General features: G+C 36.8%; 57 protein-coding genes and 1 tRNA gene (1 of these 58 running past the window's edge). 34 read left to right on the forward strand and 24 right to left on the reverse strand.

Going from position 1 to position 57,671, the window contains the following annotated elements:
- The 16 genes from L1967_RS00005 to L1967_RS00080 all read left to right on the forward strand — a co-directional run.
- The coding region (locus L1967_RS00005; RefSeq protein WP_249599663.1) for an IS1595 family transposase at positions 1-487 on the forward strand (487 nt) is incomplete at its 5' end.
- Between the two features lie 85 nt (positions 488-572).
- Positions 573-654: transfer RNA gene (locus tag L1967_RS00010), tRNA-Leu, on the forward strand.
- A 148-nt stretch (positions 655-802) separates the two neighbouring features.
- Positions 803-1,474, forward strand: coding sequence for an outer membrane beta-barrel protein (locus L1967_RS00015; protein WP_249599664.1), 672 nt, complete (start codon positions 803-805; stop codon positions 1,472-1,474).
- Between the two features lie 123 nt (positions 1,475-1,597).
- Entirely contained in the window at positions 1,598-2,539 is a 942-nt protein-coding gene (locus L1967_RS00020) for a ribose-phosphate pyrophosphokinase (protein ID WP_249599665.1), read from the forward strand.
- A gap of 85 nt (positions 2,540-2,624) precedes the next feature.
- The gene (locus L1967_RS00025; protein ID WP_249599666.1) at positions 2,625-3,266 is read left to right on the forward strand and encodes a 50S ribosomal protein L25/general stress protein Ctc; all 642 of its coding nucleotides are present in this window, start codon (positions 2,625-2,627) and stop codon (positions 3,264-3,266) included.
- Positions 3,267-3,397: 131 nt separating this feature from the next.
- A complete protein-coding gene (gene pth, locus L1967_RS00030; protein ID WP_249599667.1) occupies positions 3,398-4,027 on the forward strand; it encodes an aminoacyl-tRNA hydrolase in 630 nt (209 codons plus the stop codon).
- Positions 4,028-4,033: 6 nt separating this feature from the next.
- On the forward strand, positions 4,034-4,972 hold the full coding sequence (locus tag L1967_RS00035) for a bifunctional riboflavin kinase/FAD synthetase (RefSeq protein ID WP_249599668.1): 939 nt from the start codon (positions 4,034-4,036) through the stop codon (positions 4,970-4,972).
- Positions 4,962-6,284 carry an HTTM domain-containing protein gene (locus L1967_RS00040; protein ID WP_249599669.1) on the forward strand — a complete coding sequence of 441 codons (1,323 nt, stop codon included), beginning with the start codon at positions 4,962-4,964 and terminating at the stop codon, positions 6,282-6,284. The genes L1967_RS00035 and L1967_RS00040 overlap by 11 nt, the downstream gene beginning before the upstream one ends.
- A 67-nt stretch (positions 6,285-6,351) precedes the next feature.
- On the forward strand, positions 6,352-7,623 hold the full coding sequence (gene serS / locus L1967_RS00045; protein ID WP_249599670.1) for a serine--tRNA ligase: 1,272 nt from the start codon (positions 6,352-6,354) through the stop codon (positions 7,621-7,623).
- A 47-nt stretch (positions 7,624-7,670) separates the two neighbouring features.
- On the forward strand, positions 7,671-9,452 hold the full coding sequence (locus L1967_RS00050; protein WP_249599671.1) for a tetratricopeptide repeat protein: 1,782 nt from the start codon (positions 7,671-7,673) through the stop codon (positions 9,450-9,452).
- Complete coding sequence (locus L1967_RS00055; protein ID WP_249599672.1) at positions 9,449-9,880, forward strand: hypothetical protein; 432 nt, start codon at positions 9,449-9,451, stop codon at positions 9,878-9,880. The genes L1967_RS00050 and L1967_RS00055 overlap by 4 nt, the downstream gene beginning before the upstream one ends.
- Before the next feature lie 112 nt (positions 9,881-9,992).
- Entirely contained in the window at positions 9,993-10,301 is a 309-nt protein-coding gene (locus L1967_RS00060; protein ID WP_249599673.1) for a DUF4286 family protein, read from the forward strand.
- A gap of 21 nt (positions 10,302-10,322) precedes the next feature.
- Complete coding sequence (gene rsmA / locus L1967_RS00065; RefSeq protein ID WP_249599674.1) at positions 10,323-11,162, forward strand: 16S rRNA (adenine(1518)-N(6)/adenine(1519)-N(6))-dimethyltransferase RsmA; 840 nt, start codon at positions 10,323-10,325, stop codon at positions 11,160-11,162.
- Positions 11,146-12,501: a magnesium transporter gene (gene mgtE / locus L1967_RS00070; RefSeq protein WP_249599675.1), complete on the forward strand. Its 1,356-nt coding sequence runs from the start codon at positions 11,146-11,148 to the stop codon at positions 12,499-12,501. Before rsmA ends, mgtE begins: the two co-directional genes overlap by 17 nt.
- Before the next feature lie 275 nt (positions 12,502-12,776).
- Positions 12,777-13,754: a 2-hydroxyacid dehydrogenase gene (locus L1967_RS00075; RefSeq protein ID WP_249599676.1), complete on the forward strand. Its 978-nt coding sequence runs from the start codon at positions 12,777-12,779 to the stop codon at positions 13,752-13,754.
- A 336-nt stretch (positions 13,755-14,090) separates the two neighbouring features.
- Entirely contained in the window at positions 14,091-14,507 is a 417-nt protein-coding gene (locus tag L1967_RS00080) for an arsenate reductase ArsC (RefSeq protein WP_249599677.1), read from the forward strand.
- Between the two features lie 50 nt (positions 14,508-14,557).
- Here the strand turns inward: L1967_RS00080 and L1967_RS00085 are convergent, their stop codons facing one another.
- The 5 genes from L1967_RS00085 to L1967_RS00105 form a co-directional block, all read right to left on the reverse strand.
- The gene (locus L1967_RS00085) at positions 14,558-15,208 is read right to left on the reverse strand and encodes an SDR family oxidoreductase (protein ID WP_249599678.1); all 651 of its coding nucleotides are present in this window, start codon (positions 15,206-15,208) and stop codon (positions 14,558-14,560) included.
- Positions 15,209-15,358: 150 nt separating this feature from the next.
- Positions 15,359-17,161: a GNAT family N-acyltransferase gene (locus tag L1967_RS00090; RefSeq protein ID WP_249599679.1), complete on the reverse strand. Its 1,803-nt coding sequence runs from the start codon at positions 17,159-17,161 to the stop codon at positions 15,359-15,361.
- Between the two features lie 49 nt (positions 17,162-17,210).
- Positions 17,211-18,467 (reverse strand): aspartate kinase, encoded by a 1,257-nt coding sequence (locus L1967_RS00095; protein ID WP_249599680.1) that lies wholly within the window; start codon positions 18,465-18,467, stop codon positions 17,211-17,213.
- A gap of 3 nt (positions 18,468-18,470) precedes the next feature.
- Positions 18,471-18,944: a GNAT family N-acetyltransferase gene (locus tag L1967_RS00100; RefSeq protein WP_249599681.1), complete on the reverse strand. Its 474-nt coding sequence runs from the start codon at positions 18,942-18,944 to the stop codon at positions 18,471-18,473.
- Positions 18,945-19,020: 76 nt separating this feature from the next.
- Positions 19,021-19,503, reverse strand: coding sequence for a GNAT family N-acetyltransferase (locus tag L1967_RS00105; protein ID WP_249599682.1), 483 nt, complete (start codon positions 19,501-19,503; stop codon positions 19,021-19,023).
- A gap of 107 nt (positions 19,504-19,610) precedes the next feature.
- Here L1967_RS00105 and fbp point away from each other — a divergent pair, with 107 nt between their 5' ends.
- Complete coding sequence (fbp, locus tag L1967_RS00110) at positions 19,611-20,621, forward strand: class 1 fructose-bisphosphatase (RefSeq protein WP_249599683.1); 1,011 nt, start codon at positions 19,611-19,613, stop codon at positions 20,619-20,621.
- On the opposite strand, the gene L1967_RS00115 is transcribed toward fbp, so the two are convergent.
- On the reverse strand, positions 20,618-21,046 hold the full coding sequence (locus tag L1967_RS00115; protein ID WP_249599684.1) for a TerB family tellurite resistance protein: 429 nt from the start codon (positions 21,044-21,046) through the stop codon (positions 20,618-20,620). The two genes, fbp and L1967_RS00115, sit on opposite strands and share 4 nt — an antisense overlap.
- A 164-nt stretch (positions 21,047-21,210) precedes the next feature.
- On the opposite strand from L1967_RS00115, the gene L1967_RS00120 reads away from it, so the two are divergent.
- The 4 genes from L1967_RS00120 (at position 21,211) to L1967_RS00135 (ending at position 27,001) form a co-directional block, all read left to right on the forward strand.
- Positions 21,211-22,230 (forward strand): ligase-associated DNA damage response exonuclease, encoded by a 1,020-nt coding sequence (locus L1967_RS00120; protein WP_249599685.1) that lies wholly within the window; start codon positions 21,211-21,213, stop codon positions 22,228-22,230.
- Positions 22,227-23,819 carry an ATP-dependent DNA ligase gene (locus L1967_RS00125; RefSeq protein WP_249599686.1) on the forward strand — a complete coding sequence of 531 codons (1,593 nt, stop codon included), beginning with the start codon at positions 22,227-22,229 and terminating at the stop codon, positions 23,817-23,819. Before L1967_RS00120 ends, L1967_RS00125 begins: the two co-directional genes overlap by 4 nt.
- A gap of 114 nt (positions 23,820-23,933) precedes the next feature.
- A complete protein-coding gene (locus L1967_RS00130; RefSeq protein WP_249599687.1) occupies positions 23,934-24,467 on the forward strand; it encodes a hypothetical protein in 534 nt (177 codons plus the stop codon).
- A 65-nt stretch (positions 24,468-24,532) separates the two neighbouring features.
- Positions 24,533-27,001 (forward strand): ligase-associated DNA damage response DEXH box helicase, encoded by a 2,469-nt coding sequence (locus L1967_RS00135; protein ID WP_249599688.1) that lies wholly within the window; start codon positions 24,533-24,535, stop codon positions 26,999-27,001.
- An 83-nt stretch (positions 27,002-27,084) separates the two neighbouring features.
- Here the strand turns inward: L1967_RS00135 and L1967_RS00140 are convergent, their stop codons facing one another.
- From L1967_RS00140 to L1967_RS00150, 3 genes are all read right to left on the reverse strand, one after another.
- Positions 27,085-27,375 carry a type II toxin-antitoxin system RelE/ParE family toxin gene (locus L1967_RS00140; RefSeq protein WP_249599689.1) on the reverse strand — a complete coding sequence of 97 codons (291 nt, stop codon included), beginning with the start codon at positions 27,373-27,375 and terminating at the stop codon, positions 27,085-27,087.
- Entirely contained in the window at positions 27,368-27,607 is a 240-nt protein-coding gene (locus tag L1967_RS00145) for a ribbon-helix-helix domain-containing protein (RefSeq protein ID WP_249599690.1), read from the reverse strand. Before L1967_RS00145 ends, L1967_RS00140 begins: the two co-directional genes overlap by 8 nt.
- 133 nt (positions 27,608-27,740) lie before the next feature.
- Positions 27,741-28,244, reverse strand: coding sequence for a DUF1440 domain-containing protein (locus L1967_RS00150; protein ID WP_249599691.1), 504 nt, complete (start codon positions 28,242-28,244; stop codon positions 27,741-27,743).
- 99 nt (positions 28,245-28,343) lie between these two features.
- Between L1967_RS00150 and L1967_RS00155 the strand changes: the two genes are divergently transcribed.
- The gene (locus L1967_RS00155; RefSeq protein ID WP_249599692.1) at positions 28,344-29,129 is read left to right on the forward strand and encodes an amidohydrolase; all 786 of its coding nucleotides are present in this window, start codon (positions 28,344-28,346) and stop codon (positions 29,127-29,129) included.
- Here the strand turns inward: L1967_RS00155 and L1967_RS00160 are convergent.
- Positions 29,121-30,734, reverse strand: a complete 1,614-nt coding sequence (locus L1967_RS00160) for an Ig-like domain-containing domain (RefSeq protein ID WP_249599693.1) — start codon at positions 30,732-30,734, stop codon at positions 29,121-29,123. The two genes, L1967_RS00155 and L1967_RS00160, sit on opposite strands and share 9 nt — an antisense overlap.
- Positions 30,735-30,818: 84 nt before the next feature.
- Complete coding sequence (locus L1967_RS00165; RefSeq protein ID WP_249599694.1) at positions 30,819-31,499, reverse strand: ComF family protein; 681 nt, start codon at positions 31,497-31,499, stop codon at positions 30,819-30,821.
- 61 nt (positions 31,500-31,560) lie between these two features.
- On the opposite strand from L1967_RS00165, the gene L1967_RS00170 reads away from it, so the two are divergent.
- Together L1967_RS00170 and L1967_RS00175 are read left to right on the forward strand one after the other, a co-directional pair.
- A complete protein-coding gene (locus L1967_RS00170) occupies positions 31,561-32,445 on the forward strand; it encodes a hypothetical protein (protein ID WP_249599695.1) in 885 nt (294 codons plus the stop codon).
- 62 nt (positions 32,446-32,507) lie between these two features.
- Complete coding sequence (locus L1967_RS00175) at positions 32,508-34,049, forward strand: glycine--tRNA ligase (protein ID WP_249599696.1); 1,542 nt, start codon at positions 32,508-32,510, stop codon at positions 34,047-34,049.
- A 69-nt stretch (positions 34,050-34,118) separates the two neighbouring features.
- Here L1967_RS00175 and L1967_RS00180 read toward each other — a convergent pair whose 3' ends face one another.
- The 4 genes from L1967_RS00180 to L1967_RS00195 form a co-directional block, all read right to left on the reverse strand.
- Positions 34,119-34,652: a ferritin gene (locus L1967_RS00180; RefSeq protein ID WP_249599697.1), complete on the reverse strand. Its 534-nt coding sequence runs from the start codon at positions 34,650-34,652 to the stop codon at positions 34,119-34,121.
- A gap of 79 nt (positions 34,653-34,731) precedes the next feature.
- A complete protein-coding gene (locus tag L1967_RS00185; RefSeq protein ID WP_249599698.1) occupies positions 34,732-35,037 on the reverse strand; it encodes a hypothetical protein in 306 nt (101 codons plus the stop codon).
- Between the two features lie 41 nt (positions 35,038-35,078).
- Positions 35,079-35,549 (reverse strand): Lrp/AsnC ligand binding domain-containing protein, encoded by a 471-nt coding sequence (locus tag L1967_RS00190; protein WP_249599699.1) that lies wholly within the window; start codon positions 35,547-35,549, stop codon positions 35,079-35,081.
- A 46-nt stretch (positions 35,550-35,595) separates the two neighbouring features.
- Positions 35,596-36,969, reverse strand: coding sequence for a saccharopine dehydrogenase family protein (locus L1967_RS00195; protein WP_249599700.1), 1,374 nt, complete (start codon positions 36,967-36,969; stop codon positions 35,596-35,598).
- Positions 36,970-37,018: 49 nt separating this feature from the next.
- Here L1967_RS00195 and L1967_RS00200 point away from each other — a divergent pair, with 49 nt between their 5' ends.
- Positions 37,019-37,399: a DUF423 domain-containing protein gene (locus tag L1967_RS00200; RefSeq protein WP_249599701.1), complete on the forward strand. Its 381-nt coding sequence runs from the start codon at positions 37,019-37,021 to the stop codon at positions 37,397-37,399.
- Between the two features lie 76 nt (positions 37,400-37,475).
- Complete coding sequence (pckA, locus tag L1967_RS00205; protein WP_249599702.1) at positions 37,476-39,086, forward strand: phosphoenolpyruvate carboxykinase (ATP); 1,611 nt, start codon at positions 37,476-37,478, stop codon at positions 39,084-39,086.
- A gap of 87 nt (positions 39,087-39,173) precedes the next feature.
- Here the strand turns inward: pckA and L1967_RS00210 are convergent, their stop codons facing one another.
- Complete coding sequence (locus L1967_RS00210) at positions 39,174-39,920, reverse strand: uroporphyrinogen-III synthase (protein ID WP_249599703.1); 747 nt, start codon at positions 39,918-39,920, stop codon at positions 39,174-39,176.
- 25 nt (positions 39,921-39,945) lie between these two features.
- Complete coding sequence (locus tag L1967_RS00215; protein WP_249599704.1) at positions 39,946-40,605, reverse strand: DUF4271 domain-containing protein; 660 nt, start codon at positions 40,603-40,605, stop codon at positions 39,946-39,948.
- A gap of 101 nt (positions 40,606-40,706) precedes the next feature.
- On the opposite strand from L1967_RS00215, the gene L1967_RS00220 reads away from it, so the two are divergent.
- Genes L1967_RS00220 through L1967_RS00230 form a run of 3 tightly spaced genes read left to right on the forward strand, consistent with a single transcriptional unit; the run spans position 40,707 to position 43,323 of the window.
- On the forward strand, positions 40,707-41,435 hold the full coding sequence (locus L1967_RS00220; RefSeq protein ID WP_249599705.1) for a polyprenol monophosphomannose synthase: 729 nt from the start codon (positions 40,707-40,709) through the stop codon (positions 41,433-41,435).
- Positions 41,436-41,437: 2 nt separating this feature from the next.
- Positions 41,438-42,781 carry a dihydroorotase gene (locus tag L1967_RS00225; protein WP_249599706.1) on the forward strand — a complete coding sequence of 448 codons (1,344 nt, stop codon included), beginning with the start codon at positions 41,438-41,440 and terminating at the stop codon, positions 42,779-42,781.
- Positions 42,781-43,323: a DUF4296 domain-containing protein gene (locus L1967_RS00230; protein ID WP_249599707.1), complete on the forward strand. Its 543-nt coding sequence runs from the start codon at positions 42,781-42,783 to the stop codon at positions 43,321-43,323. Before L1967_RS00225 ends, L1967_RS00230 begins: the two co-directional genes overlap by 1 nt.
- Here L1967_RS00230 and L1967_RS00235 read toward each other — a convergent pair.
- Complete coding sequence (locus tag L1967_RS00235) at positions 43,320-44,357, reverse strand: NAD-dependent epimerase/dehydratase family protein (protein WP_249599708.1); 1,038 nt, start codon at positions 44,355-44,357, stop codon at positions 43,320-43,322. The two genes, L1967_RS00230 and L1967_RS00235, sit on opposite strands and share 4 nt — an antisense overlap.
- Positions 44,358-44,438: 81 nt before the next feature.
- Here L1967_RS00235 and tyrS point away from each other — a divergent pair, with 81 nt between their 5' ends.
- The gene (gene tyrS, locus L1967_RS00240; RefSeq protein WP_249599709.1) at positions 44,439-45,734 is read left to right on the forward strand and encodes a tyrosine--tRNA ligase; all 1,296 of its coding nucleotides are present in this window, start codon (positions 44,439-44,441) and stop codon (positions 45,732-45,734) included.
- Positions 45,735-45,924: 190 nt separating this feature from the next.
- On the opposite strand, the gene L1967_RS00245 is transcribed toward tyrS, so the two are convergent.
- The 5 genes from L1967_RS00245 to L1967_RS00265 all read right to left on the reverse strand — a co-directional run bounded on the left by L1967_RS00245 (position 45,925) and on the right by L1967_RS00265 (position 53,583).
- Positions 45,925-46,905 carry a LuxE/PaaK family acyltransferase gene (locus L1967_RS00245; RefSeq protein WP_249599710.1) on the reverse strand — a complete coding sequence of 327 codons (981 nt, stop codon included), beginning with the start codon at positions 46,903-46,905 and terminating at the stop codon, positions 45,925-45,927.
- 202 nt (positions 46,906-47,107) lie between these two features.
- Positions 47,108-47,452 carry a T9SS type A sorting domain-containing protein gene (locus tag L1967_RS00250; RefSeq protein WP_249599711.1) on the reverse strand — a complete coding sequence of 115 codons (345 nt, stop codon included), beginning with the start codon at positions 47,450-47,452 and terminating at the stop codon, positions 47,108-47,110.
- A 159-nt stretch (positions 47,453-47,611) separates the two neighbouring features.
- On the reverse strand, positions 47,612-48,109 hold the full coding sequence (locus L1967_RS00255) for a T9SS type A sorting domain-containing protein (RefSeq protein WP_249599712.1): 498 nt from the start codon (positions 48,107-48,109) through the stop codon (positions 47,612-47,614).
- 697 nt (positions 48,110-48,806) lie between these two features.
- A complete protein-coding gene (locus L1967_RS00260; protein WP_249599713.1) occupies positions 48,807-50,756 on the reverse strand; it encodes a hypothetical protein in 1,950 nt (649 codons plus the stop codon).
- Between the two features lie 37 nt (positions 50,757-50,793).
- Positions 50,794-53,583 carry a TonB-dependent receptor gene (locus tag L1967_RS00265; protein ID WP_249599714.1) on the reverse strand — a complete coding sequence of 930 codons (2,790 nt, stop codon included), beginning with the start codon at positions 53,581-53,583 and terminating at the stop codon, positions 50,794-50,796.
- 173 nt (positions 53,584-53,756) lie between these two features.
- Here L1967_RS00265 and L1967_RS00270 point away from each other — a divergent pair, with 173 nt between their 5' ends.
- Entirely contained in the window at positions 53,757-54,440 is a 684-nt protein-coding gene (locus L1967_RS00270) for a response regulator transcription factor (RefSeq protein WP_249599715.1), read from the forward strand.
- Positions 54,440-55,525 (forward strand): sensor histidine kinase, encoded by a 1,086-nt coding sequence (locus L1967_RS00275; protein ID WP_249599716.1) that lies wholly within the window; start codon positions 54,440-54,442, stop codon positions 55,523-55,525. The genes L1967_RS00270 and L1967_RS00275 overlap by 1 nt, the downstream gene beginning before the upstream one ends.
- Here the strand turns inward: L1967_RS00275 and L1967_RS00280 are convergent.
- Complete coding sequence (locus L1967_RS00280) at positions 55,457-56,515, reverse strand: glycosyltransferase (RefSeq protein ID WP_249599717.1); 1,059 nt, start codon at positions 56,513-56,515, stop codon at positions 55,457-55,459. The genes L1967_RS00275 and L1967_RS00280 overlap by 69 nt on opposite strands.
- A gap of 190 nt (positions 56,516-56,705) precedes the next feature.
- Between L1967_RS00280 and trmB the strand changes: the two genes are divergently transcribed.
- The gene (gene trmB, locus L1967_RS00285) at positions 56,706-57,380 is read left to right on the forward strand and encodes a tRNA (guanosine(46)-N7)-methyltransferase TrmB (protein ID WP_249599718.1); all 675 of its coding nucleotides are present in this window, start codon (positions 56,706-56,708) and stop codon (positions 57,378-57,380) included.
- 9 nt (positions 57,381-57,389) lie between these two features.
- On the forward strand, positions 57,390-57,671 hold the 5' portion of the coding sequence (locus tag L1967_RS00290; RefSeq protein ID WP_249599719.1) for a LysE family translocator. Its footprint extends 342 nt past the window's final position; only the first 282 of its 624 coding nucleotides appear in the window; it begins with the start codon at positions 57,390-57,392; its stop codon lies beyond the right edge, outside the window.

Consider the following 57,671-nt stretch of genomic DNA (forward strand, 5'->3'; position numbering starts at 1 on the left):
AAAGGTGGAAAAGTCCAAAGGCAAACGTGGCCGAGGTGCAGCAGGCAAATCCAATGTTGCGGTAATGGCAGAATCAGAGCAACTGGAAGATATCGATACTGGTAAGAAAAGCAGTCAGTGCCGTTACTTTAAGGCAAAAGTGCTGGATCACCATAAGGCAGAAGGGATCAATGAGGCCGTTAAAGAAAGTTTTGATGAAAAAAGCATTGTCCTAAGTGATGATAGTACCTCCTATGTTGATATATCGGACTATGTGGAGCTACATATCTCCGAAAAATCCAGCGAAGGGCTTACCAAAGAGACACTGCGGTGGGTGCACATTACCATCAGCAATGCGAAGAAGAACTTCGTGGGCAACTATAACAAGATCAAGGGAAAGTACCTACAGTTATACCTGAATGAATTTATCTACAAACTCAACAGAAGATATTTCGGAGAAAAACTCTTCGATAGGCTCGTTATAGCAGGAATTACAGGTTATGACTAATTGCGGATAATCAAAAACAGATAATCCGATTTTTATAAAAAAAGGTATTAGATATCAAATAATTTTTTAATTTTGCCGTCCAATTGCCTTGGTGGCGGAATTGGTAGACGCGCTGGATTCAAAATCCAGTTCTTTCGAGAGTGTGGGTTCGATTCCCACCCAAGGTACTAAGTGATTGGAACATAAAGCCCTACATGCGTAGGGCTTTTTTTTTAACGGATTTTTAGATTAAAATAGGTTTCTTTTACAATTAATATTCTAAAATATCGTTTAAGTTTACACCGAGAATTGTGCCCCCAATTTATTAAAACGTTTATGAAGTATAAAGGACTAACCTTAATGGTATTAATGGCCTTTTTTTTAACCCCAAAAGTTTTTTCGCAAGAATTTACCGCTGGTGTTAAAGGAGGAGTCAATTTTTTTGAAACATTGGATTTTTCAGATACCGGAACTTTACCAGACTCTGATGTTGGGTTTCACGGTGGTATTTTTGGACAATATAATTTCTCTCCCGTATTTTTTGTTCGTCCAGAAATAGAATACAGTAATATCACATTACATTACAAATTAAGAAGGTTAGATACTTCTTATAAACTAGATAAAATTAGTGCTTCTGCGTTATTTGGTGCAGAAATCTTTAATAACTTCAGCGTTTTTGCAGGTCCTGCTTATCAGCATTTTCTTAATAAGGAATATAGTGCTCAGGTACGGGAACCAGAAATTATTATCAATTCCTGGGCTATTCAATTTGGTGTAAAATATGATATTAAGGACTGGATCGGGCTTAGTGTAAAATATGACTATACAGCAGATTCTAACAAGCGGCAAATCTTAAGTTTACAGGCCGCAGATGGTAATGTGTATAATTACAGCTCGGATGATGGTAGGGTAAACCAAATTTTTTGTAGTGTATATTTTACCATTTTTAACTCTTCTAATAATAAAAATAAGCGAGCAAAAAGTGGTGGTCGTGGTTGTTATTTTTAGAATTGGCTAAAAATTTTTGTGTTGTTTTAATGCTTCTAATAGAATTACTATTTGAAGTTCTTAACAAAGAATTAATTTCTAAATTTGCATCGCAACTATTAATTAAAATTAAACAACACAACAATGAGTACTTCTTTAACCGAAGCTAAGATTTTTAGCTGTACCCAAAGTCGGGATCTTGCAGAGAAAATTGCTGCTTCGTACGGTATCAAACTTGGGAATGTAATTACTTCTACTTACAGTGATGGTGAGTATCAGCCGTCTTTTGAGGAATCTGTACGTGGAGCACGACTATTTATTATTGGTTCTACAAATCCGGGTGCAGATAACCTGATGGAAATGCTTTTAATGCTCGATGCCGCAAAACGTGCCTCTGCACGACATATCACTGCGGTAATGCCATATTTTGGATGGGCGCGACAGGATAGAAAAGACAAGCCACGAGTTCCTATTGCGGCAAAAATGATCGCGAGTATTCTTGAGACTGCTGGAGCAACCCGAATCATAACGATGGATTTACACGCCGATCAGATCCAGGGCTTTTTTGAAAAGCCGGTAGACCATCTATTTGCATCTACCGTTTTCTTACCTTATTTAAGAAGTCTTAATCTCGAAGATTTAACCATAGCTTCTCCAGATATGGGAGGTTCTAAAAGAGCTTATGCCTATTCAAAAGAATTGCAAAGCGATGTTGTAATTTGTTATAAGCAAAGAGAAAAGGCCAATGTTATTTCGCATATGGAATTAATTGGTGATGTGACCGGTAAAAATGTGGTATTGGTAGACGATATGGTAGATACTGCCGGAACATTGACTAAGGCAGCCGATCTTATGATGGAGCGCGGAGCTAAAAGTGTTAGAGCAATTTGTACGCATCCCGTACTTTCAGGAGGTGCTTATGAGCGTGTAGAAAATTCTAAACTTTCAGAACTTATTGTAACCGATTCTATTCCGCTAAGAAAAAAATGTGATAAGATAAAAGTGGTAAGTTGTGCCGAACTTTTTGCAGATGTAATGCAACGGGTACACGGAAATCGTTCTATAAGCTCTAAATTTTTAATGTAAATCTATTCTGCTAAAAAATTTAGAATCAGGCTTTAATATTTCAGCAAAATGTTGCAATTTTGCACTCCTTAAAAATAAATAAGAAATGAAGTCAATTACGATCAAAGGATCTAAAAGAGAAAGCGTAGGTAAAAAAGCTACTAAAGCGCTACGTAATGCTGGCCAGGTTCCTTGTGTATTGTACGGTGGTGATGGAGAACCATTACACTTTACAACCGAGGAAATTTCATTCCAGCACTTAGTGTACACACCAGATGTTCACACAGTAGTAATCGAGTTGAAGAGTGGAGAAAAGTACAATGCAATTCTTCAGGATATTCAGTTTCACCCAGTAACTGATAATATTCTTCATGTTGATTTCTACGAAATATTCGATAACAAACCAATCACTATGGAAATTCCAATCCATACTGTAGGTGTTGCTCGTGGTGTTAAAAATGGTGGTGTATTAAGATATAACTTACGTCGTTTAAAAGTACGTGGTTTACCAGGAGTACTTCCAGATTACATCGAAGCAGATGTTACAAAACTTAAAATTGGTCAGAAATTATATGTAACTGCCGTTGAAAGCGAAGATTACAAAATTCAGCACCCAGATAACACTGTAATTTGTCAGGTTAGAACTTCTCGTAATATCGTTGCACTTGATGACGATGATGAGGATGAAGATGACGCACAAGATGTGCCAGCTACAGAAACTGATGATGTTGCAGCAGTAAAAGAATAGTCTTTTTAAAAGCATTATTTTACACGATATCCCGTATCAGCATGATACGGGATATTTTTTTGCAAGAACTTTAGCATCACCGTTATTAAAAGCGCAGTGAAAATTTTATCTTTACCGAAAAGAAATAAAAAATGCTGTCGTTCTTCGGAAGAATTTTAAAAAATAAGAAAACTGCAGAAGAAGAAATTGATCCCATGAAAAAGTTTTTAATCGCGGGCCTTGGGAATATTGGTCCAAAATATGAAAATACACGACATAATATAGGTTTTAAAATTCTGGATGAATTAGCAGCGAAACAAGAAGCTGTTTTTACTACACAAAAGCTGGGTGATATTGCCCAATTTCGATATAAAGGACGAACTTTTGTATTACTAAAACCCAGTACTTACATGAATCTTAGTGGAAAGGCAGTTAATTATTGGCTTCAGAAAGAAAAAATCGCTGTAGAAAATTTACTGGTGGTTACAGACGATCTTAATTTGCCTTTTGGGACGTTACGCCTTAAAACCAAGGGTAGCGATGGCGGGCATAATGGATTAAAAGATATTCAGGCGCAGCTTAATACCACAAAATATAATAGATTTAGATTTGGGATTAGTGCAGAATTTTCTAAAGGCCAGCAAATCGATTACGTGTTAGGAGAATGGAGTGAAGAAGAGCTTAAGCAACTTCCCGAGCGTTTAAAAAAGTCGGCCGAGTTGATTGAGTCTTTTGCCACAGCAGGTGTTTCTAATACAATGAATTCATTTAACGGAAAATAAAAAGCCTTGGAAATACACAAAGGAGCAAATGCATTTAAAAGTAATAAGTCAACAGTGGTGACTATTGGTACTTTTGACGGAGTGCATGCAGGGCATCAAAAAATAATAAAACGTCTGGTAGATAGTGCCCAGGCTAATAATTTGGAATCGGTGATCCTTACTTTTTTTCCGCATCCAAGAATGGTTTTGCAGAAAGAAAGCGGGATTAAATTAATTAATACCATAGAGGAGCGTACCGATATTTTGGAGCAAACCGGGATAGATCATTTGGTGATTCATCCTTTTACCATGCAATTTTCACGACTTACTGCAAGAGAGTTTGTGAAAGAAGTACTGGTAGAAAAATTAAAGGCCAAAAAAGTAATTATTGGTTATGACCATCGCTTCGGAAGAAACCGTACTGCGAATATCAACGATCTTAAAAAATTTGGGGAAGAATTTAATTTTGAAGTCGAAGAAATTACCCGTCAGGATATTGAAGAAGTAGCCGTAAGTTCAACTAAAATAAGAACAGCGCTTGAAGAAGGACGGGTAGAAAAAGCGAATAATTATTTACGACATCCATTTTCTTTAGAAGGAGAAGTGGTTAAAGGTAGAGGGCTGGGTAAAGAATTTAATTATCCAACGGCAAATATTAATGTTGCTGACGATTATAAGCTTATTCCTAAAAATGGCGTTTATGTGGTACGATCTACAATTGAAGGAGAACAGTACTTTGGGATGATGAGTATTGGTACAAACCCAACCGTAGGAGGAACTTCAAGAACTATCGAAAGTTTTTTCTTTAAGCTGGATAAAGACCTGTATGGGAAACGCTTAAAAATAGATCTTTTAATTCGAATAAGGAACGAAAAGAAATTCAATTCCGTAGAAGAATTAAAACTTGCCATGAGGCAGGACGAGGCTTTTTCAAAACAATATATAAAAGATAATTATGTGGAATAGATGGCTTTTTAAGCGGGTAGATAATTCAGCTTTAATATTCTTTAGAATGGCTTTTGGATTATTAATTGCGCTTGAAGCTATTGGAGGGATTTTTACAGGCTGGATTAGGAGAACCCTGGTCGAACCAGATTTTACCTTTAACTTTATAGGATTAGAGTTTTTACAACCCTTACCCGGTGATCTTATGTATTACTATTATGCGGTGATGGGAATTTTTGGTATCCTGGTAATGATAGGTTTTAAATATCGATTTTCGATGTTTTGCTATACCATTATGTGGGCATCGGTCTATTTAATGCAAAAATCGTCTTATAATAACCATTATTACCTTTTAATGTTGCTTTGCATTATTATGACTTTCTTGCCGGCGCATAAAGCCTTGTCTTATGATGCATGGAAAAATAAAGCAATACGATCGATCTCGATGCCGCGTTGGGTATGGCTTTTTATAGTGGTGCAGCTATGGATTGTTTATACTTATGCTTCAGTAGCAAAATTATATCCAGACTGGTTAGATGGTACGGTTCCAGAATTGTTAATGCGAGGTAGGAGAGATTATTGGTTGGTAGGTGAATTTCTTCAGAAACCATGGATAAAGTGGGTGATCGCCTATTTTGGATTAATATTCGATTTATTAATTGTGCCTATGTTGTTGTGGCGACGAACACGGGTTCCATTTTTCCTTCTTGCGATATTTTTTCATCTATTTAATAGTTTTGTCTTTCATATTGGGATATTTCCTTATTTGTCTTTGGCCTTTTGTGTTTTCTTTTTTCCTACAGAGAAAGTCAATAAATACTTGCTGCGAAATAAAAAAGAACATTATGACGGGGACCAGGTAATAGTACCGCAAAACAGTGCAATCTTAAAACTTACCATTGTTTTATGGTTTGTGATCCAAATTTCTTTACCGCTAAGGCACTGGTTAATTAAAGACAATGTACTTTGGACAGAGGAAGGTCACCGCTTAAGCTGGCGAATGATGCTAAGAACTAAAAGCGGACGTTCTACCTTTAAGGTGGTAGAGAAAGGAACAACAGATACTATTAGGGTTAATAAACATAAATATCTTTCCAGAAAACAACGAAGGGTAATAAGTACCAAACCCGATGTGATTTGGCAATTTGCGCAACGATTAAAACGTGAATATGAAAAGGAAGGAAAAGATATTCAGGTTTTTGTGGATGCAAAGGTTTCTGTTAATGGCAGGCCTTACGAAAAGTTAATCGACCCTAAAGTAGATATAGCAAACGAAGAATGGAATTATTTTGCCCATCATGATTGGATTTTGCCTTCTAATTTAGAGGAATAATTAGCCCCGCTTTTATTACATTTGCGACTTCAAATTATTATTAACGGCAATAAAAATAATTGGCCTTATGTTACAAGTTAACAACATCAGAGAGCATAAAGATGCTTATATCGAAGCGCTGAAAAAGAGAAATTTTGATGCTGAATCTATTTTTGATGAGGTATTGAGTTTAGACGAAACCCGTCGATCCACTCAGTCCAAACTTGATGATACTTTGGCCGAATCCAATAAGCTGTCTAAGCAAATTGGATTGATGTTTAAAAACGGAGAACATCAAAAAGCCAATCTTTTAAAAGAAAAAACAGGAAAATTAAAAGAAGATTCAAAACAATATTCTGAAGTTTTATCAAATACCATTGCAGATTTAGAAAAACTGCTGTATACCATTCCTAACGTGCCCAATGAGATTGTTCCCGCCGGAAGTTCTGAAGAGGATAACGAGGAAGTGTATAAAGAAGGGGATATTCCCGTTTTAGCAGAAGGATCACTACCACACTGGGAACTGGCAAAAAAATATGACATTATCGATTTTGAGCTGGGGAATAAAGTAACCGGGGCAGGTTTCCCTATTTATAAAGGAAAAGGAGCAAGATTACAGCGTGCTTTAATTTCTTACTTTTTAGATAAAGCAGTTGAGGCGGGGTATTCAGAATATCAGTTACCCTTAATGGTCAACGAAGCTTCGGGTTACGGTACGGGACAATTGCCAGATAAAGAAGGACAAATGTATCATATCACCGCAGACGATCTTTATATGATCCCAACGGCCGAGGTACCTATGACCAATATGTACCGTGAAAATCTATTAACCGATAAGGATTTTCCTATAGCCTGTACGGGGTATACGCCTTGTTTTAGACGAGAAGCAGGATCTTATGGAGCCCATGTACGGGGTTTAAATCGCTTACATCAATTTGATAAAGTAGAGTTGGTACGGATTGAAAAACCAGAAGATTCTTATGCCGCTTTAGATAAGATGGTAGATCATGTAAAAGGATTACTGAAAGATCTAAAATTGCCTTATCGTATCTTAAGATTGTGTGGTGGAGACTTAGGTTTTACATCTGCCTTAACTTACGATTTCGAAGTATTCTCTACCGCGCAGGATCGATGGCTAGAAATTAGTTCAGTTTCAAATTTTGAGACTTTTCAGGCCAATCGTCTAAAATTACGCTATAAAGATAAAGAGGGGAAGAAAGAACTGGTACATACCCTTAATGGAAGTGCTTTAGCGCTACCAAGAGTATTAGCAGGTATTTTAGAAAATTACCAGACAGAAAACGGAATTAAAATTCCAGATGCACTTGTGCCTTATACCGGTTTCGATATGATCGATTAAATAAGTGAATTATATAAACAAGAAGCGCATTTTGTTATATTTACAGGATGCGCTTTTTTATTTTAATCATAGCAGTTTTTCTTTGTTCAATTGCAGTCGATGCACAGTCCCTGCAACTGGCCGAGAATTTTTTTGCTAAAGGGGAATACGAGAAGGCTTTATCGTATTATCAAAAAACGCTACAGCAACAAAATAACGATATCCGCGCTTTTCAGGGGGTGATTAGTTCTTTACAGCAATTAGAGCGTTTTGATGAGGCAGAAGAAATGCTTGTACAGCAATTAGAGCGTTCCCCAAAAAACTTAACGCTATTAATTGATATTGGGCATAATTTCGCTTTACAGAGAAACGAAGCCAAAGCTGAGCAATATTATCAAAAAGCCCTGACCTTTCTTGAAGAAGATCCAAAACAAGCCTTTAGCATAGGGCTGAAATTTGAAAATTATAATCTTTTAGATAACGCCGCCGCTGCCTATAAAAAAGCGAACCAATTAATGCCAAATGCCGGCCTGGAGCTAAAACTGGCCAGGCTGTATGGCGAGCAGGGGGAGCTTCAGCAAATGTTTGAAAGTTACCTGGATTTAGTAATGAAAGACCAGAAGTATTTCCCTTATGCAAATCGGGAATTTGGAGAATTCATTACTGAGGATGCTTCAGCCGAACCTAATATTTTGCTTAGGACCACTCTTTTAAAACGACTGCAAACCAATCCCAATCCTTTTTATAACGAGATGTTAAGCTGGTTGTATATTCAGCAAAAAGAATATAATAAAGCGCTTATTCAGGAAAAAGCAATTTATAGGCGGTCTGCAATTCCCAATTTAAGCCGCATCATGAATCTGGCTTATGCTGCGAAAAACGCAGAAGATCTGGAAGCTGCAAAAACAGTAACCGATTTTATTATTGAAGAAGCCCCGGCTTCTTTAAAATTGAACGCAAAACAGCTAAAAATAAGTTTACAGATAGCCACGGCAACGCCCTCACAATATCCTGAAATCGAAGATGATTTTCGCCATGTTGTTGAAGAATATGCAAATTCCGTAGAAACCATTCCGTTACAAATCGATTTTGGTTTGTTTTTGGCCTTTAAATCAGATAAAGTTGCCGAAGCAGAAAATCTGCTTAAAACTCTGCTTAATATGTCTGTAAACGCATATGAGATAGCTCGTATAAAAATGGCTATTGCCGATGTTTTGGTACTTCAGCAAAAATTTAATGAAGCACTTATTACCTATACTCAGGTGCAAAAAATGGTCAATAACGATAAAATTGCCCAGGATGCACAATTCAAAGTGGCAAAAACCAGCTATTATAAAGGCGACTTTGAGTGGGCGCAAACACAATTGGACGTTCTAAAGAAATCGACTTCTCAGTTAATCGCAAACGATGCGATGGAGCTTAGCCTGATGATTAAAGACAATTCCCTGGACTCTAATCAGGTTGCCCTTAAAAAGTATGCACATGCCGATTTACTGGCTTATCAGGGGAAAAATAAACAGGCGATTGCCGAGTTAACGCAATTATTACAAGCACATAAAGGTGAGAAAATTGAAGATGAAGCATTATTTAAGCAGGCACAGCTCTACGAATTAGAAGAACAGTATCTTTTAGCCGAAGAAAACTATTTGGCGATATTGGATAATTATAGTCAGGATTTATTAGCCGATAATGCAGCCTGGAATTTGGCCCAGATGTATAATAATAAACTGAAGTTGCCAGAGAAAGCCCGGCAATATTATGAGATGATATTGTTTAATTTTGAGGATAGTATTTATTTTACTGAGTCTAGGAAAAAATACAGGTTGCTAAGAGGCGACGACATAGAATGAGGCAGTTATTATCAAAATCCTATAAATTATTCTGGGTGCTTATCCCATTTGTGTTTATGTACGGTTTGTTCAATGAAGAGCATTCTTTGGTATTAAATATTCATGCAACTTATTTCGTAATTAACCACCTGGTTTTTGCAGAACTCATTGTCATATTTTTTGCCATATTTGGTTTAGGATATTGGCTAATGGATATATTCAACAGGGAATTGATCAGCTGGATGACGGCTTACCATGTTTTTATAAGCATTTTTGGGTTTTTGATTTTGTTGGTTTTTTACGGCTATGTTGAAAATTTAGAGATAGATTATGCTTTTAAGCAAACTTTGATGTTGTTTATGCTTATCACCGCAGCCGTTACCGTTGCAGCACAATTACTATTTCCGCTTAATTTTGTCCTTTCTTTTCTTCGGAAGAGAAAACGCTGAATTCATTTACCGCCAGTTATTTAATTTATTAGTTTTTGGTATTCCCAACTTATAGTCTTGTCACAAGGCTTTGGATTCGTACTTTTGCAAATTCAGGACTAAATTTTAGAAAATGGTTATTTATAACGTCACAACAAATGTTCAGGAAGAAGTCCATGCACAATGGCTAAAATGGATGAAAGCTGAATATATTCCTGCAATGCTAGATACCGGTAAATTTACCAAAGCTTTAATGACCAAAGTGCTTACCAAAGAGCCTATGGGAGGGATCACGTATTCGGTGCAATATACGGCTGAAAGTATGGCCTATCTAAAAACCTTTTATGTAGAAGATCACGCCAATATGCTTTCCAAAAGTCAGGTTTTTAAAGGGAAGATTGTAGAGTTTTCTACTGAACTTCAGGTAATGGACGAGCAATAATTTGTTGTAAAAACAAACAATATGAGCAAGAAGAAATTTAAGAAAAACTATAAACCATCCCGGCAAGAAGATCAAAATGGGCAGGTACGGGCTAAAAAACATCTTGGACAGCATTTTCTTAAAGACGAAAATATAGCCAAAAAGATTGGGGATACCTTGTCGCTTTCCGGTTACGATTATGTTTTGGAAATTGGGCCGGGAATGGGCGTGCTTACTAAGTTCTTGCTTCAAAAAAACACTGAGGTTCATGTTGTTGAAATCGATACTGAAAGTGTAGAATATCTAAACGCCAATTACCTTCAGCTTCATGGGAGAATTCACGAACAGGACTTTTTAAAATACGATCTTACGCAGGTTTTTGGAGATAAGCCGTTTGCGGTAACGGGTAATTTTCCTTACAATATCTCTTCCCAAATCGTCTTTAAAGTATTAGAAATGAGAGACCAGATTCCAGAATTTTCGGGGATGTTTCAAAAAGAGGTCGCTCAACGAATTTGTGAAAAAGAAGGGAGCAAAACGTATGGTATTCTTTCAGTATTAACTCAGGCGTTTTATGATGCTGAATATTTGTTTACCGTTTCACCTTCAGTATTTAATCCGCCACCAAAAGTGGATAGTGGAGTGCTTCGGTTAATTCGAAAAGAGGATTTCCATTTAGCCTGTAATGAAGTCTTACTTTTTAGAATTGTTAAAATGGCCTTTCAGCAACGTCGTAAAACCTTAAGAAATAGTTTAAAAAGTCTTAATTTACCCGATACTTTAAGGGAAGATGCTATCTTTGGCAAGCGGCCAGAACAGCTCAGCACAAAGGATTTTATTTCACTTACCTTAAATATCGAGCCATATGCAGTTTCAAATTAGCACCGAACTAATTGAGAAAATTCAATTCCTCATTGAAGAAAGAAATGATGAAGAATTGTTATTGCATTTAGAGGAAGTTCACCATGCCGATATTGCTGAAATTATTACAGAGCTTAGCCTGGACGATGCGACCTATTTGGTAAGACTTCTTGATAGCGGAAAAACTTCTGAAGCTATAATGGAGCTTGAAGAAGGGGTGAGGGAGCGTATTTTGGAAACCTTATCTGCCAAAGAGATCGCAGATGAGTTGGTAGAAATGGATACCGATGATGCTGCCGATATCATGAACGAGCTTTCGCCCGAGTTGCAGAAGCAGGTGATTTCTGAAATTAAGGACGAGCAACATGCTGAAGATATCGTAGAACTGTTACGTTATCCTGAAGATTCAGCCGGTGGTTTAATGGCAAAAGAGCTGGTAAAGGTTAACGAGAACTGGAGCGTTACCGGTTGTATGACCGAGATGCGTGCCCAGGCAGAAAATGTAACCCGTGTACATTCTATCTATGTGGTAGATGATAAAAATCGCTTAAAAGGAAGACTTTCCCTTAAAGATTTACTTACCGCAGCAAGCAATGAAAACATAAGGGATGTTTATATCCCAAATGTAGATTATGTAACTGTACATACCGAAGGCGAAGAAGTGGCCAGGATCATGCAAAAATATGATCTGGAAGCGATTCCTGTAATTGATGAAATGAGACGATTGGTTGGTAGGATTACCATAGATGATATTGTAGATTTTATTAAAGAAGAAGCCGAGCGTGATTATCAAATGGCTGCAGGTATCTCTGAAGGTGTAGAAGCCGATGATAATATCTTTAAACAAACCAGAGCGCGACTGCCCTGGCTTTTAATAGGAATGTTTGGAGGATTAGGAGCAGCTGGGATTATTAGTGGATTTCAGGGGAGTATGGCAGTTTTTCCTAAATTATTGCTTTTTGTACCCCTTATCCAGGCGACTGCGGGTAACGTGGGTGTGCAATCTAGCGCTATAGTGGTGCAGGGGCTGGCTAACGGTAGTTTAAAAGGGAATATTATCGCAAAGCGATTATTTAAAGAAATTTCACTGGCTTTGGTAAACGGAATCTCGATTGCGATCATTGTGTTTATTATAAGCAGCGTTTGGTTTGAAACCAGTTATACGGAATCCCTAAGTGTTGGAGTAGCTTTAATTTCAGTGATACTACTGGCGGCGATGATTGGTACCGTAATCCCAATAATTTTAGATAAAAATAATATCGATCCGGCAGTAGCCACAGGACCATTTATCACAACCAGTAATGATGTTTTTGGGATTCTTACCTATTTTTTAATCGCAAAAGCCATATTAGGCTTCTAAGAAATCGGTTTATTTTTTCTTCATATGCCCAGCTTTGTTTAAATTTGTAGGCTATTGTAGCGGTTGAATATGACACTTTTCACTTTTCAACGATTAAATTTAGAAAGCGATTTTAACCCTTTTTCTTCGGGGAAATCTGCTATAAATTCAGATCATATCTTTTTTAGAAAAAATAGTAGGCAGGTAGGTATCTGGTATTCTAAACTTAACTGGTTAAGGGATAGTTATGTTTCAGCTAAAAATCACAAATTATATATTAATAAAAATCGCTTAAAATGATCATTTTACACGCCGATACGAATCACCCTAAATTGATTGAGTTATTGGCAGATGCATGGCATCACAATATTGAAGGGTTTACTCAAAGCAGGGAAGAAACATTACAAAACCAGCATTTATACGATGGGATTGTAATAAGAAGTAGGTACACAATCGATAAGGCTTTTCTTGATGCGGCCCCAAACCTAAAATTTATTGCAAGAGTAGGCGCCGGTTTAGAAAATATCGATGTAGACTATGCAAAGGAACGTGGAGTGAAATTATTCTCGGCCCCAGAAGGTAATCGCAATGCCGTAGGAGAGCATACTTTGGGAATGTTGTTATCCCTTTTCAATAAATTGAACAAAGCTGATAGAGAAGTGAGAGAAGGGCTTTGGAACCGTGAAGAGAATCGTGGGATCGAGCTTGATGGAAAAACCGTAGGAATCATTGGCTACGGAAATATGGGAAAAGCCTTCGCTAAAAAGCTAAGAGGTTTTGATGTAGAAGTACTTTGCTATGATATTAAAGACGATGTAGACGATAGCAATGCTACCCAGGTAGATTGGCAAGAATTCACTAAAAAATGTGATGTAGTAAGTTTGCATACCCCGTGGACAAAAGAAACCGATAAAATGGTTAACGCAAAGTTTATCGAGTCTTTCGCAAAACCATTCTGGTTTATTAATACGGCACGCGGTAAAAATGTAGTGACTGAAGATTTAGTGGCTGCCCTACGATCTGGACAGGTTTTAGGGGCTGGATTAGACGTTTTAGAATACGAAAAAGCCTCATTCGAAAGCTTATTTGCCAACAAGAAGAATGTAGCGATTAGTGCTGCCGAGCCAGTGCCAGAAGCGATGCGTGAACTTATGTTTATGCCAAATACAATTTTGAGTCCGCATGTGGCCGGTTGGACGGTAGAATCTCATGAAAAATTGGCCACTGTAATTGCCAATAAAATCATTAAGCAATTTGGTAAGGGCGAGGAATAAATAACTCGAATTCCATAAAATTAGTAAAAAGCTGCCTGCGATATTCCATATTTCAGGTAGCTTTTTTATTAACATTAGTTCCAAATTTTAACTCCTGCTTTTAGTTCGGGGCACAATATAATTCCTTATTGCGGTTTTTTTGGGAATTTTAGATGCTGAAAGGAATGAAATTGAATTTTGTGAACCTTCGAATTAAAGTTTCTCTGAAATGTCCTGAATGCTTAACACTATCGAAACAGGAAATGTTTTAAAGCTTCTTATTTTAGCGATATTCATGATTTTTTTATCATTATTTCGGCCTATGATTGCTGAAATTTTATCTGAAATAATACGCCTATGAAAAACATTCTCGTGCTTTGTACAGGAAACTCATGCCGTAGCCAGATCGCGCACGGTTACTTAAATTATTTTGCCTATAAAAAGGCGAACGTCTATAGCGCGGGAATAGATAAACATGGGGTGAACCCACATGCCATCGTTACGATGCAGGAAGATGGGATTAATATTGAAGCACATACCAGCAATCTGATAGAAGAATATAAGGATATCGATTTCGATTATATTATTAGTGTTTGCGATCATGCTAAAGACCATTGTCCTGTGGACTTTTCATCTAAAGCCGTTAGAATACATCAGCATTTTAAAGATCCTTCAGCGGTAAAAGGAAATAGTCGCCAAATCCATGAAGCCTTTGAGGCTACCAGACAGGGGATTAAAGATTTTTGTAGGGCTTTTGTGAAACAATATTTATAAAAAAGGATGGCTATTGCCATCCTAATTAAGGTCAAAAATTAGTCACGAAATTATCCAATCCCGCTTATTTCTATTAAAGCCTGCTTCACTGGAGTTTCTCCTTCTAGCGCTTCAAAACTCATGTTTTTAGTTAATGGGTCTGCTAAAGACATCACCATTAAAAAAGCAACATCGTCGCGGGCAATTTCGCCATATTCACCAAGTTTTTCAGCAACTTTTACACGAGCTCGGCCAAGCTCGTCACTTAAACTTCCTGGTTGTACAATGGTAAAAGGGACACCGCTTTCACGAAGATGGTCGTCAGCTTTTTTCTTTGCACGTAGATAATGTTCTAGGTCTCCGCCATCTTCAGGATGATCTGTTCCCATAGAACTTAACATAACAAACTTTTTTACACCATGCTCTTTCGCTGCATCGATCATTTTTATAGCTCCTTCTTCATCTACCGCCGTTGTTTTCTCTGGGCCAGTACTTCCGCCAGAACCTGCCGCAAAGATAACCTTGTCTACCCCTTCAAAAGCGTGTTTTACATCGCCTTCAAGATCAGCCATAATACTTTCAACACCCATATCGTCAAAAATCTGTTTTTGTTCTTCTTTCCTGATCATGGCTACAGGATTAAAGTTTTGGGAGCTGTTCAGTATTTCAATAATTCTTTTTCCTGTTTGTCCGGTTGCTCCGGCAATCAATATCTTTTCCATTGTTTTTTACTTGTTTTAGGGTAATATAATAATCGATATAAAAATTGCCTAAGCTCAACGCAGGTATAACACTAAATTAACAGGTATAGGAGGTAATCTTCTTATAAAAAATAATTTTCTGATAATGCTTATGGATTTACAAGAGATTGTTTACTGATTGTTTTGATGCTTTTCCTCCAGTTCTTTCTGAAATTCTTCCATTACCGGTTTTACGGTGCTTTCAGGAAGGTCAGCAATTCTTATGTACATTAAGCCATCTACCGCATTGTTAAATAAGGGGTCTACATTAAAAGCAATTACTTTGGCGTTTTGCTTAATGTATTTTTTTATTAGTACCGGTAATCGTAGATTTTCAGGTTCTATTTCATCGATAATTTTATCGAATTTATTTAAATCGGCTTCACTTTTATCAAAAACAATGTCTTTGTCGGCATCTTCAAGCTTTACCTTAAATTCCTTTTTTGGTCTAACGTATTGCGCTACATAAGGATCGTAATAATTAGAGCGCATAAATTCGATCATTAGAGATTTAGAGAAGTTAGAAAACTTATTGCTAATACTTACCCCGCCAATAAGATATTTATGTTCCGGGAATCGCAGGGTGCAATGCACAATACCTTTCCAGAGTAAGAATAGCGGCATTGGTTTTTGCTGGTATTCTTTAATGATAAAAGCCCTACCCATTTCGATAGATTTGCTCATCATTTTATACAATTCTGGCTCAAATCGAAAGAGGTCCTGTAGATAAAAGCCATTAATGCCATGATCTTTAAAAATCTCGGCGCCCATTCCCATTCGGTACGCACCGGCTACTTTTTTGGTTTCGTTATCCCAAAGAAACAGGTGATAGTAATAATCGTCAAAAGGATCCAAATCTACCGGATTATTGGTGCCCTCGCCAATTTCCCTAAAGGTGATTTCACGCAATCGTCCCAGTTCCTGTACGATGTTGGGAATTATTTCCCGTTTTGCTAGAAATACCTCATAGTTTTTGGAAATGAGCAGGCGCTTATCCAGTTCACGGCAGTTTTCAACTTCAGCCTCCATAAGCTCAGATTTCATTTCTGTCGCGATTTTTTTTGGAGGTTTTGGCAGTTTTAAGGTATGAGGAATTTTCTCAAAAAGCTTCTTTTTTTCAAAAACATTAGCCAGCATATAGGTTTTGCGACGCAGATAGGCGGTAAAGGATTCCAGATCTTTAAATTCAGATTGGTCTTCTACAGATATTGGGTTTCCAATGCGCACATTTATTTTTCGGCGTTTTTGCGATAACATTTCACTGGGCAGTTTTGCCGTTCTTAATACATCGCTCATCGACGCTAAACGATAGAAAAACGTACTGTTTTTTGCATGAAAATAAATAGGGACAACGGGAACTTTGGCTTTTTGGATTAAACGCATGGCCACCGGTTCCCAGGGTTTATCTACAATTAATTTTTCATCATTATAAGTGGAAACTTCACCCGCGGGGAACATGCCTAGCCCATGGCCCTCGCGCAAATGCGCAATGGCTTCTTTAATCCCGCCAACGCTAGATTTGGCGTCTTTATGGGTTTCAAAAGGATTCACCGGCATAATATACGGTCGTAAAGGATCCAGGCGGTGCAATAAAAAATTAGCTATAATTTTATAATCTTCCCGTTGTTCTAATAAAAGTTTCATTAAAATCATCCCATCAATACCGCCAAGTGGATGGTTAGAAATAGTGATAAAAGGGCCATTTTTGGGAATACGCTTCAGGTCTTTTTCTGGGATGTCGAACTGAATTTCAAAACCTTCAAGTATAGAATCTATAAAGTCTACACCTTTAAGGTTTTTACGTTTTTGGTATTCTTTATTTAATCTGGAAAGCTTCGTGGTTCTTAAAATCACCCAGCCTGCTGTGGTTCCCAGAAAACCCATTTTCTCGAGATTCATTACTCGAGCTACTTCTTTGGCGGTTACAAATCCCATTGATTAATTGGTTTTAAACAAATATAGCAAACAAAAAGCATTAAGGTTTTTAACCGGCGGTAACCATCTGTACCGTGTTATGTGTAAGCTGCTTTAATAATACTTTCTTTCCTTTTTCTACGGAATTGATCGCAGTTTCATTAAAATGCCGAATGGTATATAATGAAACTCCCGTTTGATATTCAACGCGGAATTTTGCTTTTAAGTGTTGAATTAATTTTTCGAGCTGGTTAAATTTATTATCCACACATACTGAAAAGCTGATGGCCGAATTTTGTATAAGGTCAACTTTCATCTGATATTGATGAAAAAGCTGAAATACTTCGCTAATGTTTTCTTCGACCATAAACGAAAAATCCAGGGAAGATAAAGAGATTAAGGCCTGGTTTTTCTTTACGATAAAACAGGGTAGTTGCGGAACTATTGCGCATCCATTTCCTCTACAAACCTTTGTGCCTTCGTCTTCTGGATGAAAAAAAGAATTTACAAAAAGCGGAATTTCCTTTTGCTGTAAAGGCTGTAGCGTTTTTGGATGAATCACCGATGCGCCATAAAAAGCCAGCTCAATCGCTTCTTCATAAGAGATTTGGTTTAATAAAGTCGTTTCAGTAAATTCACGGGGATCGGCATTTAAAACACCGGGCACATCTTTCCAGATGGTCACACTTTCGGCATTTAAACAGTATGCAAATATTCCTGCGGTGTAATCACTGCCTTCTCGTCCCAGGCTCGTGGTGAAATTGTTAGTATCAGATCCAATAAAACCTTGTGTGATCGTAATGGTTTCAGGGGATAATTTGGTAATAATATTTTTTTGGGTGGCTTCCCAGTCTACTTTTGCATCACGATAGGTACTATCGGTTTTTATAAAATCGCGAGCGTCGATCCAGGTATTTCTAACCCCGTTTCTTGATAAAAACTCACTTACGATGGTCGTAGAAATTAATTCACCAAAACCTATAATCTGGTCATAAACAAAGTCGTATTGTTTCGATTTATTATGCTGAAGAAAATTCCTGAGATTGGTGAAAAACTGATTGATTTTTTCAAAAACTGCGGCCTGTTTATTCTCAAAAAGTCCGTTCATGATGTCTACATGAAACAGTTTTAAGCTTTCAATTTCGGCTTCGGTAGGTTGTTCACTCAAATATTTCTGAATAATAACTTCTAGGGCATTGGTAGTTTTACCCATGGCTGAAATTACAATCAGTTTATCTGGATTATGATGCTTTTGCAGCACCTTTAGTACATTTTTTACACCTACTGTATCTTTTACAGAAGCTCCCCCAAATTTGAAGACTTTCATTCGTTATTTTTCAATATTCTTTTTAATAACGTTTTCATTCATGTGTACCGTATACCAGTTTTTCTTAATGTCGGCTCCAGTATTTTCGTAAAACTCGATCGCATTTTTATTTCCTTCAGAAACTACCCATTCTACACGCTTTACTCCATGTTCATAACCATATTTTACAACCTGATTGTATAAAGCGCCTCCTAAACCGGTTCCCCGCATACTCTCGGTAACGATAAGGTCTTCCAGGTGCACGGTGCGCCCCTTCCAGGTAGAAAACCTGAAGTAAACAAGCGCCATTCCGGCAAGTTTACCGTCTACATCGGCAACAAAACATTTAAAATTGCCATGGTCAAAACCTTCGGTTTCCAGGTCTTCTAGAGTGATTTCAACCTGATCTGCCGCATTTTCGTGTTTTGCCAGTTCCATTATTAATTCAAGGACTTTTGGCATGTCCTCTCTTTTAGCTTCGCGTATCTGATATTCCATAATTTTTAATTTGATTTTAACAAAAATAGGAATATGCTTTTAGAAGTTACAGTATTTTATGGGACTTAGCTTTATCTTAACGGGTTTTAGCGCAAAAAGATGCCATGGCAGCTTCATCCATTTGTACAGTTCTCCATTCATCAAAAACTGTCGCGCCACTGTTTTTATAAAATTCTACCGCATTGGTATTCCAATCTAAAACCACCCATTCGGTTCGTTTACAACCTTGTTTTTTAGCATACGCGATAACTTCAGTATATAACGCACCACCAACACCTTTGCCGCGAAAAGCTTCGCTTACTACCAGGTCTTCAAGATGTACTGTTTTTCCTTTCCAGGTAGAATAGCGATAGTAGAACAACGCCATGCCTTCGATCTTACCATCAGCTTCAGCAACAAAGCATTCAAATAGCGGCTGATCTCCAAAACCATCATTTTCTAAATCCTTTACGGTAATTTCTACCGCATCGGGTTCATTCTCAAATTTTGCCAATTCATTAATGAGTTTAAGCACCGCGGGCATATCTTGTTTTATAGCTTTTCTAACTTCTATTTTCATTTTGAAAGATGTTTAAGTAGAATTTTAAATTTTGTTAAATTTTTTTCGAAAACGATGTAAAACGGCATTTTTTCAATAAGTTTGATAATAAACTACACGTAATCAAAATGACTAAGACCAGACCAACACTTGGTGAATTTATCATCGATAACCAACAGGATTTCCCTTATTCTACAGGAGAATTGTCCAGATTAATACGTTCTATCCGTTTAGCGGCAAAAGTAGTAAATCACGAGGTAAATAAAGCAGGGCTTGTAGATATTACCGGTGCGGCTGGTGAACAAAACATTCAGGGAGAAGATCAGCAAAAATTAGATGTGTTTGCCAATAACACGTTTATCCAAACGTTAACCAATCGGGAGATTGTATGCGGGATCGCTTCTGAAGAAAATGACGAATTTATAACCATTTCCGGTAGCCGTAACGATCATAAAAACAAATATGTGGTGCTTATGGATCCCCTGGACGGAAGTTCTAATATCGATGTAAATGTATCTGTAGGAACTATTTTCTCTATTTATAGAAGAGTCACTCCGTTGGGAACTCCCGTTACTTCAAAAGATTTTTTACAGCCCGGAAATTTACAGGTAGCTGCGGGATATATTATTTACGGAACATCAACCATGTTAGTCTATACCACGGGACATGGTGTAAACGGTTTCACATTAAACCCTGCGTTGGGATCCTGGTATTTGTCGCATCCCGATATGAAATTCCCTGAGAACGGCAATATTTATTCTATTAACGAAGGGAATTATGCCCATTTCCCCAATGGGGTGAAAAAATATATAAAATATTGCCAGGAAGAAGAAGGTGATCGCCCTTATACTTCGCGGTACATTGGTTCGATGGTCTCAGATATTCATCGAAATATGATAAAAGGGGGCATATATCTTTATCCAAAAAGTACAAAGTATAACAAAGGAAAACTTCGACTCTTATACGAATGTAATCCTATGGCATTTATCGTTGAACAAGCCGGTGGTAAAGCCAGTGACGGCTATCAGCGTATTATGGATATAATGCCTACTGAATTACATGAGCGATCTGCCATTTTCTGTGGAAGCAAAAAAATGGTCGAAAAAGCCGAAGCGTTTATGAAAGAATTTGGAGATTAGTCCTCTTTCTCTAGCAAATATTGGTAATCTTCAAAAGAAATTTGTCCACCAAAAATTTGTATCGATCTTTTGATGATTGCGTCTGAGGCATGATTGGAAAAACCAAGCCCAATGGCATAGCGTTTTATCAATTCGGCTTCTTCATCGTCAATAAGATGATCGGCAAAGATAATTCTAAAAAGATCATGAAGGCGCTCCAGGCGTCTTTCGGTATCATGAGAAGGAGTTAATGGATATGCTTTAGGATTTTCCAGTACTTTTTCATATTCACTTTCTGTAATATCCAGTTTTCTGGCAAAACGTCTTAATAAGCTCTCTTCGGCTTCATTAATATCACCATCTACAGCAGCAAGGTTTACAATTGCCGCAAAATGACTTAAATTTCTTAAATGCTCTCCCGAGCCGAATAAATCTGAAAATGACATGTTAAGGGATTTTGGCTGCAAATATAAATAATGATAAGATATTTTAATTTAAAATTTACGAATTTTCAATTATATAACATTCGCTAATCTTTTCTTAATCCCTTTTTTAGCCTTTCTATTTTGCCTAATTTCATCAGAGAAGTTGCAAAAAATGTAATATCCTGATGAGAAATACTCCCCTTTTGGCTTTTAATAACAAAGGAATTTACTGCGCCCAGGCCGATGTCTATCTGGATCCCTGGCGGCCGGTAGATAAGGCGATTATTTCGCATGGACATGCCGATCATTCACGCTGGGGACATAAAAAATATATCACACATCATAGCAACATACCTATTATTAAACACCGGTTGGGAGATATTAATGTAAGCGGTAAAGAATGGAGTGAAACCTTTACGATCAATAATGTGAAATTTTCGTTTCATCCTGCAGGGCATATTATTGGTTCAGCACAAATAAGGGTAGAATATAAAGGCGAAGTTTGGGTGTTTACAGGGGATTATAAAACCGAGGACGATGGCGTAGCGACACCTTATGAACCTGTAAAATGTCACACCTTTATTACTGAATGCACCTTTGGTTTACCTGCTTTTAAATGGCAGCCGCAGGAAGAGGTTTTTGCTGAAGTAAATAACTGGTGGCAACAAAACCAGTCTGAAGGAAGAACCTCGGTGATTTTTGGATATTCTTTAGGGAAAGCGCAACGATTACTGAAGTATCTAGATACCTCTATCGGGAAAATCTACACGCATGGAGCCATAGAAAATATGACCGAAGTTTTGCGACCTCAATTAAAAATGCCCGAAACTACCAGAATTACCCGTGATGTAAAAAAAGAAGAAATTAAAGGGAATATAGTGGTAGCACCGCCAAGTGCGCATGGAACGCCATGGATCAAAAAAATGGTGCCGTATGTTACAGCATCGGCAAGCGGATGGATGACTTTTCGGGGCGCAAGGAGGCGAAGGGCTATCGATCGCGGATTTGTACTTTCAGATCATTGTGACTGGCAGGGATTGCTTTCTTCGATAAAAGAAACCGGAGCTGAAAAAGTAATTTGTACCCATGGCTATACCGATATTTTTTCACGATACCTGCGTGAAATTGGATATGATGCCCGTACCGAGCAAACCCAATATGAAGAAGAAAATGCCGAGCAAACTTCTAAAACCGAAGATGCATGAGACAGTTTGCAGAACTTATAAAAACGCTGGATAGCACCAACAAAACCACGCTAAAAGTTGAAGCATTAACCCAATACTTTAACAATGCGCCAGATCGCGATAAGGTCTGGACCATCGCCATTCTTTCCCATCGCCGGCCGCCAAGACCGGTAAATACGACTTTAATGCGGTTGTGGGCTTCAGAAATTGCCAATATTCCGTTATGGTTATTCGAGGAATCCTACCATATTGTCGGGGATCTGGCAGAAACTATTGCTTTGGTTATTCCGCCTTCGTCAGCCTCTTCAGAAAAAAGTCTGAGTCAGTTTCTACAGGAAATTATCGATCTAAAACCAGGATCTGAAGAAGAGAAAAAGGAATATTTAAAAGAAAATTGGCTTAGTTTAAATTATTACGAGCGTTTTGTTTTTACCAAACTTATTACCGGAAGTTTTAGAATTGGCGTGAGTCAGAAGTTAATGACACGTGCACTTTCTAAAGCCACTAGTATCGACGAAGATATTTTAGCCTATAAATTAATGGGCGATTGGAATCCCGCGAAAACCACTTATACCAAGCTGATATTAGAAGAAAATGAAGAAGATTTTTTATCGAAACCTTATCCTTTTTACCTGGCTTATGCTATTGAAGACCAGCCGGAAGATTTGGGTGATGTGAGCGATTGGAGTGCAGAGCATAAATGGGATGGGATTAGATCGCAGATAATTATTAGAAATGACGAATTGTTCGTGTGGAGCCGCGGGGAAGAGCTGGTAACCGATAAATATCCAGAGTTCGAAAAGTTTGTGGGCGTGATCCCAAACGGGACGGTAATCGACGGAGAGATTCTGCCATTCCCAAAAGGAGAAATAGGCACGTTTAAGGATTTACAAACCCGCATTGGCCGAAAAACCATCTCCAAAAGTCTGCTTAAAAAAACGCCGGTAATTCTAAAAGCTTATGATGTTTTAGAATGGCAGGGCGACGATATAAGACAAATGGCCTTTCAGGATCGTAGGGCGATTTTAGAGAAATTATATACTGAAGTGAAATTTGATGAGCTTCCACTGCATTTATCACATACCATTCAATTTACAAGTTGGGAAGAAGTTGCTGAAGAACGGGAAAGATCCCGAGAGGTGAAATCTGAAGGTTTAATGCTGAAGCGTTTGGATTCGCCATATCTGGTTGGTCGAAAAAAAGGAGACTGGTGGAAATGGAAAGTAGATCCGCTTACTATCGATGCCGTACTTACTTACGCCATGCGCGGTCACGGTAGGCGCAGCAATTTGTTTACCGATTATACCTTTGGTTTATGGGACGAGAAAAAGGAAGAACTGGTCACTTTTGCAAAAGCTTATAGCGGTTTAACCGATGCCGAATTTAAAAAATTAGATGCCTGGATCAAGAAAAATACTTTAGAGCGATTCGGACCGGTAAGAAGTGTGACACCTCATCATGTTTTTGAAGTCGCTTTTGAAGGTATCGCTGAATCCAAAAGGCATAAAAGTGGCGTTGCCACCAGGTTTCCAAGAATTTTGCGCTGGCGTACCGATAAGAAAATTGAAGAGGCCAATACTCTGGAAGATCTAAAAGCTTTAATTCCATAATTCAGCATCGAATTTTATAAAATTTTTAGTGTCAGTTTTCATAATTTGGTATTTAAATTGTTTAAAATCAGATGTCATTTTTAACTGAATTATAAATTTAAAATGTGTAGTACAATGAGAACATCAATGGTCATGTTGGCATTCGCAGTTTTAGGATTTACCGGCTGCAACGCACAGGAAAAAAAGACTGATGAGCATAGCAATTTGGGATTAAGTACCAAAACTAAAAAAGAAGAACCAAAAGGAAGCTGGACGGTGAACAAAGAGTTTGATGAAAACGGTAACCTAAAAAGTTACGATTCTACGTACACCTATAGCTATGGCAGTATCAATGGAGATACAATTGCCAATACAGAGGAAATGAGGCAGCATTTTCAACGATTTTTTGGAGATGATGAAATGTCTTCAGCGATGATGCAAAGGTTTTTTAACGATTCTACTGCTTTAGGAAATGATTTCTTCGGAAGCAATTTAATGGAAAGTGGATTCTTTCAAACCGAAAATTTTCCAGAAGAAATTCAGCAGGAAATAAAGAAAATGGATTCTATACATCAGCAAATGCTGAAGAATAATTATCCGCAGTTGTTTATAAAAGAGGACGAACAAAAACTTCCTTCAGAGAAGAAAACAACTCAGCAACATATTTAATTGAAATAAAAAGCCTTCATAATTTACCAATTTATGGAGGCTTTTTTATACGATAACAGGTTGAAATGACAAGACAGGAACTTCTGGAAATTGCCGAAAATTGGTTTGCCGAGCAGGGCTGGAAGCCTTTTAAGTTTCAGAAGGATACCTGGAAAGCATATCTGCAAAAGAAAAACGGACTTCTAAATGCACCTACCGGAAGTGGAAAGACCTACGCACTTTGGGTACCGATCGTGCTGAATTACATTAAAAATAATCCTGATTATAAGACCAAGCCTAAAAAAGGCTTAAAAGCGATTTGGATAACGCCGCTACGCGCACTTTCCGTAGAAATCGAACAGGCTGCCGAACGCTTTGCAAGCGGGCTGGGAACTAATCTTACAGTTGGGATTAGAACCGGGGATACCCCACAAAAAGAACGGGCAGCACAAAAAAAATCAATGCCCGATTTGCTTATTACCACTCCAGAGAGTTTGCATCTCTTGTTGTCTTCAAAAAACTACGATAAAACCTTCAAACACCTGGAGGCAATTGTGGTAGATGAATGGCATGAATTGCTGGGGAGTAAACGTGGCGTTCAGGTAGAACTGGCATTGTCACGATTAAAAACCGTTTCAAAAAAGCTACGGATCTGGGGAATTTCAGCCACGATCGGGAATCTTCAGCAGGCCCGGGAAGTATTGTTGGGACCAGAATCGGAAGCACTTCAGCATTCAGAATTGATCAGGGCGAATCTTCAGAAAAAAATAAAGGTAAAATCTATTATTCCCGAGACTATGGAAAAGTTTCCGTGGCGGGGACACATGGGATTGCATTTGTTAGATGAGGTGGTGCCGATTGTCAAAAACTCAAAAACCACCCTGCTTTTTACCAATACCAGGTCGCAGTGTGAATTATGGTTTCAGAAAATAATTAATAAATACCCTGAATTTGCCGGGGAACTGGCGATGCATCATGGCAGTATTAACAAAGAAACACGTTTGTGGGTAGAACAGGCCATTAGGAACGAAAGTTTAAAAGCGGTGGTTTGTACCTCTAGTTTAGATTTGGGAGTCGATTTTGCACCAGTTGAAACCATTATCCAGATTGGTGGTCCTAAAGGTGTGGCCCGGTTTTTACAACGCGCCGGGCGTAGTGGTCACCAGCCTGGAAAAGAAAGTGTGATTTACTTTTTACCCACCCACGCGATCGAATTGATCGAGGCTTCAGCACTACAAAAAGCCGTAGAGAAAAAAGCGGTAGAAGACCGAATCCCGTATTTGCTAAGTTTCGATGTTTTGGTGCAGTATTTAACTACTTTGGCGGTTTCAAACGGATTTTTTCCAAAGGATATTTACCCGGAAATCAAATCGACCTTTTGCTTTCAGGCCATGACCGAAGATGACTGGCGCTGGGTGCTAAATTTCATCACCAAAGGCAGCCAGAGTTTACAGGCGTATGATGAATATAAAAAAGTAGAGATTGAAGAAGATGGCCGGTTTAAAGTAAACCATCGAGGTGTTTCCATGCGGCATCGTTTGCAAATAGGAACTATTGTAAGTGACGCGATGCTGAGTGTAAAATACATGAAAGGTGGCTATATTGGTACGATAGAGGAATGGTTTATTTCGAAATTAACACAGGGCGATGTCTTTACTTTTGCCGGTAGAAACCTGGAATTAGTTCGGATTAAAAACATGCAGGTACTCGTAAAAAGATCGAAGAAAAAAACGGCAAAAGTTCCCAGTTGGATGGGGGGACGGATGACTTTTTCGGCACAAATGAGTGAATTGTTGCGAGAGGAAATGTATTTAGCATCAGAATATGATTCGGCCACAGGCAAATCTGAAGAACTTTCAGCGTTAACCGGTATTTTTGAGCGTCAAAAGAAAGAATCGGTTATTCCCAAAAGTAATGAATTTCTAATCGAAACCTTTAAAACACGAGAAGGCTATCACGCTATATTTTATCCTTTTGAAGGCCGATTTGTACACGAAGCTTTGGGGAGTTTGCTGGCTTACCGAATTAGTTTATTGTCACCCATTTCGTTTTCTATCGCTTTTAACGATTATGGTTTTGAATTATTAAGCGACCAGGAAATCGATATGCAGCAGGTACTCGATAATAATTTATTTTCTGCGGAATTTTTAATGGACGATCTTTATAAAAGTTTAAATGCTACCGAAATGGCGCGCCGTAAGTTTCGGGATATTGCGGTAATCGCTGGTCTTGTATTTACCGGATACCCTAATAAAGTGGTAAAAAGTAAACATTTGCAATCCAGTTCGCAATTGTTATTTAGTGTATTTCGGGACTACGAAGAGGATAACTTGCTGTATTTGCAATCGTTTCGAGAAACTTTTGAGCATCAGTTGGAAGAAGGACGGTTGCGACAGGCGTTAGAGCGAATTGAACATCAAAAGATTGTGTGGCGAAATTGCGAAAAACCAACACCTTTTTCTTTCCCGATTATCACCGATCGTTTACGGGAAAAATTATCTTCTGAAAAACTGGAAGATCGCATTCGTAAAATGATGAAAAGCCTGGAAGGATAATTAGTAGTTAGAATTTAGATCGCTTCGCTCTTAGAATTTAAAAATTAGACAGGAGAAAATAGAAGATAGCTAAAAGAATCAATTTAGCTAAAAATACTATCCAAATCTTGTTTCCCTATGATAGCCATTATTTCGACCGTATCATTATTCACACGGTAGAAAATACTATCTGAACCACATACACATCTGCGGTAATCTTTTCTTATATAAACTACAGCTTCAAATGAGTATGGATTATTGGCGATGATCTCGAAATATTCAAAAAGTTGATGAAAATAAGAATCGGCTTGTTTCATTCCGAATTTTGAAACGCCATATTGATGAATCCGAATTATATCTTCTTTTTCGGTGTCACTAAGTTTATAATTAGCCATCTAATAATGACTTGGATTGTGCTAAAATATCTTGTTTGCTATCTGATGTAAATCCGCTTTGTTCTGCTTTTTCAAGTTTAGCGCTTATCCAATCAATTTTTGCTTGTTGTTTTCGGGCCTGTCTTATAAGGTCGTTGACGATCTCACTTTTGCTAGAATATTCTTTACTATCTACCTGATTTTTGAGCCATTCATCGTTCGGCTCTGTTAAGGAAATGCTCTGTCTGGACATGGTGCGTTTTTGAAGTGAATTTACACCAAAAATTTTACATTGTCAATATTTAAGTAAGTAACTGAAGGTTTAAATCTGACAGCTTCTCGATAAAAATACTGTTCGCCGCAAACCCTTAACTGTAAACTAAGCTCTATTTCTTCAATCTTTGATTCACCTTATTTCTTACCAACTCGGTTGTGATTCCAAATAAAACATGAGCGATGAGTTCGTTAGCCTGCATTCTTACAGGTACGTCGGTAGGTTTATCTTTAAGGCCTAAAATAGGTAACGAAGTTTGGTGGGTAGAGATCCATGTGGAGGTTCCTATGATAATTCCTTCGGCAAGATTAAATTGATCTTTATCTTTTTTTCCGTAGCCATAAGCAGCGCCCACACTGGCACCTACCGGAAAGTTTACCAGTTGTTCTGCCAATTCTTCATTTTGCACACTTATGGGAGTGCCGGTGATTTTGGTAGAAAGATTATCCAAAATTTTAAGTTGTGCGCTTCGGTTTTCAGCTTTTCTAACCGGTAAAAAATATTCGACCAGGCCTTTAACCGCGCCACCTGCTAATCCGCCAATAGCCCCGGCGATTAAACTTCGGGTAGTGTTATTATTTATTGTAGGGTTACTTTTTAAGTGCTCTAAAAACATAATTTCGAATTTGTATTAAAGCTATTTAATAAAGAACGCTTCTGCAATCATTTAACAATCATTTGACAACAGCTTGAAAAAATATCCTATTTTTAAAATATGAGTAAATCACAAAATTTAAACCTGGCCATTATTCAGGCAAACCTAAAATGGGAAGATGCCACCGCAAATCGAAGTTTTTTTAGTAAACAAATCGACGCTTTAAGTGATGCTGTAGAACTTATTGTGTTGCCCGAAATGTTTACGACCGGTTTTAGTATGAATGCCGAAAGTCTTGCTGAAGCAATCGAAGGGGAAACATTGCAATGGATGAAGGAGCAGGCAAAGCTGAAAAATGCAGCCATCACCGGAAGCGTAATTATTACTGAAAATGGTGCGTTTTACAACCGTTTATTTTTTGTTTTTCCAGATGGTTCCCACCAAAAATACGATAAGCGGCATACGTTTACACTGGCTAAAGAAGATGAAACCTATACCGCCGGGACAGAACGTTTAATCGTAAACTATAAAGGCTGGAAAATTTGTCCGCTTATTTGTTATGACCTTAGATTTCCTGTTTGGGCGAGAAATACAGAAGATTATGATCTTTTAATTTATGTGGCCAACTGGCCTAAAAAACGGATTTTCGCCTGGGATGCTTTACTAAAAGCCAGAGCGATTGAAAACATGAGTTTTTGTGTTGGTGTAAACCGCGTGGGAGAAGATGGCGATGGTTATAGTTATAACGGGCATAGTGCTATTTACGACTGTCTTGGTGAAATTTTAACCGAAGAAAATGCCGAAACTGAGTTTTCTAAAGAAGTTATGCTAAAGAAGGCGTACCTCCAAAATAAGCGAAATCAATTTAAATTTTTACAGGATCGTGATCAATTTCGATTAATCTAGATAAAACTGATAGACCTGATCGAAATTAGCTCGGGTTTCTAAAGTATCTGGATAGTAACTTATTTTTTCAGGTTTTCGCCGCTCCAACCAGCTCCCGGTGTCCCAATATCCATTTTGGTTTTCGTCATAGATAATTCTTAAAAAATAATCCCCGGGGTTTATATGTTCAAAAGTGAACTGGGTTCCTTCAGTTAAAAATTGCTGTTTTACAACCTCTCCTTTTAAATTAGTTAACTGTACAATCATAGGATAACTTCGTACATTTCGAAGCGACATTATAATACTTCCGTATTCAGAAAGAGGTTTGGTGGTTAATTTCTGACTTATGGTATCGTTTTGATCCCCAAATAAGTCGGTTAACGATCCCGGCAAGGCTTTAAAATAATAAGTGCCTTCGGGTTCTTTGTCGAAATAAATTTCTAGTTGATTTTCTAAACCTCTAATTTCAGAAGTGAAATTAACTTCAAGAGAGTCTTTATCTAGAATTGTGATTAGCGCATCATTTTTTTCAACTAAGGGAGTATTTGCTTTTAGTAATAACGGCTGATTATATTCTATACTTCCTGAAGGTTCCACTTTTACATTTAAAGAATCGCGTTCCAACTGTGCCATCCTTATATAAACGGTATCACGCTGGCGTGGTGTAACATATTCTAGCGATACACTATCGGTTTCAATAGGATCCCTAAACCAGTAATAAAGGGTATCGGTTTCAGGATCACGGGTGATTCTGGATACTGGTGGATCTATTGGTGGATATAAAAAATTAAGTTCTAAATCGTCTAAATTCGGGATGCCCTGGTAGCCAATAAGCAATTGCCTTCCTTTAAAAAGTTTCGGTCTTTTCACCTCAAAAGCTAGTTCTTCCTTAAAAATAGAGATCGTATAAATGCTATCGGTAGGAATGGTAATTGGCTGGTCTAAAAAGCCAATTTTGTCTTTTGCGGGGTTAAATTTATAATTGTCGTTATCATCTAAAATAGCGACCATTTGATATTTACCTGCCTTTAAGTTTTCCAGATCAAAATTTACACTGCTATCACGAGTGTAGGCCACATAACGCGGAATTTCATTGTAAACTACAGAATCTGTGTAGGTACTATCCATTTCGTATAGAAAGATCGAAACAAACTCTGGCGTATCTTTTAAATAGGCATCTTCAATAAACCCTGAAACTTTTAAAGAATCGATATAATCTCCGGTACTAAAAACATATTTAAAATAAGGATAGGGATTCCCTTCGTTATTATCCACGATACTTTTACCAAAGTTAATCGCGTAGGTGGTATTTTCTCTAAGGGTATCGGTAATTTCGATTTTTACATCTTTCCTGGCCTGGCCTAAGGGCAAAATGTTAGGCGCGGGATCCATTGGTGGTGAAATGATGATTTGCTGCTGCGGATTTTCGAGCTTAATAAACTCGTTAAAAAGAATACTAATTTCCTTAGCATCAAAATTGGTAGTATAATTCTCGGGGTTCGCTCTTATAAAACGTGGTGGTTCTTCGTCTATTGGTCCACCTTCAGGCATTCCTTTTTTGGCACATCTTACTACAGATGTGATGACTACAATAAAAAGAATAAAGTTGAAAAGCTTCCTGTTCATCTTTAAAAGCGCTATTATTTTTTCAGAATTTATACTTAAAATTCTTTCGCAAAGAAACGATTATTTTGAATTTAAACGTAACAATCAAATGGTAATTGCCATTGTTGCGATACTGATTTTAATTTTTTCTTCTTTTCTTAAACACTTAATGCAGGCTTCTAATGTTGCACCGGTGGTTAAAATGTCGTCCACTAGCAGGATATGTTTGCCAGAAATTACCGAAGTATCTGTAACTTGAAAAGACTGCTCCATAAGATTCCATCTTGAAATTCGATTTTTTAGCGCCTGTTTTTTAGAGGAATTGATTTTTAGAAGGAGATCGTCACGATATTTGGCATTTAGACTTTTCGCGATTTCTTTTCCAAAACCTTCTACCTGATTATAACCACGCTCTTTGAAACGTTTTTTATGCAGTGGAACAGGGATCACCATATCTACAGCATTAAATCTTTCACTATTTTTAAGAATTTCACCAGTCCATACCCCTAAAAAATAGCTTATTTCAAATTGTCTCTTATATTTGAGGCTGTGAAGTAACGCCTGTACCATGTTCTTTTTACGGAAAACAAGTAGTGCATAAGCAGCATTAATTTGGGCTCGACCATAAAATACTTTATCTGCCTGATTTTCGTTATTAGGAAGATAGTTAGTAAGTGGGAGCTGATGTAAACAAGAGGTGCAAATCACTTTTTCATGATCTAGCAAAGGCCTTTCGCAACAATTGCAGGTTTTGGGGTAAAACAGGTTTATGAAATCGTGAAACATTTGTTAAGTGGTTGTTGAGGAAAGCCTTAAACCTCTAAATTTATAAAATCTAAAATACTTTATGATGACTGAAAAGAAGAATAATACTGCATTAAAGATTCTTATTGGTGTTTTGGCGGTAGCTCTTATTGCGCTTACGATCTATACCATACGATTCTACAATGAAGAAAAAGAAAATAAAGCGATTCTTCAAAAAGAAAAGGCGGCCATAGAGAATGAGCTTAATGAGCTTATCGTAAAATACGATGAAGCCATTGATGAGAATGAGATCATGGATCAAAATCTGGTAGATGCCAGGGAGCGAATCAATCGCTTATTAGATTCAGTACAGGATTACGAGGCAAATCTGGTATTGATTACAAGATATCGCAGAGAAATAAGCAATCTTAAAGCTGAAAAAGAAAGACTATTTAGAGTGGTAGATAGTTTAAGCCAGCAAAATCAAAGAATGGCAATGACCATTGATAGCACGCAAACCGAACTTTCTGAGAAAACAAGGTTGTCTGATTCTTTACAAACGTCTAATCAAAGTCTTGCCAACAAAGTTAATAAGGCCTCTCAGCTTAAAATCACCGGTTTACGTGGTGAAGGTGTGATTGTAAGAAATAGTGGTAAACTGGTAGAAAATGACCGTACGGGAAGAATAGACCAGATAAGAACCTGTTTTACCATCACCGCAAATGACCTTACTGAAGCCGGAGAAAAAAATCTTTATGTACAGGTGTATAACCCAGAAAATGAACTGGTGGGCGATAAGATAGCGGTAGAACATGATGGCGGAGTAATGGTGTACAGTGCGCAGAGTACTGTGTATTACGAGAATGACGAATTAGATGTGTGTATACTGGCCAATACCATTAAAGAAAAACTATTGGAAGGTAATTATAAAGTATATGTTTATAACGATACAACGCTTATAGGAACAGCTTCTTTTAGTTTAAGATAAGAAACTCAAAATTTTAAAGACCGCCATGAGTTAAATCATGGCGGTTTTTTTATTTTTGCTGTATGGCAAAACAAGAAGATTCATTTAAAAACGTGATATCCCATGCTAAGGAGTATGGGTATATTTTTGCGTCTAGTGAAATATACGACGGATTAAGCGCGGTTTATGACTATGGTCAAAACGGTGCTGAATTAAAGAAAAATATCAAAGAATACTGGTGGAAAAGTATGGTGCAGTTGCACCAGAATATTGTGGGCATCGATGCTGCAATATTAATGCATCCTACAACCTGGAAAGCTTCTGGGCACGTAGATGCTTTTAACGATCCGCTAATCGATAATAAAGATTCTAAGAAGCGTTATCGGGCTGATGTGTTGGTTGAAGATTATGCTGAAAAGATCAATCAAAAAGCGCAGAAAGAGATCGAAAAGGCCAAAAAGCGTTTTGGAGATGCTTTTGATGAAGAGCAATTTGTAGCGACCAATCCAAGGGTACAGCGATATAAAGTAGAAGAGAAGGAGATTTTAGAGCGTTTGGCAAAGTCTTTAACTGAAGAGAACTTGGCCGATGTGAAGGCGCTTATTGAAGAATTGGGGATTGCATGTCCAGAGAGTGGTTCTAAAAACTGGACAGACGTTAAGCAATTCAACTTAATGTTTGGAACAAAGCTTGGAGCTTCTGCCGATAGTGCGACCGATCTTTATTTAAGACCGGAAACCGCGCAGGGTATTTTCGTGAACTTTGCAAATGTTCAAAAAACCGGAAGGATGAAAATTCCGTTTGGGATTGCACAAATTGGTAAAGCGTTTAGGAATGAAATTGTAGCGAGACAGTTTATCTTCCGTCAGCGTGAGTTTGAGCAAATGGAGATGCAATTTTTTGTACGCCCTGGTGAAGAGCTCAGCTGGTTTGAAAAATGGAAAGAAGCACGCCAAAAATGGCATGCAAGCTTAGGGCTTGGTGATGAGAAATATCGTTTTCACGATCATGAAAAGTTAGCCCATTATGCGAATGCGGCTACAGATATCGAGTTTGATTTTCCTTTTGGATTTAAAGAATTAGAAGGAATTCATTCCCGTACTGATTTCGATTTAAAAGCACATGAGGAACATTCTGGTAAAAAACTTCGGTTTTATGATCCTGAAATGGGAGAAAATTATGTGCCTTACGTAATTGAAACTTCTATTGGTTTAGATCGTATGTTTTTAGCCGTATTTTCTGCATCCTTACAAGAAGAAGGTTTAGGAGATGGAAAATCCAGAACAGTCTTAAAGTTACCGGCAGTTTTAGCGCCAACAAAAGCAGCTATCTTACCATTAGTGAAAAAGGATGGCTTACCAGAACTGGCACAGGAAATTGTAGAAGAACTGAAGTGGGATTTTAGAGTGCAATATGATGAGAAGGATGCCGTTGGTAGACGTTATCGTCGCCAGGATGCTGCCGGAACGCCGTTATGTATTACGGTAGATCACGATTCTTTAGAAGATAAAACGGTTACTGTTCGTTATCGGGATACAATGGAACAAAAACGAGTGTCAATTTCAGAATTAGCATCAATTATCGATCAGGAAGTTAATTTTAAGTATTGGCTTAAAAAAGCGTAATGTTTTTAAGTTTAGGATATAAAAAAGGCTGCAATTGCAGCCTTTTTTCGTGTTCTTTTTTTTTCTGAATTACTCAGGATTTGCCTCTTCTCGAATTTCTTTAATTCGTTCGTCCAAAAAGCGAAGCCCAACATTTTCAGTATTAATTAAGTCAAATAACTCTAATGCTCTACGCATCGTTTGCTCTTCTTCCATTTGCTCTTTCACATACCACTGTAAAAAGTTTTCAGTAGTAAGGTCACGTTTATTTCGGCATTCATAAATAATATTGTGAATGCTTTTAGTAATGGCGATTTCCTGATCCAAGGCGGTTTCAAATATCTCTTCTAAAGAGGCAAAATCGTGATTGATATTGCTTACTTCGGGAGAATATGTGGTTCCACCATTATCATTGATAAAGTGGAATATTTTCATCATATGTTCGCGCTCTTCTGTAGATTGCTCGTAGAAGAATTCAGCGCTGTAAACCAGTCCGTTATGATCGCACCAGGAGGCCATTGCAAGATAAGCAGCAGAAGATTGAGCTTCCTGCTTAATTTGTTTATTTAATAAATCTAAAATATCTACATGGATAAGTAGATTTTGTCTTACAAGGTCTTTCATGGGATTTTGATTTTACACAAAGCTACCCAAAAAAAAAGTAAGTCCCTAAGAATGAGGTCAATTTAGAAGTAGTCTAAAACTAAGCAATAACCGAGTTGATTTCCATCATAGCAAACGCGCCATCAACAAGTGATAACAGGTCGAGTATCTCTAAGGTATTAAAGACAAATAAATGCTCACGATTACAAAGACTTACTACCTCTAAACCGTGTGTATTTTCACCGTTTAAATGTTGCTCGATATCAATAGATTTTAATCGATGGCGAAAGGCCAGTAATTGGCATAAAGAAAACTTCACCGTTTTATGACCAAAATCGATATAGAATCTTCGGCTATTGTCGCACTGGCTGGCAGCAAAATATTTTGATGTATAAATCGTATTCATTTGCCGCCAAAATTAATTTTAATTTAGAATAAATCCAAATATCAAATCTTAATTTGTCGACTTATTTGCTGATTTAAGGAAATAAAGGTTTCTGTTCGCGACACTCCTTCGATTCCCTGAATGTTTTTATTTAAAACTTTCATTAAATGCTCGTTGTCTTTGCAAAGCACTTTTACAAATATCGACCAGTTTCCTGTGGTATAATGGCATTCAATAACCTCGGGGATTTCTTTCAATTTATTTACGGCAAGCGGGTTGCTAACCGCTTTATCCAGATAGATCCCAACAAAAGCCATGGTTTTATACCCTAGCAATCGGGGATCGATAATTAGTCGGGAGCCTTCAATTAATCCAGATTTTTCTAGTTTTCGTAATCTTTGGTGAACGGCAGCTCCAGTAATGCCTATGTTTTTAGCGATTTCTAAAATAGGTCTTTTGGCGTCCTCCATAAGGAAGTTAAGGATGGTTTTATCGATACCATCGATAACAACATTTTGGTCTATAATCTTCATTTAGTTGTAGTTATATGAGCTAAAATAGGAAAAAAGATTTCATTTCCTAATTGCTTACCCCGCCTATAGGATTATATCCTAGATAATTTGTTTTCTTTTCTTTAAAAATGATGCCGTTTTCTTGAAGTTCTTTTAAAATAGGTTCGTAAATCTCTTTATGAATTGGTAATTGTACACCAGGAGTGTTTATTTCTTTTTTTAAAATTTTTATTGCAGCAATGCCAACAGGTAAGCCTACAGTTTTTGCCATCGCGGTTTCAGTTTGATCTTTACCAAGGCATACCATGGTTGAATCTATTTGTTTTTCTTCATTATTTAATTGGTATCCAAATTTGTGGTACATCACAATCATATCCTTATCTTCTGAAGAGAGTTGCCATTTTTCCTCTAATATTTTTTGAAGAGCTTGTGCCGGAGTGGCGTTTCTTATAGCTATAGTTTTTTTGTTATTAAATAGGTCTAGTTCCAATAATTTCTCCCACATAATATCGTCCTGATCTATTTTTAAGTTGTGACGTAATTTTAATTCAACCGAATCTGTTGGGGAGTAAGGTAAAAATGAGTTTACAAATTCGCGATGGGTCATATGTTCTGAATCTTCCATGGTAAAACTATCGTCTGTCATCCCAAGTTGCACAAACATATTCCAGGCGCGGCTGTAACCTACCCGTCGCACGGTGCCTCTATATAAAGTTAAAATATCCTGAAGCCCATAAGCTTCTCGGTAATCCAGCGAATTTCGATTGGCATAAGCTTCAAATCGGCCATAGCCCTCGATATCCAAAAACTCTGTTCTTCTAAACAATCGGTGATAGGGAATGTATTTATATTTTCCTTCCTGGATAAATTTGGCAACGCCACCCTGGCCGGCAACTACGACATTTCTGGGATTCCAGGTAAACTTATAGTTCCATAAATTATTATCACTTTCAGGCGCTACAAGTCCGCCACAAAAAGATTCAAACATCAGCATTTTTCCACCGGCATCTCGAATGCGATCAATCACCTGCATGGCACTCATGTGATCAATGCCCGGGTCGACACCAATCTCATTCATAAAAATAAGTCCGGCTTTGCGAACTTCAGCATTAAGGGCTTTCATTTCTTTACTAATGTAAGAAGCAGTGACCAGATTTTTTTTGAGTTTAAGGCAGGTTTTGGCAATTTCTATATGAAATCTCGCCGGTAGCATAGAAATGACGATATCTGTAGAAGCGATATGTTGTTCGCGGTTTTCAGCATTAAAAATATCAAAACTAATGGCCGTGCAATTTTGGTGATTTTTAATTGCTTTTTTTGCCAGCGATAGCTCTTTATCTGCAACACTAATGGTAAAGTTTTCTTCGAGAGACTTTTCAGATAGATATCGAATAAGAACGGCGGTAGATTTTCCCGCGCCAATTATCAGGATTTGTTGCATAATTAAAGTATTTTTGTGTAATGCTAACTAAGGTATAAAAACTTGTAGTATGACGCGTAAATTTTTAGTAACAGGAGGAATATTTGGTCTTTTAGCAGTAATTCTTGGCGCTTTTGGAGCTCATGGATTAAAGAATGTGTTAGATGCTGAAACGTTAACCTCTTTTGAAACTGGAGTGCGTTACCAAATGTATCATGCACTTTTATTAATTGGTTTGGCTAATTTTACGAAGCTACAAAACAACCTTCTTTTTTGGTTTTTTACAATAGGCACTATTTTTTTTAGCGGATCGATTTATTTACTTAGTTTAGATGAGCTGGCTGGATTAGACCTTAGTAGTATCGCTTTAGTTACTCCGCTGGGAGGAGCTCTTTTAATTGTTGGTTGGACACTTTTTATTTTTAAGGCCTTAAAGTTAAAGTATCAATAATTTAAGGTTTAAAATTAGTTCTTTTATTGAAGATTTTTAAATTTGTTTTCTTAAAAATCACACAAACCTATTAATTATGGATTCAAAAGACATAATTACGAAAACGATTTCGTTGAAACAATACGGAATTAAAAATGCTACGACAAATTATCAACTTTCACCAAAAAAACTTCAGCAGGAGACATTAAAACAAAATCTGGGAAAAGAAACCAGTGACGGAGTTTTAGCAATTAACACAGGGAAATTTACCGGAAGATCTCCAAAAGACCGCTTTATAGTAAAAGATGAGGTGACAAAAGATCAAGTTTGGTGGGGAGATATCAATATCCCTTTCGAAACATCGAATTTCGATAAATTGTATGATAAAGTAACAAAATATCTTTCTGGTAAAGCACTTTATGTTCGAGACGCCTATGCTTGTGCGCACCAGGATTATAAATTAAATATTAGAGTAATTAACGAATATCCATGGTCTAATATGTTTGCCTATAACATGTTTTTACGACCAACAGAAGAGGAATTGTCTGGTTTTAAAGAAGATTGGGTGATCCTTAATGCGCCCGGTTTTAAGGCCGATCCAGACGAAGATGGAACGAGACAAGAGAATTTTGCTATTTTAAACTTCAGTAAAAAAATTGCTCTAATTGGCGGTACAGGCTATACCGGAGAAATTAAAAAGGGAATCTTTTCAGCATTAAATTTAATTTTACCCGTTTATCAGGACGCTTTACCTATGCATTGCTCTGCAAACGTTGGTGACAAGGGAGATGCCGCAATATTTTTTGGTTTATCTGGTACGGGTAAAACCACACTTTCGGCAGATCCTAATAGAAAGTTAATTGGAGACGACGAGCATGGTTGGACACCCGATAATAAGATTTTTAATTTTGAAGGCGGTTGTTATGCCAAAGTAATTAATCTTTCTAAAGAAAACGAACCCGATATTTATAATGCCATAAAACCGGGTGCTATTTTAGAGAATATCGTCTTTAAAAACGGAGAAGTAGATTATGCAGATACAAGCATTACCCAGAATACCAGGGTAAGTTACCCCATAAATCATATTCAATATATCCAAAAGCCCTCGGTGGCCGGAAATCCTAAAAATATTTTCTTCTTAACAGCAGATGCCTTTGGTGTTTTGCCTCCTATAAGTAAACTAAATCCTGCCCAGGCAGCTTATCATTTTATTAGTGGATATACAGCGAAGGTTGCAGGTACTGAGGAAGGTGTGAAAGAACCACAACCCAGTTTTTCGGCATGTTTTGGTGCGCCCTTTATGCCGTTACATCCAACGGTTTATGCTGAAATGCTAAGCCGAAAAATGAAGGAAGCCAATGTAAATGTGTGGCTAGTAAATACCGGTTGGACGGGTGGACCATACGGTACAGGGCAGCGAATGAAACTGAATTATACGCGGGCAATGATCGATGCGGCATTATCTGGAAGCCTGAATGAGGTAGCCTATGAATGCCATGAAATTTTTGGAATCAAAATGCCCACAGCGTGCCCTAATGTGCCTACAGAAGTTTTAAACCCTAAAAATACCTGGAAGGATAAAGAGGCTTACGATTTGAAAGCTGAAGAGCTTGCCAATACTTTTAAAAGAAATTTTTCCCAGTTTAAAGAATATGCTAGTCGGGAAATCTTGGAGGGTGGACCATTCTCTGTAGAGTATAATGCTTAGCATGATTATTTGTTAATGTTGTAAATAAAGAAATCCGGTGCTTAATAAGCAAAGCACCGGATTTCGAATTTTAATAGAAGGTAATTTTTATTTCTTATTAGCTTCAGCAATATATTTATTAAGAGCCATGGTCATAGATGGCGTTTCTGAAGTTGGTGCTTTAATATTCACGGTTAGGCCATGTTCTTTTGCAGCTTTAATCGTCGTGTTGCCAAAAACAGCAATTCTTGTATTGTTTTGTTTGAAATCTGGAAAGTTTTCAAATAGGGATTTGATGCCGCTTGGACTAAAAAACACCAAAATATCATAAGTCACATCACTAAGATGTGATAAATCGCTTACCACAGTTTTATAAAACACGGCTTGCTTCCATTGTACCCCCAGTTTATCCAGAGTTTTAGGGATCACAGGCTTCAGCATGTCTGAAGAGGGTAGTAAAAATTTCTCATTCTTATACTTTTTGATAAGCGGAGAAAGCTCGGCAAAAGTACGCTTACCTACATAAATTTTACGTTTTCTATAGACTACGTATTTTTGAAGGTAATAAGCAACGGCTTCACTAAGGCAAAAATACTTCAGTGAATCTGGTACTTTAAAACGCATCTCTTCAGCAACCCTAAAAAAGTGATCTACGGCATTTCTACTGGTTAGGATTATGGCGGTATGTTTTGAAAGATCTACTTTTTGCTGTCTAACTTCCTTAGAAGAAACACCTTCTACATGAATAAAAGGGATGAAATCAACTTTAACCTTTTGCTTTTCCTCCAATTCGAAATATGGAGAATTTTCTACTTTAGGCTCTGGTTGAGAAACCAAAATTGTTTTCACTTTCATATATCAATATTCTTTATCTGATCGTTTAATACACTGTAATAAGCTTATATAAAATAAAATACGGTGCAATTTCAAGAGCGCAAAGGTACAAAATAAAATAAAACCAGTTGCCGCTAATTAACTTTTGATATTGTTTAAAGATGTTAAATATCCCTGTTAAATTGGCGAAAAGTATAAATCCTACAATCCCGTACACCCATAAATCGCTAATAGTAAAGGTATAAATTAATAAAAGCGTTATAGGATATACCAGTATTGCGATATAATTACGGTAGCTTAATTTCTGAAATAAATAAGTATCTACTATTTTATCAATATTAAAGATATTAGAGACAATTTTTTCAACCCCAAACTTTAAAAGGATGAAACACACATAGGCGGTAAAGATCCTTATATAGATTAAAAGATAGTCCGATGGATTGGGGGTGTTATAATATTTATAAATCCAGAAGAATAAAACAGATACAGAAAGGGCGTTTACCGTAAAAAGGATTATGTTAAATCCATGAAAAGCATTGTTCTCTTTTCCTTTAAACAACATAAATTTGTTAGAGGTTAAAATAGAGAGGAATTCGGTAAATCGATTAGTGTACAGGTTTCTAACCAGTACAATCAATATAAAACAGATTAGAAATATGATTGTAATCCAGTCTAAAGGTTCGGTATAATGTTCTATTGCCTGCACAATTATTTTTTTACAAATTTAAAGGAATGTGATAAAAACTAAGCTTAAAAACAAAAGAAAGCATTGTTTAAAATCCCTACATTTGTGCAAAATTTGCGGTAATGGTTCATGGGCTCATTATTATACCCACTTTTAATGAAATAGAGAATATAGAGCGGCTGGTGCGAAATATTTTTTCCCAACAGCGCAAATTTCATATTTTGGTGGTAGATGATAATTCGCCAGATGGTACTGCTACCAGAGTAAGGACTTTGCAGGCTGAGTTTCCTGAGCAACTTTTTCTTGAAGAACGAATGGAAAAAACAGGTTTAGGAACTGCATATATACATGGCTTTAAGTGGGCATTACAACGGAAGTACGATTATATTTTCGAAATGGATGCCGATTTTTCCCATAATCCCAATGATCTTATACGATTATACAACGCATGTAAACGCGAGGGTGCCGATTTGGCTATAGGCTCGCGATACGTTACCGGGGTGAATGTGATTAACTGGCCTATGAACCGTGTTTTAATGTCTTGGTTAGCTTCTAAGTACGTGCAGGTGATTACAGGAATGGATATTCAGGATACCACGGCAGGTTATGTTTGTTATAAAAGAGAAGTTTTAGAACGTATACAACTGGATAAAATACAGTTTGTAGGTTATGCGTTCCAGATCGAGATGAAGTTTAAAGCGCATCTTTTAGGGTTTAAAATAACCGAAGTTCCCGTTATTTTTACCGACAGAACCAGGGGAACCTCTAAAATGAGTGGCTCAATAATTTATGAAGCCATTTTTGGAGTAATAAAAATGAAAGTAAAAAGTCTGTTTAACAGAATAAAATAGTGATGAAAAAAGTCCTGATTAAAAACGCCAAAATCGTAAATGAAGGTAAGATTACTGAAGGTGATGTTTTTATAGAAGATGGAATTATTAAGGAGATATCTGAGTCGATAAGTGCAAAATCTCCAGACGTTCAGATCTTTGATGCTGAAGGAACCCATCTTTTACCCGGGGTTATCGACGATCAGGTGCATTTTAGAGAACCTGGCTTGACCCATAAAGAAGATATCGAAATGGGAAGTAGGGCAGCCGTTGCTGGCGGTATTACCTCTTTTATAGAGATGCCAAATACACTGCCGCAAACGACTACCATAGCGGAGTTGGAAAAAAAGTTCCAGTTGGCGGCAGAAAAATCGTACGCTAACTATTCTTTTATGTTTGGTGGGACGAATGATAACCTGGAAGAAATTTTAAAAGTAGATCCTAAAAAAACGGCGGCGTTAAAGTTGTTTTTGGGGTCTTCTACCGGTAATATGCTCGTAGATGATCAAAAGGTTTTAGAGGAAATATTTTCTAAATCTCCTTTATTGATCGCGGTGCACTGTGAAGACGAAACGACTATTCAAAATAATTTAAAAGAGTATGTAGAGCAGTATGGCGATGATATTCCTATCGAGCTTCACCCCAAGATTAGAAGTGAAGAAGCGTGTTACAAATCTTCTTCAAATGCTGTAAAATTAGCGAAGAAAACCGGAGCAAGATTGCATGTTTTTCATGTGTCAACGGCAAAAGAATTAGCGCTTTTCAGCAATAAGAAGCCATTAAAAGATAAGAAAATTACTGCGGAAGTTTGTATCCATCACTTATGGTTTAATGATCATGATTATAAAGAAAAAGGAACCTTTATAAAGTGGAACCCGGCAGTAAAATCTGAAAAAGATCAGGAAGCTTTGATGAAAGCGCTAAACGATGATATTTTGGATGTTATAGCAACAGATCATGCGCCACATACCAAGCAGGAAAAACAAAACCCTTATACCAAAGCACCAAGTGGTGGCCCATTGGTTCAACACGCATTACCTGCGATGCTCCAATTTTATCATAAAGAGAAAATTTCTTTAGAAAAAATTGTAGAAAAAATGTGTCATAATCCTGCAATCTTATTTAATATAAAGGATCGTGGTTATATTCGTGAAGGGTATAAAGCAGATCTGGTATTGGTAGATCTTAATGCACCATGGCAGGTGAAATCTGATAATATTTTATACAAATGTGGATGGTCTCCTTTTGAAGGAGTTACTTTTAAATCCAGGATTACCCACACTTTTGTAAATGGACGTTTGGTGTATAAAAATTTTAAGCATCAGCCTTTTGCTAACGTCGCACAGCAATTGGAATTCGATAGATAATGAGATTTATTAAATACGGTATTATTCTTATCATTTTTATTGGGCTTTCCTGCCAGGATGTAAAGCATATGGATAAGCCCAAAAACCTTATACCAGAGGATAAGATGGTCGATATCCTTACCGAAATGGCGTTGTTGAATGCGGCCAGAAATTATAATAAAATTATGCTGGAACAAACCGGGATAAAGCCAGACCAGTATATTTATGAAAAATTTGGAATAGATAGCGTACAGTTTGAAAAAAGCAATGCGTACTATACCGAAAAATATGATGACTACGAGCGGGTTTTTGATAAAGTAAAAGACTCGCTACAGTCTCTAAAGGCTCATTTTGATGAGTTGGTAGAAGAAGAGAAACGAGTGAAAGATTCTATCAATAAAGCCAAAATGGAGAAAAACCGTCCTGAGTTTAAGAAAGAAACCGATACCGTTGAAGTAGATAGTATCAAGATCGATTCTGTTTTTACAGGGGATAACAAAAAATTAGATAGTCTAAAGCAAAATCAGCAACAGATACCGGATTCACTGGAAAATGATAACTAAATTTTAGTAATTTCTTTTTTATTCAAGTCCTTCACAAAATAGTTGCCGGTTTCTTCAATTACATTTTGCATTGGAGTGAATTTAAAATTCAATTCTTTTTTGATTTTCGAATTATCATAGGTTGATTTTTTGAAAATCCCTGAAATATCACTTTTCGTGATACTGCGACTATAGCCAAAAAATGAGGCTGTTTTTTGTACAAACCAACCTATAGAAATCATCCATTTTTTAAGTGGTTTAGCGGGTTTTGGCCTGTTGATACTCAAAGCGGTAAGATCTATCACCTCTTTAAAACTAAGATTTTCAGTTACCAGAATATATCTTTCGTTATAAATTTCAGAAGCCATTAATTTTAGCATGGCATTTACTACGTCTTTTACGCCCACAAAACCAGTGACTTTTGGGAAGTGATAACTTAAGCCCTTTTGAATTCGGGTAAATAATTGTCCGCTTCCTTTTTGCCAAAACCCCGGGCCAATAATCACTCCCGGATTCACAATAATTACTTTTACACCTTCCTGCGAGGCACGCCAAACTTCAATTTCAGCACCATATTTAGAGATCGCATAATCACTGTTGTTTGCTTCAGGATTCCATTGGGTATTTTCAGTAGTAGGTTCAGATTTTATAATAGGTTTACCTAAACTTGCAATGCTGCTTACATAGCAAAGTTTTTCAATGTTTTTAGCGATGCACAGGTTAACGATATTGGCGGTGCCTTCAATATTAATTTTGCGAAGTGCTTTTTCATCTTTGGGCTTAAAGGAAACTAAGGCTGCGCAATGGTAAACCTGTGTAACCTCATTAAATGCGGGTGTTAACTGTGGTACATCGGTAAGTTCAGCAATCACCCATTCAATTTTTTTAAAAAGGCGTTCAGCTTCTTCTTTGTTATGATAATACAAAAAAACCTCAAGTGTTTTATAAAGATCACTTTTGGGACGATAAATCGCTCTAATCTTATTATTTTCTTCTGCCAGTTTTAAAAGCAAATGAGCGCCTACTAAACCGGTACCACCTGTAACTAAAATCATGTGGTAAATATAGCTAAAGCACTTAGGAAAAATAAGAGTAAATGGTATCTTTACAGCTGTTTTAAGAACAAATTGTTAATTATGAACAAAAATTTTGTTGAAGAGCTTACCTGGCGCGGGATGATTCACGATGTGATGCCGGGCACAGAAGAACATCTAAACGGAGAAATGCGCGCTGCTTATGTTGGTATCGATCCAACAGCAGATTCTTTGCATATTGGTCACCTGGTAGGAGTAATGATGCTTCGTCATTTTCAGTTAGCGGGACATAAACCCTATGCATTGGTTGGTGGTGCAACGGGAATGATTGGAGATCCTTCTGGGAAATCTGCAGAGCGTAATCTTTTAGATGAGGCTACTTTAAGACATAACCAAAATTCGATAAAAGAGCAGCTTTCACGGTTTTTAAATTTTGAAGGATCTGAAGAAAATACCGCAGTTTTAGTGAATAACTATGACTGGATGAAGGATTTTTCGTTTCTTGGTTTTATTCGTGATGTAGGGAAGCATATTACCGTAAACTATATGATGGCCAAAGATTCGGTTAAAAAACGTTTATCTTCAGATGCTTCTGAGGGGATGTCTTTTACCGAGTTTACCTACCAATTAGTACAGGGCTATGATTTTCTTCATTTGTTTAGGGAACACAAGTGTACCTTGCAAATGGGAGGTAGCGACCAGTGGGGAAATATCACTACCGGAACCGAGATGATTCGTAGAATTGGAGATGGTAAAGGATATGCGCTTACCTGTCCATTAATTACAAAGGCTGATGGAACTAAATTCGGTAAAACCGAAGGTGGAAATATCTGGTTGGATGCCAACAGAACCTCGCCATACAAATTCTACCAGTACTGGTTAAATACCAGTGATGCTGATGCGGAAAAGTATATCAAAATATTTACTTTTTTAAGTCAAGAAGAAATAGCCGATTTAATTTCAAAACATCAGGAAGCGCCTCATTTAAGAGAACTTCAGAGAGTTTTGGCGAAAGAGGTTACCGTGATGGTACATTCTGAAGAAGATTATAATAACGCGGTAAAAGCTTCTGAAGTTTTATTTGGGAAAAGTACTGCTGAAGATTTAAAATCTTTGAATGAAGCCACTTTTTTAGATGTTTTTGAGGGGGTGCCACAAGCAGAAGTTTCCAGAGCAGAAGTTGAAGCAGGTTTAGATATGATAGGAGCATTATCTGCGAAAACAGACTTTTTAAGATCGAACGGAGAGGCGAGAAGAGCTTTAAAAGAAAATTCGGTTTCTGTAAATAAAGAGAAAGTAAAAGAAGATTACACCATTACCGTTAATGATCTTATTAACGATAAATATGTTATCATTAATAAGGGGAAAAAGAATACGTATATATTAGTGGTTGTTTAAATTAAAAATCCCCTCTTGATAAATTCAAGAGGGGATTCAACTAACTAACCAATCTAATATGAAAAAAATTTCACTTAGCCACAGAATGAATTTTTGACTTCTCCTATTCTGCGAAGAGGTAGTCGGTTATTTTTCAGGTTACTTACAGCTTTTCAGAAAAAAATAATACTTGTTTAAAAATTCAGCGAAATTATAAAACCATCAGGTTGCAACCACGAATATCGCTATTGTCAAATCTTCCTAAAATTTCTATAGAATGGTCTTTATTTATCTTGCCCAGATCTTGAGTTGCGATAAATGAACAGGAGTTGATATTCGCAAGGTCGATGACGTTTATTCCACCGGTTTTCCCTTTTTTTACTGGCGAAAAAGCATCTTCAGGATCTCTAATAAGGATCTTCATCCATGGCGGGCAATCAAAAATACCATTCCCTTTAGAATAGGCCTGAGAAAGCAGCTCTGTCATCCCATACTCGCTATGAATAGTCGAAACCCCGAAACCTTTAGAGAGGATGCTATGCAGTTCTTCCCGTATCATTTCTTTACGGCGGCCCTTCATTCCGCCGGTTTCCATAACAATAGTATTTTTAAGCTGAAATTGATGATTTTCAACAAGATCCAGTAAGGCAAACGATACGCCGATTAACAGGATTTTTTTTCCGTTTTTATCTAGGGCAATAAGTTTACTTTTTAGTTCATCCAAATTATGTAAATAGAAGTCGCTTTCTTTTTGGTTACTTTTTTGGATAAGATGCTCGACCATATAAATTAATGAAGATCCTTTACGCTCTAAATAAGAGGGAAGCAGTGCTAGAATGGTTAAGTCCCCGGTTGGTCCATAAAACTGCTCAAAAGCTTTATTGAAACTTTCTTCATAAATACTCAAATTGGTGACCAGATGTTTGCTAGTTGAGTTTGCGGTAGTGCCGCTACTGGTAAATGTGATCTCGGCGGGCTTATTTTCAGAAACTATTTGATGGCTTTTAAAGAGCTCGATAGGTAGAAAAGGAATGTCTGATAATGTGAGAACATTTTCAGGTGATTTTTTTAACAGCTCGCAAAAATGACGATAAACTTTGTTATTCTGAAATTGATATTTGAAAATTTCGAGACTAATTTTTAGAAAATCAGCTTCAGATTGAATATCAAAAATTTTGCTTTGTTGTATCATCTGCAATTTTTACTTGATAATCGAGATTATATGCTTCGAGACTTACCTCGAAATAAAAATTATTTTCCTACAAATGCCAGATGGGCTTTCCCAAAGGTAGTTTACACAAAGTTAGAAAGAATATAATTTTCAGAAATAATTAATGGGAATAATAGCGAATATTATCACTGGGATGAACGACGTGGGCCGAAGCCTCTCCTCTTCATTTAACAACGAGCTTACGAGTAGCAATCTCGTTTTGCTCTTTGATTTTTACAATATAGATGCCAGCAACAAGTGAAGAAATGTCTAATTCTTTACCACGAAGTTTCGTTTTTTTTATGGCTTTTCCCAACACGTTGTAGATTTCAATCTCTTTTTCAAGATTTTTGGTGCTGGTGATATAAATTTTATCTCCGGATACCGGATTAGGATAAAGACTAAGGCCTTCGATGGTCTCTGCAGTGGTTTTTTTAGCTATACGTGAATCATTCTGCTGAGCAGTTGCAGGAGCAGCTATCAGTAGAAATAATCCCAATATAAGACTGTAGAGATAATTTTGTTTCATGCTTTCTTAGTCGGTTATTGCAAACTTACAATAAAAAATCAAAAATCATACCTAAAATTTGCTTAATTCGATAAAATGTATTTAGGTTATTTTTAACAGATTAGGAATAGAAAAAGGCTGCGATTGGCAGCCTTTTAAGATTATAGCTATTTAAAACGTTTAGTTTTTAACCTTATAGGTTTTATCTCCAGATTTTACAATGTATAAACCGGGTTGTAAACTTTTTACCGTTTCCCATTCCTCTTGTTCTGAACTAACAGTTTTATCAATTACCTGGACACCTGAAAAGGTGTATACTTTCATGTTTTTTTGAGGAGCAGTGGTTTTCGCTGTCGCTGTCGAAAAAGAACTTCTTGAAGGGTTAAAATATACTTTTACTGCTACGGTATTATTGCTAGTATTTTTGTCTTCTGCTTTTATTCTCGCAATAATGTACCAATACCCAGATAAGCCATATTCAAAATCCGAGGCGAATAAAGTTTTGCTGTAATAGCCGTTACTGCTACCCGCGCAAATCGACGGAATTGATTTTTCTGGACTTAACTTAGCATCATCTGACGCATTAAATGTAGCATTGCTCGATCTATAAAATTCAATTTTCGTTGAACTAGAGCTAGCATCTCCTATATTATCTACGATAAAATTAAATGATAGCATGCTGCTGGAATAGTTTAATCGGTGTGTTACAGTTAAGCTAGAAGAAGAAGCGTCACTTGTTACTCGTGATCCATTCGTATTGAATTTAAGATCTGGCTGTGTATTGCCACTTGGTGGTGTAGTTTGTGGCGGTGTAGTTGTAGAGTTTTGGAAGTATATTGTTTTCGAAAGTCCGTCTCTTGTATGTTTTGCGACAAGGATAAACTTTGTTCCTGGTATTGTAAAAATTCTATCAGCATAGTTTGTTACCCAAGTTTTAAAAGTGTGATAGTCAGAAAAATTTAGAGGCTTGTCGCAATCACAATTACATCTTACGTATGCAATTCTATCTTGTTCAAAATCTGTGTTGGCATAAAGATTTAGTTCTAGTTTTTGATAAGTTCCTTTTATATCAAATTGAAAATCAATTCTTTCATGATTGCTACCATTGGGATTGTATGTGTCGCCTTAATAAATTTCAGAATCATCGGCAATAATTTTAAGATTTTTTATGTCGGGTTGCTGAGAAAACAAGAGACATTAGTAGAAGCCGAATAATAGTAGAGTAATTTTTTTCATAAGGTTAATATTAAAGGTTAGATCTAAAATAAATTAAAGCAATGTCATGTATGTTTTTTTAGAACATTAAGAGTATGTAAACTAAAAAAGGCTGCCAAAATTAATTGACAGCCTAGTATGGGTTGTGAGAATTTAAATCTTATAGTCTGGAATCGATCCAGGACCAAGTAGAAATTTCTACTTGTGTACCCGCTTTGTATTCAGCATTTAATTCTGCATTTACACCATCAATTTTAATATTTGATAATGGGCCGTTATCTTTCATATCTACATTGGTTTCATAACCTTCCAAATAAACATTGTTCATTATGGCGCCAGATTCTTTTTTAAACTGAAGAGCTGTTCCGCCGGTTGTCGATATCGCAGTAAAGTTTTCTAATTGAGGATTTTTATTTGTTCCGTCCGCTTCAACAGCTGTAGAGAATCCTTCAATGGTGTGTTTAACATAAGTATTAGTAACTTTACCATTCCAGCCTTCTGTCCAGTCTACGGCATCATCTTCGTTGTTTTCAAGATAAAGGTTGGTTACCGATACACTTCCTCCAAAAAATTCAACTCCGTCGTCTGCTCCATTAATAACGGCAAGGTTTTCAACTACAGTTTTAGATCCTACAGCGTAAAAAGATACACCGTTATATTGCGAATCTGCGTTAATTTGAGCTCCTGTACCTAAGATTACAAGATTTTTTATACTTCCTGAATCATCTTCATCGTTAGTTCCTCCATAAATGAAACCACCAACTTCAGCAGTTACATCTGTTCCAGATGTTGTAGTAGCTTTTCCGCAAATAGTTAATCCACCCCAGTCGCCAGGATTTTCGTTTTCAGAAGACATAACTACCGGTTTTTCTTCTGTTCCCTGAATGTCTATTTTGCCACCTTTAAGTATAGCGATATAAACGTCTGTTCCTCCGTTTCTAGCTAAAATTTTGGTTCCTGCAGGAATGGTTAAAGTGGCACCATCCTTTACAATGTAATTTGATCTTAACTGATATTCAACTGAGGCATCTAATGTTACGTCACTATCGATAGTTCCCTGAAGAATATTTGAAGCTACGCTACCTTTATTGTTAATCCAGTCAAACATATCTACATCTACGGTAGCTACGGCGTTGTAATTCTTTTCAGGATCTGCAGTTTCTCCATCTATTATGATGTTAGCTAGAGGGCCATTATCTTTCATGTCTATAGACGTATCGTATCCTATAAGCGATAATCCTGTTATTGTAGCACCAGATTCTAATTTAAATTGTAATGCTGTACCTCCTGTAGTAGAAACTGCAGTGAAATTTATAAGCTTAGGATTGTTATTGGTTTTGTCCGCTTCAACAGCAGTAGAGAAACCTTCAATGGTATGAAGAACGTATGTATTGGTAACGGTACCATTCCAACCTTCAGTCCAGTCTACGGCATCATCTTCGTTATTTTCAAGATAAAGATTGGTTATTGAAGCTGCACCACCAAAGAATTCTACACCATCATCAGCTCCATCTATAATAGCGATATTGCTCAATTTTGTTTCTGAACCAACAGCGTATAAAGTAAGTCCGTTATACTGAGATTTAGTATTTATTTGCGCCCCAGCACCTTCAATAACAAGATAATCTATAGAGCCAGAATTATCTGCGTTGTTTGTGCCTCCATAAATAAGACCACTTACTTCTGCAGTAACATCGGTGCCAGAGGTGGTAATTCCTTCTCCTAATAAAATAAGGCCACCCCAATCACCAGGATTACTATTTTTTGATGTCATAATAACAGGTGCATCTTTGGTACCTTTTACATCAATTTTAGCTCCCTGTTGAATAACAATAAAAACCTCCTGTCCTTTCTCGGCGGTAATTTTTGTCCCTGCTGGGATGGTTAAAGTAGCACCAGCTTCAATACTCAAAACACCGGTTAGTTGGTAATCAATATCAGACTCTAAAGTCATATTTTCAGTGATCGATCCATTTAATTCGTCCTCAATTTGTGGAATTTCACCTCCTCCATTAGGATCATCAATGATATCGTCATCGTTACTACAGCTCGTCAGGAATAAGCCTGATAGCATAAGCATCGCAGTAAATTTTCTAAAATTTCTTTTCATAATTTGAGATTTAATTGTTTGTTAGTTAGGTTATAATTTAAAAGTTATAATTAAGGCCAAGACTCAATATACTTCCTCTTGTGTAAGAGCGAACAACTTCTTCAGTCTCAATACTTGTAGTACTAGGTTTTATTTTTTGTGTTCTTTGTATTTCAGGATTTAATAAGTTCTTACCAATAATTCTAAAATTCCAGTGTTCTCCAATGCTTTGGTTAAGTACCGCATCTAGGGTTACAAATCCTTTTTCTATAATTGCTTCGTTATATTGTGTTTGGTATTCTTGTTGGTTGGCAGGAGTTCCTAGCGCATATATTTTATCTGAAGCATAACTAGCGGTAATATTAGCTAGTAAAGGGTTTTCTGAATCTGTACTGAAATTTACAGAGCCATTTAATATCCAATCTGATGCACCTTGTAATCCAGAATCTTTTAAATCTTTATATTTAAAGGTTTGGACTAATCCCCCTTGATCATTATATACATCTTTTAAATCTTGCGAATGCCACATTCTGGTTGCATTAAAATTAAAATTGAAGTTATAGGGAAGTTCTTCGGTAGCTTCGAAAAGATTAAACCTGCTTTCCAATTCAATACCATAAATATTGGCTTCATTACCAGAGTTAAAGTAAGAGAAAACACCTGATGAACCTCTTGTTTGTACTTTGTTTATTGGGTCTTTGATATTTTTGTAAAATCCGGTTAATGAGATTAATTCATCATTTGATGGGAAAAACTCATATTTTACGTCTAGATTGTAATTTTTAGAGGCTTCCAGGTTTTGGTTACCACGTGTTACCTGACCCGTTGGTGAAACATATTCAAAAGGAGCAATTTCTTTAAATTCTGGTAATGTAATTGTTTTGCTCCCTGCTATTCTTAGATTAGTTTTATCACTTAAACCATACTTTATATTAAAAGTTGGATAAATGTTATCGTTATTAATTTGAGAAGAACCTATTCTTCCAGGAATGTTACCAACATCATAAGTAACCTCTATTTGATCATTTTGGTATCTTGCTCCAATATTGAAATTGAATTTTCCTATTTCATAATTGGCAGAAGCAAATCCTGAGGCTGAAGTTAGGTTTGCCTTGTAGCGATCTATTTGTAATTCATTGATCGTTAAATTTCCATTTTGGAAATTCCTTAGTATAAATATACTTGAAATATCATCTATTGATGTTGGGTTAAGAGTATTAGTAGACTTTTCTTCAACGCCTACAAATTGAGAGGCAAAATCCCGGTCTTTATTTCTATAGTTTCCTCCTACAGTGATACTTAATTTCCTTTCTTCTTCTGTGATTAAAGAAATTTTATCTTTTAAAAGGCCGCTAAATTCCTCATCGTTGATGGCTTGCGCCGTTTTTCTTTGTTGAAAACCACCTGTAGTTCCTAATTGAACAAAAGAGCTATTAGGATCAAAGTTAACTTCATTACGAATACGGTTGGGTTCGTCGGCATCTACTATGTTTAATCCAGCTGCCCAATCAATAGCGTGTTTTTCCCCAATTTTATGTTCACCTATAAGTTGGTTAACCAAAAGTCTTGTTTGCTTTGTATTTTGATCTCTTATAAATTGAAACAAACCATCTTTAGGATTTGTTTCTTCAAAGATCACACCTTCTCCGTTTCTACCACCTTCGTAAACTTCATCCTTAACTTTGTTGATTAATAAGCTATTGAATTTAACAGTGTTATTTTCATTCATTTCGTAAATAATGTTTCCTAAGGCAGTTGTGTTTACAGATTTAGAGAAAATCTCGGCATCTGTAATGGAATCATTAATGAAGTTTGATTGAAATTGTCTAAAAACACCTTGATTATGGCTGTATTTAGTAGATTGAGATCCTGTGAAAAATACCTCTAGTTTTTCTCCAATCTTGGTTCCTGCAACAATGCTGTATTGATTATCTATGGGAGCACTTTCTTTTTGCGGACTCCAGCTTTGTGAATATAGCGCCTGTTTTTTTGGTAAATCTTTTTTATAGAAACCTAATGTGATATCATCTTGATTAGGAGAAACCTTGAAATTATCATAGATACCATTTTTAGTTACATTTGTATTAATCCCTATTTTAATACCTAAATTAAGTTCGTTTCTACCAGCAAGTTCACGCGTTGAAATATCGATATTACCAGAGGATTGGTCTGCAGAAGTTTCTGAAGAATAGGTCTTACTAATACTTACATTTTGGATTACTCTGGTAGGAAATAATTCCAGATCAATATTTTTTCGCTCAACATCATCTGATGGTACAGGTAGCCCATTCATTGTAGTGTATAAATAGCGATCACCTAAACCTCTTACAAAAACATCTCCTGAGGCCTCACTACTGGTAACACCTGAGATTTTTGTGGTAGCAGTCGCTACGTCTGAAACCCCCATTTTAGCTAATTGCTGGGCGCCGATACTTTCCTTAATTTCAATAGCGCCCTTTTGCTCCAACAATAATGCTACTTCACTATCCCTTCTGGATACTGTAGTAATCACTACTTCATCTAAAGTAGCTGCACTGGCGCCAAGACCTGTATTGATCTCGGTAACTTTATCGGCAACAACTTTTACATTTGGTATTTCTAAAGTTTCGTATCCCACAAAACTAAAGACAACGGTATAGGTGCCTGGCTCAATTTTATCCAGTACATAAAGACCATCATAATCTGATGTTGTCCCTTTAGAAGTTCCTTTAATTGTTACGTTGGCAAACGGTAATGGTTCGCCGTTCATCTCGCGATCAGTAAGCTTTCCTGCGATAGAACCTGTTGTTTCTTGTGCATTTACTATAGTAGTAAGTAAAAATGCAATGAGTACTAAAAATTTATTCATCCCTTTGTTTGATTCTTGTGTGCAAATTAAAGGGCGTTATGTAAAGCTTGTGTTAACCGCAAATTAACGCTTTGTCATTTTAGTGTTATGTAAAGGTTACTAAATAAATGCGTAAATTGTAGGTTCAAATTAATAATTACATTTACCGCGTATTTGTTAAAATCTATACTAAAATGAAGAAAAAAGACATCAGGATCCTTCTAGTAGATGACGAGCCAGATATCCTAGAGATCGTTGGATATAACCTTTCTGCAGAAGGGTATCAGGTAATTACTGCCGATAATGGCGCTGATGCGGTAAAGGTAGCTAAGAAAAAATCACCTCATTTAATTATTCTAGACGTTATGATGCCGGGCATGGATGGTATAGAAGCCTGTGAGCAAATGCGAAAAATACCAGAATTAGATGATACTATTATTACCTTTTTAACTGCTAGGGGTGAAGATTACTCGCAGATGGCAGGTTTTGATGCCGGTGCAGACGATTATATCACCAAGCCTATAAAACCAAAAGTTTTAATAAGTAAGGTGAAAGCACTACTTAGAAGGTTTAGGGACGAAGAAGCAACATCCAATATTGTAAAGGTAGGGGAGATTGTAATCAATAGAGATGAATATAAAGTAGTAAAGAATAAAGAGGAGATGATTTTACCTCGTAAAGAATTTGAATTACTTTCACTATTGGCCTCTAAACCAGGAAAAGTATTTAAAAGAGAGGATATCCTTGATAAAGTTTGGGGGAACGAAGTTGTTGTTGGAGGGCGTACTATAGATGTACATATTCGTAAATTAAGAGAAAAAATAGGTGACGACAGCTTTAAAACCGTAAAAGGAGTTGGTTATAAGTTTGTAGTTTAATGGCAAAAAAATTTAAGAAGTCCTACACGTTTGCAATAAAGACCTCTTTATATCTAACCTTATTTTTAAGCGGTCTGTGGACTGCTTTTTCTTATTTTTCAGGAAACTTTCACTGGTGGGCACTTTTGGGATTCGCATTGGTGTGCTACACCTTTTCATTTTTTACCACGCAATATCGGGTAGAGAACTTTATCTATAAAAGGATTAAGAAAATTTACGACGACGTATCTTTATTAGACTCTTCTACACTTAATCCTAATCAGGTGACTACAGATATGGCTTCGTTAACCCGAGAGGTGGAGAAGTTTGCCGAAAATAAAAAGCTTGAAATAGAAACCCTTAAAGTGCGCGAGAATTACCGTAAAGAATTTATGGGGAATGTTTCACACGAGTTAAAAACACCATTGTTTACGGTGCAGGGATACATTTTAACTTTGTTAGATGGGGCGATGAAAGATAAAACCGTGCGTAAAAAGTATCTGCAACGAGCCAGTAAAGGAGTAGAGCGACTTATCTATATCGTTAAAGACCTGGATATGATCACCAAGTTAGAAACAGGGGATTTACATCTTTATACTGAAGATTTTGATATTGTTGAATTAATTCAAAATACTTTCGATCTATTAGAGATGAAAGCGGCTAAAAAGAATATAACCCTTACGTTCGATATGGAGTATCAGGAAGCCATTTGGGTGAGAGCCGACCAGGAAAGAATTCAGCAGGTCATTACAAATTTGGTAGTCAATTCCATTAAATACGGAAAAGAAGGTGGTACAACAGAGATTAGTATCGAAAATTTAATTAAAAATAAAGTCATCGTTAGGGTAACCGATAATGGCGAAGGGATTGCGAAGGATAATATTCCACGTTTATTTGAACGTTTTTATCGTGTAGATAAAAGTGGATCCCGTAAAGAAGGTGGTTCTGGTTTAGGCTTGTCTATCGTAAAACATATTATCGAAGCTCATAGCGAAAAAATTTATGTAGAAAGTGTTTTTGGGGTAGGAAGCGAATTTTCATTCACACTCGAAAAGAGTAAAGAGATCCCTAAAAGGGTATTGGAAACTGAAACTACTGAAGCCTGAAAATTCATCTAGTTTTTCTAATTTCTCTAAAGAGAAGTCAGCTTGCTGACAAAATGGGGCTATACCCAGTTTTTCAAAACGTTCTGCCAGATATTCCTGTTCAAATTGTCCGGGAGTTGGTATAAAAAAAGCTTTTGCTTCAATTTTACAAAGATCCATAATTGTAGTGTAGCCCGATCGTGCGATAACGCATTTACAACTATTCAGGGCTTGTTGTAAAAAAGCACCGTAAAGATGATTCCTAATATTGATATTAGGGTTTTTCAAGCTGATTTCTTCCGAAGAAAAAACACCCCTTATAAATAAAATCTTGTGTTCGGTATCTTTAAAAGCATCAAGGAGACGCTTTTCTAAAAAACTTCGCTGAGGTTCGGGTCCAGAAAGGATAATTAAATAATCATAAATTTTTGGCCAGGATCTTCTTTCAATACGGCTTAAAGGACCAATATATTTTAGGGCTGGATTGTTAGTTTTTAAATGTCCAAGGATGCCACTTAGGTTTTTACTGCCTGGTAGATCCGGAATCCAACATTCATCAAACTTTTCAATATATTTTTGCTGAATTTTACTGCTAAAATAGGTGGTGTTTCCTGAAAGGACATTGAGCTGATGTGTTATAAAAACACATTTTAATCGCTTATTTCTTACGCCCCAGCGATTATCTGAAATTATTCCTAAAATTTGATAATCCCGTATAATTCCCTGGGTTGCTTTTTTTTCAGCCTTAATTACTTTTAGAATACGTGGGCTGTCAAAAAGCAATTTCCATTTTAATTTTTTGGGATCTTCGGTATATCTTATATTATAAGAAGGTAATTCCAGGCAAATAATATGTGGGAACTCTTTTTTTAAAAGCCGTAATGCATTACCATCTGAAGCTAAAACAGGTTCGTAATCATTTTTTAGCAGCGCTTTGATAATAGGAATGCATCTGGTAGCATGACCAAGGCCCCAATTTAAAGCCGCAACTAAAATTCGCTTTTTTTGCATTTTACAAATATAGATTCGTAAAGACTTCAGCCGGTTTTTATGCATTAAAAAAACATCACGAAATTTTTAAATCTAAATTTGAATTTTCTAAAAGCTTGTCTTTGAATACTGAAATTATACATTTGTAGTATTAACTTTGCTAAAAACTGAAATATAATTCTATAAATTTGCCGAAAATCAAATTTCAGCTGTGGGAAGTAAGAATAAATTAAAACGTTTTAAAGAGAACGAAACATTTTCAAATGTCATTCAGCCAACGAGGGAAGAGCTTACGGAGGCTGACTTTCAGTATAAAGGAAAATGGAATGCCGATTTTTTTAAAAATGATAAACCAATTGTTTTAGAATTAGGTTGTGGTAAGGGTGAATATAGTCTTGGGCTAGCACAGGCTTTTCCCGAAAAGAATTTTATAGGGATCGATATTAAAGGAGCGCGTTTTTGGCGCGGTGCAAAAACAGCTATAGAAGAAGGATTGGATAATGTGGGGTTTTTAAGAACGCAAATCGAGCTTATCGATGATGCTTTTGCTGAACATGAGGTTAGCGAAATTTGGATCACATTTCCAGATCCGCAGATTAAGTATAAAAGAACCAAGCATCGCTTAACAAACACCGATTTTTTACAGAAGTATAAAAAAATACTAAAGCCAGATGGCTTGGTAAACCTAAAAACCGATAGCGAGTTTATGCACGGGTATACTTTAGGTTTGTTGCATGGCGAAGGGCACGAAGTTATTTATGCCAATCATCATGTTTATAAAAATGAAGGAGCGCCAAAAGAGGTAACCAGTATACAAACTTTCTATGAAAAGCAGTATCTTGAAAAAGGAAAACCAATTACATATATTAAGTTCAGAATAAAATAAAAGGTTTTTTTGGAAGAAGCAAAAATTTTTCTCATTGTTTATTTTGCGGCGCTTTTTGGAGTTTTGCCGCCGGGTTTGGTGAACATGACTGTCGCTAAAACCTGTATTGAGCGTGGTAAGAAAAATGGGATGCTGGTGGCTATAGGAGCTTCTGTAGTTATTCTTCTTCAGGCTTTTATTGCGGTTTTATTGGCTAAATATATTTTTGAACACGAATTTGTACGAAGGATCATGCTTAGAGCGGCCTTGGTGATATTCAGTATGTTAGGAGTGTATTTTTTTGTTCAGGCC

The organism is Zunongwangia pacifica (assembly GCF_023499215.1).
Classification (GTDB): domain Bacteria; phylum Bacteroidota; class Bacteroidia; order Flavobacteriales; family Flavobacteriaceae; genus Zunongwangia; species Zunongwangia pacifica.

Coding starts and splice junctions, on each gene's coding strand:
- L1967_RS00015 (WP_249599664.1), top strand. CDS start 803: ATGAAGTATAAAGGACTAACCTTAATGGTATTAATGGCCTTTTTTTTA.
- L1967_RS00020 (WP_249599665.1), top strand. CDS start 1,598: ATGAGTACTTCTTTAACCGAAGCTAAGATTTTTAGCTGTACCCAAAGT.
- L1967_RS00025 (WP_249599666.1), top strand. CDS start 2,625: ATGAAGTCAATTACGATCAAAGGATCTAAAAGAGAAAGCGTAGGTAAA.
- pth (WP_249599667.1), top strand. CDS start 3,398: ATGCTGTCGTTCTTCGGAAGAATTTTAAAAAATAAGAAAACTGCAGAA.
- L1967_RS00040 (WP_249599669.1), top strand. CDS start 4,962: ATGTGGAATAGATGGCTTTTTAAGCGGGTAGATAATTCAGCTTTAATA.
- serS (WP_249599670.1), top strand. CDS start 6,352: ATGTTACAAGTTAACAACATCAGAGAGCATAAAGATGCTTATATCGAA.
- L1967_RS00050 (WP_249599671.1), top strand. CDS start 7,671: ATGCGCTTTTTTATTTTAATCATAGCAGTTTTTCTTTGTTCAATTGCA.
- L1967_RS00055 (WP_249599672.1), top strand. CDS start 9,449: ATGAGGCAGTTATTATCAAAATCCTATAAATTATTCTGGGTGCTTATC.
- L1967_RS00060 (WP_249599673.1), top strand. CDS start 9,993: ATGGTTATTTATAACGTCACAACAAATGTTCAGGAAGAAGTCCATGCA.
- rsmA (WP_249599674.1), top strand. CDS start 10,323: ATGAGCAAGAAGAAATTTAAGAAAAACTATAAACCATCCCGGCAAGAA.
- mgtE (WP_249599675.1), top strand. CDS start 11,146: ATGCAGTTTCAAATTAGCACCGAACTAATTGAGAAAATTCAATTCCTC.
- L1967_RS00075 (WP_249599676.1), top strand. CDS start 12,777: ATGATCATTTTACACGCCGATACGAATCACCCTAAATTGATTGAGTTA.
- L1967_RS00080 (WP_249599677.1), top strand. CDS start 14,091: ATGAAAAACATTCTCGTGCTTTGTACAGGAAACTCATGCCGTAGCCAG.
- L1967_RS00085 (WP_249599678.1), bottom strand. CDS start 15,208: ATGGAAAAGATATTGATTGCCGGAGCAACCGGACAAACAGGAAAAAGA.
- L1967_RS00090 (WP_249599679.1), bottom strand. CDS start 17,161: ATGGGATTTGTAACCGCCAAAGAAGTAGCTCGAGTAATGAATCTCGAG.
- L1967_RS00095 (WP_249599680.1), bottom strand. CDS start 18,467: ATGAAAGTCTTCAAATTTGGGGGAGCTTCTGTAAAAGATACAGTAGGT.
- L1967_RS00100 (WP_249599681.1), bottom strand. CDS start 18,944: ATGGAATATCAGATACGCGAAGCTAAAAGAGAGGACATGCCAAAAGTC.
- L1967_RS00105 (WP_249599682.1), bottom strand. CDS start 19,503: ATGAAAATAGAAGTTAGAAAAGCTATAAAACAAGATATGCCCGCGGTG.
- fbp (WP_249599683.1), top strand. CDS start 19,611: ATGACTAAGACCAGACCAACACTTGGTGAATTTATCATCGATAACCAA.
- L1967_RS00115 (WP_249599684.1), bottom strand. CDS start 21,046: ATGTCATTTTCAGATTTATTCGGCTCGGGAGAGCATTTAAGAAATTTA.
- L1967_RS00120 (WP_249599685.1), top strand. CDS start 21,211: ATGAGAAATACTCCCCTTTTGGCTTTTAATAACAAAGGAATTTACTGC.
- L1967_RS00125 (WP_249599686.1), top strand. CDS start 22,227: ATGAGACAGTTTGCAGAACTTATAAAAACGCTGGATAGCACCAACAAA.
- L1967_RS00130 (WP_249599687.1), top strand. CDS start 23,934: ATGAGAACATCAATGGTCATGTTGGCATTCGCAGTTTTAGGATTTACC.
- L1967_RS00135 (WP_249599688.1), top strand. CDS start 24,533: ATGACAAGACAGGAACTTCTGGAAATTGCCGAAAATTGGTTTGCCGAG.
- L1967_RS00140 (WP_249599689.1), bottom strand. CDS start 27,375: ATGGCTAATTATAAACTTAGTGACACCGAAAAAGAAGATATAATTCGG.
- L1967_RS00145 (WP_249599690.1), bottom strand. CDS start 27,607: ATGTCCAGACAGAGCATTTCCTTAACAGAGCCGAACGATGAATGGCTC.
- L1967_RS00150 (WP_249599691.1), bottom strand. CDS start 28,244: ATGTTTTTAGAGCACTTAAAAAGTAACCCTACAATAAATAATAACACT.
- L1967_RS00155 (WP_249599692.1), top strand. CDS start 28,344: ATGAGTAAATCACAAAATTTAAACCTGGCCATTATTCAGGCAAACCTA.
- L1967_RS00160 (WP_249599693.1), bottom strand. CDS start 30,734: ATGAACAGGAAGCTTTTCAACTTTATTCTTTTTATTGTAGTCATCACA.
- L1967_RS00165 (WP_249599694.1), bottom strand. CDS start 31,499: ATGTTTCACGATTTCATAAACCTGTTTTACCCCAAAACCTGCAATTGT.
- L1967_RS00170 (WP_249599695.1), top strand. CDS start 31,561: ATGATGACTGAAAAGAAGAATAATACTGCATTAAAGATTCTTATTGGT.
- L1967_RS00175 (WP_249599696.1), top strand. CDS start 32,508: ATGGCAAAACAAGAAGATTCATTTAAAAACGTGATATCCCATGCTAAG.
- L1967_RS00180 (WP_249599697.1), bottom strand. CDS start 34,652: ATGAAAGACCTTGTAAGACAAAATCTACTTATCCATGTAGATATTTTA.
- L1967_RS00185 (WP_249599698.1), bottom strand. CDS start 35,037: ATGAATACGATTTATACATCAAAATATTTTGCTGCCAGCCAGTGCGAC.
- L1967_RS00190 (WP_249599699.1), bottom strand. CDS start 35,549: ATGAAGATTATAGACCAAAATGTTGTTATCGATGGTATCGATAAAACC.
- L1967_RS00195 (WP_249599700.1), bottom strand. CDS start 36,969: ATGCAACAAATCCTGATAATTGGCGCGGGAAAATCTACCGCCGTTCTT.
- L1967_RS00200 (WP_249599701.1), top strand. CDS start 37,019: ATGACGCGTAAATTTTTAGTAACAGGAGGAATATTTGGTCTTTTAGCA.
- pckA (WP_249599702.1), top strand. CDS start 37,476: ATGGATTCAAAAGACATAATTACGAAAACGATTTCGTTGAAACAATAC.
- L1967_RS00210 (WP_249599703.1), bottom strand. CDS start 39,920: ATGAAAGTGAAAACAATTTTGGTTTCTCAACCAGAGCCTAAAGTAGAA.
- L1967_RS00220 (WP_249599705.1), top strand. CDS start 40,707: ATGGTTCATGGGCTCATTATTATACCCACTTTTAATGAAATAGAGAAT.
- L1967_RS00225 (WP_249599706.1), top strand. CDS start 41,438: ATGAAAAAAGTCCTGATTAAAAACGCCAAAATCGTAAATGAAGGTAAG.
- L1967_RS00230 (WP_249599707.1), top strand. CDS start 42,781: ATGAGATTTATTAAATACGGTATTATTCTTATCATTTTTATTGGGCTT.
- L1967_RS00235 (WP_249599708.1), bottom strand. CDS start 44,357: ATGATTTTAGTTACAGGTGGTACCGGTTTAGTAGGCGCTCATTTGCTT.
- tyrS (WP_249599709.1), top strand. CDS start 44,439: ATGAACAAAAATTTTGTTGAAGAGCTTACCTGGCGCGGGATGATTCAC.
- L1967_RS00245 (WP_249599710.1), bottom strand. CDS start 46,905: ATGATACAACAAAGCAAAATTTTTGATATTCAATCTGAAGCTGATTTT.
- L1967_RS00250 (WP_249599711.1), bottom strand. CDS start 47,452: ATGAAACAAAATTATCTCTACAGTCTTATATTGGGATTATTTCTACTG.
- L1967_RS00255 (WP_249599712.1), bottom strand. CDS start 48,109: ATGCTATCATTTAATTTTATCGTAGATAATATAGGAGATGCTAGCTCT.
- L1967_RS00260 (WP_249599713.1), bottom strand. CDS start 50,756: ATGAAAAGAAATTTTAGAAAATTTACTGCGATGCTTATGCTATCAGGC.
- L1967_RS00265 (WP_249599714.1), bottom strand. CDS start 53,583: ATGAATAAATTTTTAGTACTCATTGCATTTTTACTTACTACTATAGTA.
- L1967_RS00270 (WP_249599715.1), top strand. CDS start 53,757: ATGAAGAAAAAAGACATCAGGATCCTTCTAGTAGATGACGAGCCAGAT.
- L1967_RS00275 (WP_249599716.1), top strand. CDS start 54,440: ATGGCAAAAAAATTTAAGAAGTCCTACACGTTTGCAATAAAGACCTCT.
- L1967_RS00280 (WP_249599717.1), bottom strand. CDS start 56,515: ATGCAAAAAAAGCGAATTTTAGTTGCGGCTTTAAATTGGGGCCTTGGT.